Raw genomic sequence first — 57,514 nt, forward strand, 5'->3', positions numbered from 1 at the left:
GAATAGGGGAAGTCTCGCCGCGATAACGACCATTGGCGGTCAGTATCGATTAAAGAGATCACGACGCTATCGACTTCGAAAAAGGACTGGGTAATGCGGGTAATCCGTTCCAATTCTTCGACCGGTCGCGAATCCAGAATGTTCATCATGCGTAGAAGGGCACTCCGTTGTTCCTTAGCGCCGGTATCGAGAGGCGGAATCATGGTTATGCCTTAAATAATTTGCTGTTATGGGCGATGCCCGGATGGAGTGTGGTTCAAAAAGATGTGGCCATCCCGGCATGTATAAAGGTGGTGAGGCTGGCCGCCAGTTCACCTTGTTCAGGAGGTAACAAGCTACAGGAGGAAGCCCTCTTTCGGGAAAGAACGCGCTACTCTGATTTCATCACAATGCAATTTTTAGTGTTTTATTCCACAAACGCATGCCACCCATAGCGTAAGTGACTGTTGCTAAGTTGCATTATAGCCAGAAACTTCCCTGTGCCAGTGATTTCTCACCCGAACTCTCTATTAAGGAAGAAAATTATATGGAAAACGAGGCCGTTATGCCAATAAGACGCTAAGTGGTACTAGTGAGGTGATCAGCCAACGTCGCTCACGATGGCAGCTTGCCGACTATTCCCGTGTGTGGACGCAAACTCCATTGACGTACGTTTCAGCCACATTTCTGTCATCGCCTTGCATCATCAATGCAAACAGCTTTTCATCCAGCGTGGTCGCCTGCGCCTGCCGCAAATGCTGCAAGGGGGTGCTCGCCCAGTCGAGGACAACAAAGTCCGCTTCTTTACCCGGCAGGAAATTCCCTAGCTTGTCATCCAGCGACAGCGCGGCCGCGCTTCCCAACGTCGCTTGGTACAGTCCTTCTCGGGCGGACAATTTCTCGCCCAGCAGCTGTTGCACTTTATAACCCTCATTCAGTGTTTGCAGAAGCGACAAACTGGTGCCTGCCCCCACATCCGTGCCCATCCCTACACGGATCCCTGCGGCCTTCAGAGAATGTAACGGAAACAGTCCGCTGCCCAGGAACAGATTAGAGCTTGGGCAGAAGGCGACGGAAGAGCGGCTGTGCGACAGCATATCCACTTCGTCCTTTTCAAGATGAAGGGCATGCGCGAACAGCGAGCGAGGGCCGGTCAGACCATGATGGTGATACACATCCAGATAATGGCGATGCTCGGGAAAAAGCGATTTTACCCAGGCTATCTCCTGCTTGTTTTCGCTGAGATGCGTTTGCATATAAATGTCTGGAAACTCGCTTAGCAGTTCACCGGCCAGCCTTAATTGCTCCGGCGTGGACGTCGGCGCGAAACGGGGCGTAACTGCATATAACAAGCGGCCATGACGATGCCATTTTTGAATCAGGGCGCGGCTGTCTTCATAGCTCTGTTGCGCTCCATCGCATAACGCGTCAGGCGCGTGTCTGTCCATCATCACTTTCCCGGTGATCAACCTCATCGCTTTCGCTGCCGCCGCGCTGAAGAGTGCGTCGACAGATTGCGGGTGCACAGTGGCGAAGACCATTGCGCTGGTGGTGCCATGTCGCAGCAGCTCCTGGATAAAGACGTCGGCCATCTGACGGGAATAGTCTGCATCCGCGTATTTCTGCTCGGTCGGGAACGTATAGGTATCAAGCCATTCCAATAATTGTTCACCATAAGACGCGATCATTTCAATCTGAGGGAAATGGACGTGAGTATCGATAAACCCGGGCATGATTAACCGGCCCCGATAATCTGTGACGGTCAGAGGAGCCAATTCGTTGACAGCAACATCCTTATAATTCAGCGCATTCAGTACCTTACCGTTGCGAACAACCAGCAAACCATCCTCAATAAAGTGGGTGGCTTCTGCGGGGTTTTGCCGAGGGTCGGCGGTGAAGTAAAGCAGGCTTGCGTGGTACGCCTGAGTGTCAGCGGCATTAATCATTTACACCTCCATGAAAGGCTAAACAGGTTTTATCCATAAATGAGACCTCTGAACATTCATTGACGGAGTCGAATGGAAGGCATCGGCTGATTTTTGAGGGTGTTCACCTGTGGAAGGAGTTCGTCTGCTTGCTGGCATGGGACGTCACAGAGGCCGTAAGTGCAAGTGACTGAAAATCAGTAAAAGTCGTTTGATATTAAAAGTACGGTCCGGCGGACGTCAATAACAGCAGGCGAGTGAAAATGATAAAGCGAATAAGCGAGGCGGTTTTTCTTGAGCAACGCAAGGAGGTGACGGAAGGGGCTTTCCCCCTTAGCTAGCAAGGGGGGAGGTCGCGATTAGGGCGGCGGGTTATTAGTAAGCGCTTCAACGGGTTCTACTTTGCCTGGCACCATGATCGAGCGGGTTATAGCTTCCAATGTCACGAAGGTGTGCCCGCAGTTGACGTTAGTGCACTGATGGTAGCGCTCTTTGGCGCCATCCGACAGGTATCGGCTGGAACGCGCATGAGCGGCGTGGTGGCATAAAGGGCAATGCATCATGTTGGTATCTCCTCAAATCTATTCATCGCTTCAACATAACTTAATGGTGTAACCCTTTATTCGAATTTGCAAATAAATTTCGATAAAATAAATAAAACAGAACGCGCCTCGTTTGTTTTTTACTTTACTAATATATTTAACCTGATGTTTTTAATAGAATAAAATATTTGTAAAAGGGTTTTTGAATGTGTTCTTTTCTTTGTGTATTTTCACGATATGGGTTTTGTGGGTTGTGGTAGAGGACGTAAAAAAGAGCGGGGGGACGGTTTCGCACTTTCATTGGTGAAGCGCGTTGGCTATCATTCGCGCGCTCTGTCACGAAATCCATCTTGGCAGCAAATTATTATGGTTGGGCTGTTTTACTGTCGGAAATAATTGTTTACAGTGTAAGCCTTGGTTAACAGCCCGCAGAAGAGTTATCGGAGAGTAAGCGTGACAGGTTCCACCCCTTTAGACGTTAGGCAGCTCATTAACGAACGTCCCCTCAGCGCCTACCAAAAGCTGATTGTCATCCTTTCATTCTGCATCATTGCATTGGACGGCATGGATATCGCCATCATGGGCTTTATCGGACCTTCGCTGAAAGCAGCCTGGGGAATCGGCAACGCTGAGCTGGCCATTGTGATCAGCGCGGCTCTGGTGGGGTTGGCTATGGGCGCGATGATTTCGGGACCGCTTGCAGACTGGCGTGGGCGAAAAGTGGTTATCATCACCAGCGTACTCCTGTTTGGATTGTGGACACTGTTGGCGGCGTTCTCCGAAAATGTACAGCACCTGATTATTTTCCGTTTCCTGACCGGGCTAGGTCTGGGGGCGGCCATGCCTAATGTAGGCACGCTGGTCGCGGAATACGCTCCGGAAAAAAAACGTTCTCTTATCATCACCATCGTATTCTGTGGTTTTAGCGTGGGCGCCGCGGCGGGCGGTTTTGCCGCTTCCTGGCTGATCCCACAGTGGGGATGGCACACCGTACTCCTGATGGGCGGGATTTTGCCGCTGTTGCTGCTGCCGTTCTTGATGGTGAAATTGCCTGAGTCCGTCAGATTCCTGGTAGCCAAACGCGCGAATTCCGAGCGTATCCATCATATCGTCGAAAAAATTGCTCCCGGAGTCAGCCACAGCGGCACCCAGTTCGCCATGCCTGCTGAAGACAAAAAAGCCACGTTCGCTGTACGTTTAGTCTTATCTAAAGAGTACCGTTTCGGCAGCTTCATGCTGTGGGGAGGTTATTTCTTTGGGTTATTTATGGTTTACCTGTTAGGCAGTTGGTTGCCTACCGTAATCAAAGACGCCGGGATGACGGTCACTCAGGCGACGGTCATCACCGCGTTATACCAGTCTGGCGGTGCTTTTGGCTCTCTGTTTGCAGGTTGGCTTATGGATCGTATTAACCCGCACCTGGCGCTAGGCGTTATCTATGCGGCGGGAGGCGTGGCGACGGCGCTGATCGGGTTGTCTGAATCTTATTTCATTTTACTGGCCTTGCTGGCATCGGTCAGCGGTTTTTGCCTCAACGGCGCGAATACCGGCATGAATGCGCTTTCCGCCCGCTTCTACCCGACGGCCGCGCGTGCGACGGGGTCAGGATGGATGCATGGTGTTGGACGGATGGGGGCGATCATGAGCGCATTTGCCGGCGCGCAGGTGCTGGGCATGGAATGGAGCTTCGGAATGATGTTCGCCGTTCTGGCGCTACCCGCCTTCCTGACGGCCTTGATGATCTTGGCGAAAGGACAGATTGGTCGTCGTCATCGCTCGGTGGCTTATACCTATTGAACCTCTGCAATATTGCCCTGAGAAACAGGGCAATATTGTGTCCTCGTTCTAACGGCTGCGTTTCGCATGCCGTTCCCAATTCTCTTGACGCGACCGTGCTGACTTTCTTAATGCGACATAACAGGCCCCATGGCCGCTGTGTACAGGCTGCGCGACGCAGAATGCCTGTACTGACTCGAATTGGGCTAGCCAACGGCCAAGATAGCTGCGAATGATATTGGCATGAGAGGCATCCTCGCTGCCTTTACCGTGAATGATCAGCAGATTGTGCAGGTTATCGTGCTGAGCCTGCAACATAAATTGGAATAGGCTCTCACGGCAGACGGCCACCGGTTTTCTCATCAGATTGAGACTGGCATCCAACGCATATTTCCCCTGACGCAGTTTATCCAGCACGCCTCGCTGGATTCCATCGTGGGTATACATCAAGGGTTCATCCAGGGAAAGTGTGTCGATGTAGCCGCTGATGAGGAAATTAGTCGGTTTGCTTTCTTCTACACACCTTTTTCCTCTCAGCGCAGGGGCTGTTTGAAGGTGTACCTTGGTGTTGCAGGAGGGCAGTGGAATGACATCACCAACCGCGTGTCTGAACAGAGATTTTTCATCAGGCGTCATGTAAGTACCCTCAATCACCTATGAAGCAGGATGACTATAACGGGAGCTGAGAAAAATATCATCGAGTTGGTAGAATCTGACCATGAGAGCGCGCCAATCCTCTTGGACATCCTAAGATACAACGACAAAGGCGTGCTTAATTATTCGAAAGAAATCAGCGCAAAGTCGATTTATTTCTCCTTTTTCAACGCCTTGATTTGACATTATATTATTCATTGTTTGAACGATATCCCCGAATTGATCTGCTTGCATCGACTAATGGCACTAAAGGAAAAATAGAAAATAAAATAGGTGTTTCTCAGTGAGATCACAGATGTGTAAATGACTAACCTCCAGATGAATTTAGAAATAGAAAGGGTCGGAGTTGACAAACAGTCAACACTACTATTTTTGCTGTGAAATATCGTGCATTCCCGGTAATTTCATTCCTTCTGATAAAGCCTTGGCAGCGGGGCAAAAAATACAATATAAAAAACGCGCTCCAAAGGTCTGTAATAAATATCCTTTCATTTGTTCCATCCCCATACGCGCGACCCGGGTTGACCCAGCGATATGAAACACCCTATATGACTGCCGATTGGCGCTTTTGGGGGAGTGAAGAGCGTGAGGCCGTATATCGAATCTATCTGTCGGATGTGGGCAAGCGATAACAAAGGGGCGTGCTTGCACCGCAAAACAATATTTAACACCGTGACGTAGGGCTTTCTAAAAAGCTGGTTTTTTGGGTGCGGTACAATGAGGGTATTTTGTCGAACTTCATCGATTATTTATCCATATGGACGCCTGACAGACAAAATAATGATTCTTGATGAAACGGATTTAAAATTAAGCACGGCTGACAAAGATAATGAAGCTAGAGTAGGCAGTTACAGCAGACGAACTGCCTCTGAAAATTGAAAAATTAATTTCGCGGCATATCAGGCGGTAAATAGACAGTAAGTCGAAATGACACTATTTTTAATGAATCACTTCTAGTGAGTCGCCGGTTTTTAATGGAGCACTGGATCAGTAAAGTGGTTGGCAGCTTCAGCGTTCACGCTGTTAAATATCGAAAAGGGCGGCAGGATAATGTCTCTGGACGAGACTGTCAGTTCTACCAGTAGCGATCAGCCATCAAGGATGTCAGAAGCTTTGTCTAAAGGGAGTGCCTGTCTAACCAGGTTTTGAGCCGCTGAATGTCGCCGTTATCCTGTAGCGCCTGCTGAAAGTCTTCCGCATCTACCGCACCATGAGCCAGATCGGCAATCAACGACATCGCGACTTGCATCTCGTCAGGCCGGATTTGCGAGAGTAAAGTCATATCCGCAATCAGCCTGATTCTGGCTAAGGTCAATTCTTGCATTTCGAGATGTTCCACAATGGTCTGCCTGTCTTCTTGACTGTATTTATATACAGTATTTTATAGAATGCCATATTCGTCAACCCATAACTGGCATTGGTTTTTTTAAGATGGACTTCTTGATGCCACACCAGGTGCTATGATCATAACCTATTGATTAAAAATGACTCATTGGGGAGATTGCGGTCTTTATATAAGAAAAGCTGGTTTTGCGGCCTAATGTGACGATTTTTTGATTAGTAAGTAAGTTAACTAAGCCTTTACACTGGAAATTTGGGGAAAAGGCCGCAATATTTTCATCTTAGATCGAGATAAAATTGTAATATCATCAGTTGCCGAACAGTTTTTCTTCGATAATTGGAGCTGTGACGGTTTTTAGGGCGGTTAAGACACATATCGTATCTATTTCCATGCTCAAGAGGTGTTTTTGAACAGAGAAAGCAATACCGCAGCAGCGGTTTCCGTGCTGGGGAGAATCCTGTCAAGCTATGGGGTGAAAACACAAAAGGAATTGAGCGAAGTGACAGGTATTCCAGCCAATACCATCAGCAACTGGGTTCAGCGAGGCAGTGTCCCCGGCAATATCATCCTCAAATGCGCGCTGGATAACGGCGTCGATGCGGGGTGGTTGGTGACCGGCGAATTCGTTGACACGCCAGACATGCTGCATCAAGACGTTAATCTCAAGGGCAAAGCGCTCTATGAGCAAATTTTGGCTTCTGGCGGACGCGCCGTATTGCGGCGGATGCTTGATGCCTACGGCTTTAGCACGCAAAAAGAGCTGGGCGAGCTGCTGGAAATTGCGCCCGGCACCATCAGCACTTGGATCCGCCGTGATTTTTTCCCGGTGATGTCGTGGTGGCATGCGCGCTGGATACCGGCGTATCGCTCGAGTGGCTGGCTATCGGCAAAGGCTCGCCCCATCACCCAGGGCATTCTGACGCAAACGATGCGGGGGAGATCGTTCTGGTTCCGCGTAAGACGCTCAAGGCAGGTAAGCTGCAGGTCGCCGGTGACTGGAAAGCGGATAACGCATTATTGCCTGCGGGTGTTCACTCGCCTCTGTTAGTGGAAGGCAGCACTGCGTCATGGCTGGTGGATACTGGCGTGACCTGCCTGGGCAATGGCCGCTGGCTGCTGGACATTGACGGCAGAAACGATATCTATGATGTCTCGCTGCTACCGGGTAAAAAGATCGCCGTGACCGGCTCTGCCGCACAGTTCCAGTGCGGGGCTGATGAAGTTTCTCCAGTAGGATTGGTGGTTTTCACCCTCACACGCAATGCCTGAAGGGGCGAAGCGCCTATCGCTTCGCTCATCATCAACGACAGTGGAATGGTTGTGCCGTGAGGCTTGAGCATATATTGGCGGGATTAACGAAGATCGCCTGCTGGATAAGCGTGATTGCTCTCAGAACTCGCACACCGAGTTGATTGACTTATATCGCCGCTTAGGCTGCAGTGAGGTCGGCTGCGAGTTATCTCATATCTCGGTACTCTTGAGCGGGATGCCAGAACCCGTCAATAAAGTCTTCTATGGGATAACACCCCCCATTTCGAATTCGTTGCTCGCTCATGGTTTTCAAACATTGTATTTCTGTCTCATAAACGCTCGTAACCAGGTCTTCACAACCCCCGCCCACGTAGCAGACAAAAATCACCAATACGAACATGCGATGCCTTCCTCTTCGGATGAATGAGGGCTTAAGAATGAACAGGCTAACGCAGGAAGTGTAGTCGAAATGTGACAGAAGGGGGGATGCCACAGCAGCATCCCGAAAGTCGTTTCGTTAGTCGCCGCAGGGTGCAGCGCTGGCGCCATCGCGGACCAGATCGCGTGGAAGCGTGTTTTTAAAACGGCTGCCGATGCGTTTTGCGATTCCCAACGTGGTGTTGCGCCAGGTTAACAGTGCTTCGCTAACATCGGGCATCGCTTCGGGGTAGACATCCTTTCCCTGAAACCACGCCTGGGTCTCTGCGGCATTCAGTTCAAACGCGGAGAATGCGGTTGTATCACCCAATGCGACAATTGCCTCATGCTGCCAGCGATACCCTTTGGCATAGCGCTCAGCTAGCTTGATTCCAACTCTGGAGAAGCGGACTTTACCCAGTAACGGCGTCAACGCGACGGGGAACAACCAGATTTCATCATCGCGCTGCCACAATTGAAGCTGCTTTTCGCACCATTTGATGCCCTGCTGACGAGCCGCGTCAATCAGTAGCTGCGCGACTTTGCCCTGTAGAGGACTAAACGGGAATTTGCCCATTTTAAAACCGGGATGCGGCAATGGCGGCACGCTGGCGGTTTTTCTCAGACGTGCGACGAAGAATCCCTCGCTATCGAAAATTTGAGGGAAAACGTGCAGAAAACCGTCCTCAGTCGCGGCCTGATGTGCTGTTGGGAACAGATCGTTCAAAGGTTCAATCTCACAAGCGTCCGGGAATTGTGCTAGCAGCCAGCGGCAAACTTCCTGGTTTTCCTGGTGGTTAAGCGTGCAGGTGGAGTAGATTAGCGTCCCTCCCGGCTTTAATGCGTGGAACGCACTCATAATCAGCTCGCGCTGGGTCGCAGCGATGCTCACGATACTTTCAAGCGACCAGTGACTCATCGCCGCGGGATCTTTCCTGACAACGCCTTCTCCGGAACAAGGGGCATCCAGTAGCACGGCGTCAAAGCTCTCCGGCAATGCGCTGCCGAAGACGCGCCCGTCAAAATGCGTAAGCGCAGTATTGCTGACGCCGCATCGATGCAAATTAGCATGCAATACTTTTACTCGACTGGCCGCATACTCGTTAGCGACGATACCGCCCTGATTATTCATCAGTGCTGCGATTTGCGTTGTTTTAGAACCCGGAGCCGCTGCCACATCCAGCACGCGTTGTGGCTGAGCTTCACTTGAGAAGAGCGCGCTGACGGGCAACATTGAGCTGGCCTCTTGGATGTAAAACAAGCCGGCGAGATGCTCAAGCGTGTTGCCGAGCCGCACCGCTTCTTCATCCGTATTCGACAGCCAAAATCCGGTCTCACACCAGGGGATGGGTTCCAGCGCCCAGCCATGGGTTGTCGCAAGCGTACAGAAGTCCGCTACGCTAATCTTGAGTGTGTTGACCCGAATACTGCGACGCAGAGGTCGTTGACAGGCCGCAATAAAATCGTCCATTGAAAGATGGCTTGGCATGATGCGCTGAGTGGCATCGATGAATTCGGCTGAGAGCGTTGCTGGGGTAGGTTTGGCCACTGGCAATTTCCGTTAGGGCATAAGCAAAGCGCGGATTTTAGCATAAAGTGATGACGCGCTGGCCAGTGGAGGTCTCTGTCGCCCGGGAGGGGCAAATCGGGCGCCAGTGGGAAAGTGAGACTGTCCTGAATTTTACCGGATCCGCATTTGCTGATTTTATGCGAATGAATAAATCTAGTAGCATCCCGGTCTGAATCCTTATTTAATGGCGCGTTGGTGTGAAACACTGAGCAGTTTGGAAAGAAAATCTTACCGTATGATGAAAAAACAAGAATTTTACGAAGAGTTGGTGAGGGATTTGTCGTCACTGATCGCGGGTGAAAACCGATTTATTACTATACTGGCAAACAGCAGCGCCTTGCTGTTCGAACGGCTGGAACACGTTAACTGGGCCGGTTTTTACCTGCTCGAACAGGATACGTTGTTCCTTGGTCCGTTCCAGGGACGCGTCGCCTGTGTCCGTATTCCTGCGGGCAAAGGCGTATGTGGCCGGGCGGTATCGGAAAAACAGGTGCAGCGGGTGGGGGATGTTCACGCATTTCCCGGCCATATCGCTTGTGATGCGGCAAGCAACGCAGAAATCGTATTGCCGCTGGTGGTCAATGGACAATTTATTGGCGTGCTGGATATCGATAGCCCGGAATATCAGCGGTTCGATGCCGATGATGAAGCCGGGTTGAGTGCCGTCGTTTCAACGCTGAATGCCCAACTGGAAAATAGCGATGTACTTAGTTTCATCAATTCTCTCAGTTGAGACACGGATAACGTAGCAATTGCCGATGACGTCATTATAATGACGCCTGTTCATGCCTGCGCCGGTTGGCGAACCCGTTGTAATCAGGAAATTTCATGGAAAATCAACCTAAGTTGAATAGTAGTAAAGAAGTCATCGCTTATCTGGCAGAGCATTTCCCGCTCTGTTTCTCCATTGAAGGCGAAGCACGACCGTTAAAAATCGGTATTTTTCAGGATCTGGCCGCTCGTGTGCCCGAGTCCGATAACATCAGTAAAACGCAGTTGCGTTCAGCACTGAGACTCTATACCTCAAGCTGGCGTTATCTGTATGGCATCAAGCTGGGAGCACAGCGTGTCGATCTTGACGGTAATCCTTGCGGAGAGCTGGAAGAGCAGCACGTAGAACATGCGCGCAAACAGTTGGAAGAAGCGAAAGCCCGAGTCCAGGCACGTCGTGCTGAACAGCAGGCTAAGAAACGGGCTGAAGGGGGCGATGCAGCCGAACCTGCGCGTAGACGTCCGTCCGCGAATAAAAACGCGCCTCGTCGCGACAACACCGCTTCCGCCGCTCGTAAGCCACGCCAGCCTTCTTCTCGTACAGCACAAACTTCCTCATCGGATCGACCGCGCCAATCTCGTGCGGCTCGTGACGATCAGCAGGCGCCGCGACAGGCTGTGACGGATATTTCCAGCCTGCACATCGGCCAGGAAATCAAAGTCAGAGCGGGCAAAAGCGCCATGGATGCCACTGTGCTGGAAGTTGCCAAAGATGGAGTCAGAGTGCAGTTGGCTTCAGGCATGGCGATGATCGTACGCGCAGAACACTTGCAGTTCTGATACGGAGGCCAACCTCGGCATGAACAAATTCGTAAAATCGACCGTATTGAGCTGCCTTCTGTTGGCGGGCAGCAGCTTTGCCAATGAGAACATCACGCGGGTCGATCTGATTCCACAGTTGCAGCCGGAAGCGCAAGATGCCACCGTCAGCGAGCGCGTCTCGTCACGGTTTTTGCGTTCCCATTACCGGCAATTCATGCTGGATGAACAGTTCTCAGACAAAATTTTCGCTCGCTACCTCAACATGCTCGACTACAGCCATAATGTGCTGCTAGCGTCTGATGTAGCGCAGTTCGACAAGCAAAAAGGGCAGTTAGGTCAAGACCTGAACAATGGTCGACTAGACCTGCCGTATGCCTTATACAATCTGGCGCAGAAACGTCGCTTCGAGCGTTATCAATACGCGTTGTCGCTGCTGAATAAACCGATGAACCTCACGGGCAACGACTACATCGACCTTGATCGAGAGAAAGCGCCTTGGCCGCAGTCGCAGGACGAGCTAAACCGACTGTGGGACGCAAAGGTTAAGTTCGACTGGCTCAGCCTGAAGCTGACGGAAAAAACCGACAGCGAAATCAAAGATATTTTGACTAAGCGCTATCAGGCATCGATTCGCCGACTGGTTCAGACCAACAGCGAAGACGTTTTCCAGCTCGTGATGAACTCCCTCGCGCGTGAGATCGACCCCCACACCAGCTATCTCTCCCCACGCAATACCGAACAGTTCAACACGGAAATGAGTCTGTCTCTCGAAGGCATCGGCGCCGTATTGCAGATGGATGAAGATTACGCTGTGATCAATTCCATGGTGCCGGGCGGCCCTGCGATGAAGAGCAAACGCGTTGTGGTCGGCGACCGCATTGTCGCTGTCGGTCAGACTGGAAAACCGATGGTGGATGTTATTGGATGGCGGTTGGACGATGTCGTCGCGTTGATCAAAGGACCGAAAGGCAGCAAGGTACGCCTTGAGATCCTCCCGGCCGGTAAAGGCACGAAGGCTAAAACGGTGACGCTAACGCGTGAGCGTATTCGTCTCGAAGATCGCGCGGTCAAAATGACCATCAAAAAAGCCGGCAAGGATAAAGTCGGCGTACTGGATATCCCGGGTTTCTACGTGGGCCTGACTGATGACGTAAAAGTTCAGCTCCAGAAACTGGAAGCCGAGAACGTCAGCAGCGTTATCATTGACCTGCGGGGGAACGGCGGCGGGGCGCTGACTGAAGCCGTCAGCCTGTCCGGACTGTTTATGCCTAGCGGTCCCGTGGTACAGATTCGCGATAATAACGGCAAGATCCGTGAAGACAGCGATACCGACGCCACCCTCTATTACAGAGGTCCGTTGGTGGTCCTGGTCGACCGCTTCAGCGCCTCAGCGTCCGAAATCTTCGCCGCGGCGATGCAGGATTATGGGCGCGCGTTGATTGTGGGCGAACCGACCTTCGGTAAAGGCACCGTGCAGCAATATCGATCGCTGAATCGCATCTACGATCAGATGCTGCGACCGGAATGGCCAGCACTCGGTTCTGTGCAGTACACGATCCAGAAGTTCTACCGTATCAATGGCGGCAGCACCCAGCGTAAGGGCGTAACGCCTGACATCATCATGCCGACGGGGCTGGAAACGATTGAGACCGGAGAAAAGTTTGAAGACAATGCCTTGCCATGGGACAGTATCAAGCCGGCCGATTACACCAAAATGGGTGATTTCACCGCGTTATTGCCGGTCCTGAAGGCGGATTACGACCAGCGTATCGCCAAAGATCTGGAGTTTCAGTACATTCAACAGGATGTCGCTCGCTTCAAGGCGCTCAAAGAGAAACGCGACCGCGTTTCTCTGAATCTGGCCCAGCGCCAGAAAGAGAATAATGACGATGAGGCCATTCGTCTGCAGCGAATCAATGAGCGGCTGACCCGTCAGGGCAAACCGACGCTGAAGTCTCTGGATGCGCTGCCGAAGGATTATCAGGAGCCGGATCCATATCTGGATCAAACTGTGCAGATTGCTGAAGATTTAGCGCTGCAAAAACAGGCTAAATGATAAATCTTGCAGTATGAATTACAGGCCCTGGCAAATAATGCCGGGGCCTGTTCCTTTCTATCCCCGTTTTTGCGCCATTCCAACGCCCCTGATTCTCAACGAATCGTCACATTTTCTGTTTTATAACGCCTACCTATGCCTGCTTTGATATGTGTCAAACGCCAATCTGACGACTGAAATATATTAAGAATTATTCTTACTTGTCTTTTTATCTCACAAAGAGACAGCCGTTTAAGCACACTCCCGCACGATAGGGACAGATAGGAGGTCTGCGGATGACCTTACGTATTCAAACACTGCTCGATATTCCTCTTAACACGCATAGTGTGGTCGCGCGCATACGGCTCGCGGGCGAACAGCAACAACGCTTGATGGATCTGGGGATCCGTATCGGACGAGACGTCCGGGTCATTCAGCGCGAGGCTAACCAGCCGCTGATGCTGGCCTCCGGCGATAGCCGAATTGCCATCAACTGGGACATGGGTAAGCAGGTATGGGTATCGCCACAGCAGTTCAAAAGGAATGGATAACATGTCATTAGAAACACTGACCGCAGGAACCCATTGGAAAGTCGTGGGATATCAGAAAGGCGCCGCAGATTACCGTAAGCGCCTACTCGCGCTTGGCGTCACACCGGGCGTCGAATTTACCGTGTCGCGGGTGGCGCCGCTGGGAGACCCCATCGAACTGCGTGTGCGAGGCTCTGCCATCAGCGTACGTAAAAATGAAGCCAAAATCATGATATTGGAACAGTGTTAATGCTGCTCAGCGAGTAAGGATGTTATGGATACGCAATCCGTTATTTGTGTCGTGGGAAATCCCAACTGCGGTAAAACCACGCTTTTCAACGCGTTGACCGGCAGTAAACAGACGGTCGGCAACTGGCCGGGCGTGACGGTAGAAAAAAAAGTCGGAGAATGCCGCCTCAAGGACCGTCGGATCACCTTGGTGGATCTGCCGGGCGTTTACTCACTCAACCCCTCTTCGGAAAGTTCGGAGGATGAGCGCGTCGCGCGTGATTACATTCTCGCTGGCGAAGCCCAACTGGTATTAAACATCGTCGATGCCTCCAATCTGGAGCGCAATCTGTACCTCACTTCACAGCTGCTGGATATGAAAGTGCCGATGGTGGTGGCGGTCAACATGATGGACATCGCCGTTTCCCGTAAGTTGGATATTGATATGGATGCGCTGCGACGAGAGTTAGGCTGTCCGGTCATCGCGATTACCGCGACGCAGAAGCGGGGGATAAGCTTGCTCAAGGAAATGTGTCAGGACGCGTTGATGCATCCCGCAGTTCCTCCGGTAGAGGTTCCCTACGACCTGCCTCTGCATGAGGCCGCGCTCTCAATCGCCGACCTGCTGAAACGCCAATCGCCGAACATGAATGCCTACTGGTCGGCGATCCAGCTATTGGAGCGCGATATCACGATGCGCAGCCAAATCCCGGAAGATGTGCTGGCCGTTGCCGACGAAAAGGTTGCGGCGTTGGAAGAACACTACGGCGATGAACTGGATATTTTTCTGGCGGACGCCCGTTATCGGTTCGTGGCGTCAATTGCCAACCACGCGGTCGTCCGTCGTGGCGAAATGTCGGCCACCTTGACTGACAAAATTGACAGAATTGTGCTGCACCGTTTTTTGGGGATCCCGATTTTCCTGCTGGTGATGTACCTGATGTTTATTTTCACCATCAACATCGGCAGCGCCTTCATCGACTTCTTCGACAAACTGTCAGAAACCCTTTTCGTGAAGGGATTCGGCGAACTCTTGCTGGCGCTCCACTGCCCTGAATGGCTAAAGACGCTGCTCGCCGATGGGGTCGGAACCGGTATTCAGACGGTCTCCACCTTTATCCCCGTGATTGCTTGCCTGTACCTTTTCCTATCCTATCTGGAAGACTCCGGTTATATGGCGCGAGCGGCCTTCGTCATGGATCGCTTCATGCGGAGTATCGGGCTACCGGGAAAAGCCTTCGTGCCGCTGATCGTCGGCTTCGGCTGTAACGTGCCCGCCGTGATGGCGACGCGTACGATGGAAAAGCATAGCGACAGGATCGTCACGGTGATGATGGCGCCGTTTATGTCCTGCGGGGCGCGGTTGCCAGTGTACGTGTTGTTTGCGACGGCATTATTCACTCAGGGCGGCCAAAATCTGGTCTTCGCTCTATACCTGATTGGTATCGCCGCTGCTATCGGTACAGGTTTTCTGCTGAAAAAGACCGCGCTGCAGGGCGATGCTTCGTCTTTCGTGATGGAAATTCCGCCTTACCACTTACCTGGCCTGAACAGCGTACTGGTCAGAACGTGGGAGCGACTGAAAGGCTTTGTGCTGCGGGCTGGCAAGCTGATTATCGTGGTCGTGACGGTACTGAGCTTCTTCAACTCGCTGGGGACAGACGGCACTTTCGGTAATCAAAACACCCAGAGCTCCGTACTCTCAGCGATTGGCCAGAAGATAGTGCCAGTCTTCAAACCCATGGGGATCTCGCAGGAGAACTGGCCAGCGGCTGTGGGCGTGTTTACGGGCATTTTCGCCAAGGAAGCAGTTGTCGGCACACTGGATTCGCTCTACGGCACGATGGCGAGTCAGCAAAGCGGCACCGATCGCGAAGCTGAGCCGCCATTTAGCCTGTGGGGCGGCGCTCAGGAGGCGCTGGCGACGCTGCCGGAAAACTTCGGCAAGCTCGGCGACGCCTTGCTGAACCCCCTTGGGATTGAAATTGGCGATCTCAGTGATACGGAGACCGTCGCGAAGGACAATGAATTTTCCGTGACATCGCTGACGGTCATAAGCCAACTGTTCGATGGCCGCCTCGGCGCATTTAGCTATCTGCTGATGATGCTGCTTTACGTGCCGTGTGTTGCGGCGGTCTCCGCAATCTGGCGTGAGGTGGGGACAGGCTGGACACTGTTCTGCGTCGCCTGGACAATTGAACTGGGTTATGGCGCCGCCGTGTTGGTGTATCAGGTTGGCCGCTTCGCCTCACATCCGCTGTATTCGACCGTTGCCATCGCCGGCGTCGTCGTCGTGGGGGGCGTCACCGTGCTATTGCTACGTCATCGCGGGGTATCGCAGCAGCGGCTGGCCCACGATGTGCAATAACGTGGCATCTGCAAAAAGGAGACCAGGAGGTAATGCATGACCTTGATAGAATTACGCGATTTTGTTCGCGCGAAGCGTAAAGTCTCGGTACATGACATCAGCGTCGCATTTCATGTCGAACCCGGCGTGATTGACGGCATGATGGGCATTTTGGTACGAAAAGGGCAGGTTCGCTTCCACGCGGCGCCCGTGAGCAGTCAATGCGGCGGTTGCTGCTCCTGTGACAAAAGTCTCAGCCAGTATTACGAGTGGCTGGAGACGCCCGCAGAGACTGCAACACGCTGATCGTTCCGCTCTCATTTCCCGCTGAACTTGCGTCAGGTTTAGCGGGTATTTTTTTGTTCTCCTAGTGTTGTGAAAATGCATCTTGAGTGTTGCATCTTCGGCGATTTCGCTACATGCATTTTCACATGCTTCTCCTTTTCCAGTTCTGAAGCGGCTTCGGCGGCAATTTATAGACTATCGTTATGTAGCGAAACTAACAAAAACTGATGTGACGCAATATTTACCTTGAGAGCCCTCTTCATAATGCAACCTGCGGTCCATCCAAGGGAGTTAAAGATGGAAAAATTACTCGATCGTTTTTTGAACTACGTATCTTTTGATACCCAATCCAAAACAGGCGTACGGCAAGTGCCGAGCACTGAAGGGCAATGGAAGCTGGCTCAGGTTTTACAGCAAGAGCTGATGGCCTTGGGATTGGAGCAGGTAACGGTCGGAAAGCATGGCTGTGTGACTGCGACGTTGCCGGGCAATGTCGCCTGGTTTGTGCCGACCATCGGTTTTATCGCCCATATGGACACGTCCCCGGATTACACCAGTAAACATGTCAATCCGCAGATTGTCGAAAACTACCGCGGCGGCGATATCGCGCTGGGCGCGGGGGAAGAGGTGTTGTCGCCGGTCATGTTCCCCGTGCTGCATCAACTGCTGGGGCATACGCTAATCACCACCGACGGTAAAACGTTACTGGGCGCTGACGACAAAGCCGGCATCGCCGAGATCATCACCGCCATCGTTCGACTTAAAAAGCGGCAAATCCCGCATGGCGATATCCGCATCGCCTTTACGCCGGATGAGGAAGTGGGGAAAGGCGCTCAGTATTTTGATGTGGAGGGCTTCGGGGCGGAGTGGGCATATACCGTGGATGGCGGCGGTATCGGCGAACTGGAGTTCGAAAATTTCAATGCGGCTTCTGCTACGGTCAAAATCGTCGGCAATAACGTTCATCCAGGCAGTGCAAAGGGTGTGATGGTCAATGCGCTGACGCTCGCGACGCGGTTCCACCAGTTGATGCCGTCCGATGAGTCACCCGAGCATACCGAAGGTTATCAGGGCTTTTATCATCTTCATGGCATCAAAGGCACGGTCGAACGGGCGGAAATGAAATACATCATTCGCGACTTCGAACGTAGCGGATTTGAACAGCGCAAAAAGAGCATGATGGATATCGCCGAACAGGTCGGCAAAGGTCTTCATCCTGAGTGCTATATCGAATTAACCATAACCGACAGCTATTACAACATGCGCGAGCAGGTGGAACAGCATCCGCATGTTATCGCTCTGGCGCAGCAGGCCATGCGCAAGTGTGGGATTGAACCGGTAATGAAGCCGATCCGCGGCGGCACGGACGGCGCACAGCTCTCTTTCCGCGGACTACCGTGCCCCAATCTGTTCACCGGCGGCTACAACTATCACGGCAAACATGAGTTCGTCACGGTAGAAGGAATGGAGCGCGCCGTGTCTGTCATCATGAATATCGCCGAGCTGACCGCGCAGAATACGCGCGTATCATCGCGAACAAAGCACGATTGTACGGTCAAGATCTAAACGCGTTACCTTCCAACGCCATGATGATGAGTAAAAAGGCGCGCGGAAGATGCCACACATCCCATTTTTGGATGCGTGGCAATTGGGCGAATCGGGGGGTTAGTCTGCGAAGTACCAATAGCCGTTATTAATTAGCGCGGTCAGCTCTGCGAGGAAGGACGGATCGTCCAACGCGCCCTTTAGCATTTCACCGTCGATAACATAATGTTCCGCCAGCGCGGACAGTGCTTCCTGATGCGAACTGTTTAGCGGTTCGCCATTAACGAAGCAGCGTCCCTCCAGCCAGATCACCCGTAGGCCACCCAGTCGACGCAGCGTTTCACCCTGTTGCATCAACTCGTAGATTTCTCCCGGCTGATAGGGCGGTTCAGGCGGAGAAAGATCCAACTCGTGGCGCGACTGGGAAATAAACTCGCCGAACCACTGTCGGAACGATTCCGGTTGCTGCACCAGATCCAGCATCATCTGCTGAAGGCGATCCAGTTCTGCCGGTTGCACGGTAGCCGGATGCTCGCGCGGCGTGATATCCGGGTCGCTATAGCGATGGCTACCCAATTCGCGTGCCAAAACGTAATCCGCAAAGCCGCTGACCAACTCGCGCGCGCTAGGCGCGCGGAATCCGACAGAGTAGTTCATCGAGTTTTCCAGCGCATAGCCTTCATGCGGGAAGGCGGGTGGAATATACAGAATATCGCCCGGCAGCAGCTCTTCGTCGATGATGGCTTCGAACGGATCGACCTGAAGTAGGTCGGGATGCGGACAATGTTGTTTCATTGGCACTTTTTCGCCTACACGCCAACGGCGTCGACCGGTCCCCTGAATGATGAAAACATCGTACTGATCGAGATGCGGGCCAACGCCGCCGCCGGGGACGGAGAAAGAGATCATCAGGTCGTCGATACGCCAGTCGGGAAGGTGGCGGAAAGGGCGCATCAGCGCGGATGACGGCTCATGCCAATGGTCTACCGCCTGTACCAGCAGCGACCAGTTGGTCTCACCTAAATGGTCGTAGCTGTCGAAGGGGCCGTGGCTGACGGCCCAGCGTCCGTCCTGATGACTGACCAGGCGGCTGTCCACCTCGTTTTCCAACGCCAGACCAGCCAGCTCGTCAGGACTGAGGGGATCGACAAACGACGTGAAGCCGCCCTTGATCACCACAGGACGTTTTTGCCAGTAGCGAGCCAGAAAATCCGGCCAATCGAGATTAAGTTGGTAGTCCATCGTGCATTTCCATTATCAGAGGGCTGAAGGCGATTATAGCGGAACCGCCGGGACTGTGCGGACCTTTCAACGGTCGTTTTGTTGGAGGTGCTGGCGGCCGAAAATCGCTTCGACTTTGGCGCCGCCCAGGGGGCTCTCTCCGATGATAATCTCCCCCTGATATTGCTCGATAATCTCTACCGCGACGGCGAGACCGATGCCCTGACCGGGACGCATCGTATCCGCCCGCTGGCCGCGCTGAAAAATGACTTCCCGTTTGCTCGTCAGGATGCCGGGACCGTCATCTTCAACGATTAGATGCAGCATATGGCCTGAATATTGGGCGCTGATCTCGACGAATTCCAGACTGTATTTACAGGCGTTATCGAGGATATTGCCCATCACTTCCATAAAGTCGTTCTTCTCGCCGATGAACGTGGTTTCTGGCGCGATATCGAGCGACAGAGATACCCCTTTACGCTGATACACCTTATTGAGGGCCGAGCAAAGACCGTCCAGCATCGCAGGCACCGACTGAACTTCTCGGGTAATGCTGAGGTGATCCGTATGAACGGTGGCGCGATGCAGGTAGTAGCCGATCTGCTGAGATATCCGGCTAATCTGCGTCAGCATCTCTGGTTCCGCCTGCTCGATAGTGAGGTCTTTGCCCGTACGCAGGGCGCGCAGTGTGGTTTGCAGCACGGCCAAGGGCGTTTTAAGACTGTGGGTCAGGTCGGTCAACGCGGTACGATACTTCTGGTAGCGCTGACGTTCGTTCTTTAGCAGCGTGTTCAGGTTGCGGACCAGGCTGTTCAGCTCCTGAGGCGGCCGCTCATCCAGATTCTCGCGACTGCCGTTTTCTAGCGCCTGTATCTGATTGGCCAAACTTTTGATTGGCCGCAAACTCCAGTGAGCCGCCAGCCAAAGGAGAGGGAGGACGAGTACAAGATGAGCGATGAAGACGTAGCGGAACCATTCCCAGACGACATCGGCCTGCTGCAGCTCCTGAGGAACGCGGTCGACAACGACGATGGTCAATGGCGGCAGGTGCTCGGTAGCGCGGTAGACGTTGACGGCCACGGAGTGGGTAAAAGGCGTTTTGTCTTCCGAATGGTAACCCCGTAGGCGATCCTGAATTGCTGGACTGCCTTGCAGCACGGCATTACTGGTGCCGGGGTCGGTATCCAGCTCGTGATAATCGGTTTTAGCCAGCCACTCCGGTTTGAACTGCGACTCCAGCTCGGGCACCGCGCGCTCGCGCCACAACAGTTTGCCGTGCTGATTGTAGATGAACACCAATGTGGGGTAATTAATATCAATTTCGTCCGGCTGGGCGATGGTTAATTGATTATCCCGCCACTGGGCCAAGCTATAGAATAGATTGCTTTCGCCCCGAAGAAGACGGAAAGACGTTTTATCGAAGCTGACGCTGTAGCCGATGATGGCAACGCCGCCGTAGGAAAGCGTTAGCGCCAATACCACGGCGGCAGTGGCGATTAAAAAACGAAAGCGCAACGACAGCGGCGACCTCTTTCTCATAAATTAGTCCTGGCGAGCATTAATATCGAAGCGATAGCCCTGTCCGCGCACGGTGGTAATGACTTCATGCGAGTTGGCGGCCTGTAGTTTTTTGCGCAGGCGACCCATCAAGACATCGATGGTGTGGCTTTCACGTAACTCGGCATCGGGATAGAGCTGCAGCATTAGCGACTCTTTACTGACGACTTTCCCGTGGTTACGGATGAGCGTTTCGATAATCGTATATTCGAAGGCGGTGAGCTTTATCGGCGAATTGTGTACCAGCAGTTCACGTCGCGACAGATCGACCTCAAACGGCGGCATGCGAATGACCTGACACGCCAGACCGCTGTTACGACGCATCAAGGCCTGTGTTCGCGCCATCACCTCCTCCAGATGAAAAGGTTTGGTCACGTAGTCGTCGGCACCGGCTTCCAGCACGACGACCTTCTCCTGCCAGCTTTCACGCGCGGTTAAAACCAAAATGGGCATTTTGACCTGTTGAGCGCGCCAGCGGCGAATCAGGCTAACGCCGTCTTCTTCAGGAAGACCGAGATCGACAATAGCGATATCCGGCGCATGTTCATGCAAAAAATAGTCGGCTTCTTTAGCGTCTGCGGCGGCATCGACCTGATGGCCCATTTCTTTCATCTGAACAGTCAGGTGATGGCGTAAAAGAACATTATCCTCAACAACCAGAATTCGCATGGTGTCTTCCTATGAAATAATGTTGCTAACCAAGCTTATCCGAAGGTTGGCGCGCTGCGGATGGTCGGTTTAGCTGCTTTGATTGAAAAACATATTATTCACTACGGTAATAAACTTAGACTCAACAAACTGTGGGAATGAAGGGGGAGAAAGCAGGCAGAATGCAGTCTGCCTGCTCGATTACCTGTTATTTCAGCTCATCCACCATCTTGACGGCGCGGCCGATATAGTTGGCTGGGGTCAGTCCCTTCAGACGGACTTTCTCTTCTTCGGGAAGTTCCAGACCATCGATAAAGGCTTTCATGCCTTCCGCATCAACGCGTTTACCGCGCGTCAGCTCTTTCAGTTTCTCGTACGGTTTTTCGATACCATAGCGACGCATGACGGTCTGGATAGGCTCGGCAAGGACCTCCCAGTTGTGATCCAGCTCATCCAGCAGACGGTCACGGTTGACTTCCAGTTTACTGATGCCTTTCAGTGTAGATTGATAAGCGATCAACGCATAGCCCAATCCTACGCCCAGGTTTCTCAGCACGGTGGAGTCAGTCAGGTCTCGCTGCCAGCGGGAGACGGGCAGTTTGGCGGACAGGTGCCCCAGCACGGCATTCGCCAACCCAAGATTTCCCTCGGAGTTTTCGAAGTCGATGGGGTTCACCTTGTGCGGCATGGTCGAAGAGCCGATTTCGCCGGCGATGGTCTTCTGTTTGAAGTGATTGAGCGCCACATAACCCCACACGTCGCGGTCGAAGTCGATCAGGATGGTATTAAATCGAGAGAGGCAGTCGAACAGCTCGGCGATGTAATCATGCGGCTCAATTTGCGTGGTGTAAGGGTTCCAGGTGATGCCGAGCGACGTGACGAACGCTTCGCTAAAGGTGTGCCAGTCGACGTCCGGGTAAGCGACCATGTGCGCGTTGTAGTTGCCGACCGCGCCGTTGATTTTTCCCATTACCTCCACCTGCTGTAACTGGCGGAATTGCCGCTCCAGGCGGTAAGCCACATTTGCAAACTCTTTCCCAATCGTCGACGGGGTGGCGGGCTGACCGTGCGTCCGTGAAAGCAGCGGAATGTCGCGGTACTCCTGCGCCAGCGTGCCAATCGCGTCAATGGTCTTGCGCCAGAACGGCAGAACCACGTCGCGTCGCGCCGTTTCCAGCATCAGGGCGTGAGAGAGGTTGTTGATATCTTCGGAGGTACAAGCAAAATGGATGAATTCATTAACCGCCTGAAGAGCCGGTACGGCGGCGACTTTTTCTTTCAAGAAGTACTCGACGGCTTTGACGTCATGGTTAGTTGTGCGTTCGATGGTTTTAATGCGGGCGGCATCTTCAACGCTGAATTCAGCAACGATTTTATCAAGGTAAGCGTTTGCGTCGGCGTCAAATGAGGGAACTTCTTTGATTGCCGCACAAGAGGCCAGCTTTTGCAGCCACCGTACTTCCACCTGCACGCGGAATTTCAGCAGGCCGTATTCGCTGAAAATGGTGCGCAGGGCGCTGACTTTATCGCCGTAGCGTCCATCAATAGGGGAAACGGCGGTCAGTGAGGTTAATTCCATCGCGAGCAACTCCTGGGATCGTTTTTAATAAAAGACAAAAGCGTGACTACAAGTATCTCATGATGGCGGACGAACCGGAATGGTCGTCCGCCGGTCTGTCTATTGGTCGCGGCAGCGTGACAAAATTTGCTGTGCCTGTTTGACCAGCGTAGCGCGGGAAAACATCAGCTGCAGGCGTCCACCACCGATTTGCTGCCAAAGAACAGTGGCGCGAATACCCGCGAGCAAAATAGCGCGTACTTTAGCTTGAACCTGTGCGTTTTTGAGGACTTCCTGTGAGCCGGTAACCTGAATGCGCGGCCCCAGGGGACTAATGACGTCCACATAGATGCCTGCCAGCACGTTAATCATCGGATCGGACAGTAACGCATAGTGCTCCAGCTGGCGCCCCAACTGGTCGACACGGTTGCCAAGCTCGTTGAGGGCCGTGCTGTTCTTGTTCAGGCGACGTTCCAGCGCCATGAGACTAAAGGTATAGCGGGACTGATCGGCGCCGATTTTTTCGCGCGACGACGAACCGAGGATGCTAAGCAGAGTTTCAACGCCCAATTTCAGATTGTTCTCGTCGTGACCAAATATCTCCAGCGTGCTGGCGGCGTCCATCACAAGAACGCTGCTAAGCGACGTCTGCAGCGCCGCCTGCGGGCAGGTTCCCGTTGTCGCGAGCTGCTGAACCAAACAGGCGGACTGACAAATTCCTGCCAGCGCCAGCGTAATGTCATAGTAGTTTTTGGCCACGATGGCTCCTGTATCCTCAATGCTCCATGACGTCGGCCGTCAGGAGTATGCAATCCGTGCGGAGAGCGTTGAACGGCGGCGCGGGTATTTGCGCCGAATTGCAGTGGCGCAAGAGCGGGGTCTCTTGCGCGGACACCTTTAGTTGCCGTTCAGGCGCTCCTCGATAATTCCCCCGCCAAGACACATTTCGTCCTGATAAAATACCGCTGACTGGCCCGGCGTGACGGCGGCAACCGGCTCGTCGAAGCGAACTTCGATACGATCGGCGTCTAGCGGCGTGACGGTGCAGGGAATATCCGCTTGACGATAGCGAGTTTTCACCACACAGCGGAAGGGGGCGGTGACAGTGTCACGATCGACCCAGTGCAACTGTTGAGCAATTAAACCGTCTGACATCAGGCGAGGGTGCTCATGGCCCTGAGCGACGTACAGCACGTTGTTCGCGACGTCTTTGTCTACGACGTACCAAGGATCGTCGCCGCCTTCTTTCACGCCACCGATGCCAAGGCCTTTACGCTGCCCAAGCGTGTGATACATCAGACCTTGATGCTGGCCCATGTCGCTGCCATCGTCGACGGCGATGATCGGGCCGGGTTGCGCTGGCAGGTAACGGGCCAGAAAGTCACGGAATTTACGTTCGCCGATGAAGCAGATCCCTGTGGAGTCTTTCTTCTTGGCCGTAGCCAGATCTAACTGTTCAGCGATTTTACGAACTTCCGGTTTTTCCAACTCGCCGACTGGGAACAGGCTTTGCGCCAACTGTTCGTGACTGAGGGTGTACAGGAAGTAGCTCTGATCCTTGTTGCCATCCAGACCGCGTAGGAGACGGCTTTTACCATCGATATCCTGACGGCGCACATAGTGTCCGGTCGCGATGTAATCCGCGCCCAGATCTTCGGCGGCGAATTCCAGGAACGCTTTAAATTTGATTTCCTTATTGCACAGGATATCGGGATTCGGCGTACGACCAGCCTTGTACTCTTCCAGAAAGTGCTCAAATACGTTGTCCCAATATTCCGCCGCGAAGTTGACGGTATGCAGTACCATGCCGAGTTTGTCGCAGACGGCCTGCGCGTCGGCCAAATCGGCAGCCGCAGAACAGTACTCCGTGTCGTCGTCCTCCTCCCAGTTTTTCATGAACAGGCCTTCGACCTGATAACCCTGTTGTTGGAGGAGGTATGCGGAAACGGAAGAATCAACGCCGCCGGACATGCCGACAATGACTTTTTTCTGGCTGTTATCTGACATGACAGTCTCGCGAATAGAAAAGATTTAATGCAACAAATAAGGACAAATTGACAGGCCGCATAGGGTAGCACATTGGTTGCAGCGTCGCACCAAGGGGCAACGTTAGAGCTTATAGGGCCAGTTAAATGCGCCCAGCACGCTCAAGGGATAGCGGGTGCCGCTTTGATAGCAGCGAATGCTTTCCGCGACCAGCGGCGAACGTAATCTGTCTGAGTGGAGAATGTCTTCGGCTGTCAGCCAGTGACAGCAATCGATATCGCTGTCCTGAGGCGCGGTGGCGACCTGCTGCGGCAGATCAATCGTAAAGCTGAAGCGCAGGAACGGCGTGCCGTCCGGAGCCACCCACTGATGAAGCTGAAGGAAATGCTCGGGCTGCGCTTTAACGCCGGTCTCTTCATACAATTCGCGGCTGGCGGCTTGGATTAGCGTTTCTTCGGCTTCGAGATGACCGGCAGGCTGGTTCCAGAGACTTTTACCGTTGACGGTTTCTTCGACCACCAAAAACCGGCCTTCCGCCTGGACGATGTTGGCGACGGTGACATGAGGTTTAAACATGCGTGATTTCCTTCCATTCCCCGGGCGATAACCCGGCCAGAGTCTGATTTGCCATACTGTAGCGGATTAAGCGCAGCGTTGGGAAACCAATGTGAGCCGTCATGCGACGAATTTGCCGGTTGCGGCCTTCCTGCAACGTAATTTTCAACCAGCTCACCGGGATGCTTTTTCGTTCACGAATTGGCGGATTGCGCGGCCATAACCAGTCGGGTTCATCCACTAATTCGACCCCCGCGGGCAGCGTAATGCCGTCGTTGAGCATCAAGCCCGCACGGAATCGCGCTAGTGCGTCAGGGTCGGGGATGCCCTCTACTTGCGCGTAGTAAATTTTGGCCGTTTTCTTTCCTGGCTGAGTCAGTCGCGCTTGCAATGCGCCATCATTGGTGAGCACCATGAGCCCTTCACTGTCGCGATCCAGGCGTCCGGCGGCATAGATGTCGCCGATGGGGATAAAGTCTTTTAGTGTGGCGCGGCCCGAGTCATCCGTGAATTGGGAAAGCACATCGTAAGGTTTGTTAAACAGGATGATTCGACGCGGTTTTGGCGCTGTGGTTTTTTTTGCGGTTGAACGTGAACTGAATCGTTTAAGTTTGTGATTTCTAACAGGGATTTTATTCATTTTATTCATAGCTGAGAGTGACAAAGCCATTATACTCGAAAGGGTTGCGGTTGGCGCGGGTTTGATATTCCAGTAGTATTGACACGCATATTACATCTCATTAACAAAATGCGCTCTAAGGAGAGGTTAATGGAAAGCAAAGTAGTTGTACCGGCTAAAGGTCATAAAATTACGGCAGATGTAGAAGGCAAACTAATCGTGCCGGATAACCCGATCATCCCTTTCATTGAAGGTGACGGGATCGGTGTTGATGTCACGCCAGCTATGATCAATGTGGTTGATGCCGCTGTCAAAAAGGCCTATTCAGGCAAGCGCGCCATTTCCTGGATGGAGATTTACACCGGCGAAAAATCGACTCAGGTCTACGGCAAAGATGTGTGGCTCCCGGAAGAAACGCTGGATCTCATTCGCGATTATCGCGTCGCCATCAAAGGCCCCCTGACCACGCCTGTCGGCGGTGGTATTCGCTCGCTCAACGTCGCGCTGCGTCAGCAGCTTGATCTGTATATCTGCCTTCGTCCGGTTCGCTATTTTGATGGCACGCCAAGCCCGGTCAAACACCCCGAACTGACGGACATGGTGATCTTTCGGGAAAATGCCGAAGATATTTATGCCGGCATCGAGTGGAAAGCCGGTTCGGCTGAAGCAGACAAAGTCATCAAGTTCCTGCGCGATGAGATGGGCGTTTCGAAAATTCGTTTCCCTCAGCAGTGCGGCATCGGGATCAAACCCTGTTCCGAAGAGGGCACTAAACGCCTGGTGCGTGCAGCCATTGACTACGCCATCACCAACGATCGCGATTCCGTCACGCTGGTGCACAAAGGCAACATCATGAAATTCACTGAAGGCGCATTTAAGGACTGGGGCTATCAGTTAGCGCGCGAAGAGTTTGGCGGTGAGCTGATTGACGGCGGTCCGTGGGTGAAAATCAAGAACCCGAATAACGGCAAAGATATAGTCGTCAAAGATGTGATTGCAGATGCGTTCCTGCAGCAAATTCTATTACGCCCAGCGGAATATGACGTTATCGCCTGTATGAACTTGAACGGCGACTATATTTCTGACGCATTAGCTGCGCAGGTAGGTGGTATCGGTATCGCTCCCGGCGCGAATATCGGCGATGAATGCGCCTTGTTTGAAGCGACGCATGGCACCGCGCCGAAATATGCGGGCCAAGATAAAGTGAATCCGGGATCCGTAATTCTGTCGGCTGAGATGATGTTGCGTCATTTAGGTTGGTTTGAGGCCGCTGACTTGATCATCAAAGGCGTAGAAGGCGCGATTAAAAATAAAACCGTGACCTATGATTTCGAACGTTTGATGGATGGGGCGAAACTGCTGAAATGTTCTGAGTTCGGCGACGCCATCATCGAACACATGTAATAACGGCAGTCGCAATGAATTTAAAGGGGGCCTGTGAGCCTCCTTTTTTGTGATTTTATCAGCCCCCGCGCTCACGCTTTGGTAACCGTTCTTCTCGCCATCTCGCCGTAACCACATGGGGTGATGCCGTAAATGCGCCAATCAATGAGCGTTTTAATTGTCATTTGATTGTGTCGGGACAAGGCTTTCGACGGCGTTGTGTTTTCTCTGCTTTAAATGATCTTTGGCGCGGGGATAATTAGCGCTTGGTCATAGTCAATAGATTTCATCCTGTGAATATTGGTCCTGCATGAATATTTCTGTTTGATTTCCAAAGTCCGCTCGCAAAGCCGTGTTGTGCCCCTCATATGACTATGACTATTGGCCTATTATCGACGCAACGTGAAGCATCTGCGGGTAATACCAGAACAAGCTTCAATCAATATTGGTTATATATCGCCGAGATTTAGGGAATAGACACAAATTCTTCGGGCGCCACTCACTGAGTGGCGGTGATTTGCTATTCTTTATTGTGATAACAAGAACTCTATATATGAAGCAAAACGTTTTTTGCCGGAAAGGAAATAGAACCGGGCTGGTAAAAACCGTGTTTTAGGGACACTGTTTTGATTTAAGCGACACATAAGTTTGCTTTATCAAACTGCGTTCAGGAGCGCTAGTTCATCCTATTATCGCGCACCGTGATGACCGGCAATGACGACAGAAACAACAATGGAACAGTAAGGGGAACCCCCATGAGTCGAGCCCCAGTGAACAAAAAAGAGGTGAACAGCCGACTTGACGCGGTGCGTGAGTACGGCATCGACGGCCCGTTGTCTGAAGACTCCGATTTGGAGAATCTGATCAAACTGGCCGCGAACGTATTCAACGTCCCCATCGTTGCTATCTCCATACTGGATAAAGAGCGTCAACTTTTCGTGGCAAGCGTGGGTTGTTCCGTTTGCCAAGTGGATTGGGAAAACTCCTTTTGCAACTATGCCATCCATAAGAAAGGCATCTTAGTGGTGCCGGATGCGCGTCGGGATCCGCGGTTCAAAAATAACCCGTTAGTTACCGGCGACCCACACATCCGTTTTTATGCCGGCATACCGCTACGAACGCCTCTTGGTCAAATTGTCGGCACGCTGAATGTTGTCGACCCCAAGCCGCGTATCGGCTTGAGTGCGCGCGATGCTCACAACATGCAGGACCTGTCTACGTTGGTCATGGATAAGCTGGAATTGCGGCGTCTTAATGTGGCCAGAAAAACGGACCAGGCAGGCTTCGAGCGGGTGGCCCGGCTTTCCCCTGACGCCATTTTGTGTGTGAATCACCAAGGCATTATCACTTTCTGGAATGAGGCCGCCGAAAATCTGTTGGAATATTCCAGAGAGCAGATAGTGGGGCAGCATATCAGCAGCGTCGTGCCGGATATGTTTGTTGTGCAGTTGCACCATTTGTCTACTGATGAAACGGCGCGGTCGAAGGGCAGCCGAATCGAGCTGGATGCTGCGACTCAAAGCGGCGCGTTGCTGCCCGTCGAGCTGTCTGTGGGGGTGTGGCAACAAGCTGAGGGAGACAGTTACAGCCTGATTTTGCGCGATACCTCTGAACGCAAGCGTTACCAAGAAAGACTGTTCTTACAGGCGCACCGGGATCCTCTTACGGGACTCATCAACCGCACGCTGTTGGCGACCTCGCTGAATCAGCTTCTGAAGCAGCATCCCTCTGGTTGCCTCATGATCGTCGACCTGGATGGCTTTAAAGATATCAATGACAGTCTGGGGCATGCGAGCGGAGATGAAATTCTGGTCAGTGTGACGCAAAAACTGTTGGCCAACGTCAGACAAGGCGATTTGGTGGCGCGAATGGGCGGCGATGAATTCGCGATATTACTTCCTCAGTTGGAAGACCTCCTGGTGGCGGAAAAAATGGCCCGGCGCATCAATCATGATATTTCTCAAACGGTTGTCGTCGGGGACAAGCAAGTGAATACCAGCGCCAGCATCGGGCTAGTGATGTTTCGTTCTCAGGGTGTTACGACTCAGGAGCTATTGACCAGTGCAGATTTGGCCCTCTATCAGGCAAAAGCCGATGGACGCAACTGCTACCGTTTCTTTACGCGCGAACTGCGCGAAATTTTTCAGGCCAAACATGCGTTTCAACTGGAATTCATTCGTGCTTATGAAAAAAATGAATTTGAGGTGTTCTATCAGCCTCAGGTGAATTTGATGAACAATGAGATCGTCGGCGCCGAAGCGCTGCTGCGCTGGCAGCATCCTTATAAAGGACTGCTGGCGCCAGCCGCTTTCTTGACTGCGTTGGAAAAGGGCCCCTGGGCTGAGCGCATCGGGGATTGGGTGGTGCAAGAGGCCTGTCAGCAGGCCGCGGAATGGCGGAATGCGGGGGCGAAAAATTTTCGCATCAGCATCAACTTGTTCACGGCCCAGTTCCGCTCGGGTATGTTGTCGCAGAAAATCAGGACCGTGCTGGAAAAAACCGGGTTGCCTCCGAGCGCATTGGAGCTAGAGATCACCGAAAACATCATCATCCGATACGATGAGAATATGCTCAGCCCTCTTAATGAGTTACGCAGCGAGGGTATTAGCATCGCCTTTGACGATTACGGCACCGGATACGCGTCGTTGAGTATGCTGAAGAACTATCCGGTGACCCGCCTGAAGATCGATCAGACATTCGTGCGGGCCATGTGCGAGTCTCCGCCGGATGCGGCCATCGTGAGGGCGATTCTGTATCTGGGAAAAAGTTTCAGCCTGGATGTTATTGCTGAAGGTGTGGAAACGCAGGAGCAGTGCGAACGACTGAGAAATAAGGGATGCGAGCAGGCGCAGGGATATCTGTTTGGCCGTCCGATGCCAGCCGCCGACTTTGCGCGCCAACTGGGCGTGGCGTAGTTCTGATTGGCTTATCAATAAGTCATCGCAGTATGGGTCAAAGGCACGCGGGGGGAGATAAAGAGAGCGTGATGTTCCCGGTAACGCCTGACATCATTCGTCAGACGGCTTGCGGATGATATTTATACCGTGTGCGGGGACCTTGAGCCGGCGGCTACCCCTGTTACACGCGTCACTGTTTTGCGTCACGTGCCTATTTTCGGCGGATGGATGCGCTTTTACGCGATGCCGAGAGGCGAGAACGTAAAGTTATGTTGATTCGGTTACTTGGATGTTAAGACTGCTTGAAAAAGCCATTCCAGCCCATACCATATAGGCATTGCATCCCAATTGTAGTTTTGCCTGAGAGAGGAAATCAGACTTATATGATGCGTATTGCACTTTTCCTAATCACCAACCTGGCGGTGATGTTGGTTTTTGGGCTAGTACTTAGCCTGACAGGCATTCGGCCCAGCAGTACTTACGGCTTGATGGTCATGGCCGGTCTGTTTGGCTTTGGCGGGGCGATCGTTTCATTGCTGATGTCAAAATGGATGGCGTTGCGCTCCGTCGGTGGAGAAGTTATTGAGCAGCCACGTAACGAAACCGAGCGTTGGTTAGTTGAAACGGTGCGGGCGCAATCTCAGCAGGTAGGGATCGCCATGCCGCAGGTAGCAATCTACCAGGCGCCGGATATCAATGCCTTCGCTACCGGCGCTCGTCGGAATTCGTCTTTGGTGGCTGTGAGCTCTGGGTTGCTACAGAATATGAGCCGCGATGAGGCGGAAGCGGTTATCGCTCACGAAATTAGCCATGTGGCTAATGGCGATATGGTGACCATGACCCTGATTCAGGGCGTCGTTAACACCTTCGTGATATTTATATCGCGTCTGCTTGCCCAAGTTGCGTCAGGCTTTCTGTCTGGTAATCGCGATGATAGCGAGAACAGCAACGGCAACCCGCTGATCTATTTCGCCGTGGCGACCGTGCTGGAATTGGTTTTTGGTATTTTGGCCAGCATCATCACAATGTGGTTCTCTCGCTACCGGGAATTCCATGCGGATGCCGGGTCCGCCAAGCTGGTAGGTCGGGAGAAGATGATTGCGGCGTTGCAGCGGCTGAAAACCAGCTATGAGCCTCAGGAAGAAAGCAGCATGATGGCGTTTTGCATTAACGGCAAGTCGAAGTCATTCAGCGAATTGTTCCTGTCGCATCCTCCGCTGGACAAACGTATTGAGGCGCTGCGCAGCGGAGCTTACTTAAAATAATGCCTGCTTGACTGGAATCTTGAGCAAAGGCCCTGCGGGGCCTTTGCTGTTTGTGCGGCACCGCGCAGATACGTTTTTCTCTCCTGAGCGCAGATTGCCTAACTCCAGGGATAAATATGTGTCGCTAATCATTTGAGAGATAAATTATCGTGCCGTTATCGAATTGCGTGGGAGCTCAGTGGTAAAATGCGCCTTTAGTCAAAGTTTCCTAGGTTTCAAGCATAAGTGGGGCGGTATCAAATATGTTAGAAATGGTTTTGGTTGTGCTGATTGTTATGCTGGCGCTGGTGGTGTGGTTCTTTGCGAATCGCGCGAGCGTGCGGGCAAATGAGCAGATTAAACTCCTACAGGAAATCGTCAAACAGCAAAAAAAGCAGCTCGCTTTGATGCAAACCCTCATTCCTGTATCACCTAGCGCCGAGCCTGAGCCAGAAGCCAAACTGAAAAACGACGATACTGACGTTTACTTCAGAAATGTTATCCCCGAGCGTTGATTATTGGTGTGTCATCGGCTTTCCGACGTTCAAAGTAGGAGGGGCAGCCTTTGATTTGTCTTTTTATCGCTTGAAAAAAATCAAGAATCTCGGTGATACCATCGTGCTGCCTACTTATTCTTCTTACCCTCTCATCCTACCGATTACACCCCTGTTTTATCAGCCCATTTCCTGCCGCGGGTGGCATGTGCGGGGCCATGATGGTAATCTACGCCGTCAGATTAGTCGGGTTTGCTGCGAACATCGTTAACCAATGTTGCCGCCTTTGTTATCCCGCTATGAATCACTGTCGTGGCAGCGTTTTAACAATTGTGGGTTAAACACGCGGCTGACAACTGAAATAAACACAATTATCTTTTGTATGTGATCTTGCGTGTGGGTCACCACTGCAAATAAGGGAATTATCATGCCTGTTATTACGCTTCCCGACGGCAGCCAGCGTCATTATGACCACGCCGTCTCTCCTCTTGATGTCGCCCTCGATATCGGTCCGGGTCTGGCCAAAGCCTGTATCGCCGGCCGAGTTAACGGCGAGCTGACCGATGCGACGGATCTGATTGAATCTGATGCGCAACTGGCGATCATCACGGCAAAGGATGAAGCGGGTCTTGAAATTATTCGACACTCCTGCGCGCATTTGCTGGGACACGCGATCAAACAGCTTTGGCCAGACACCAAAATGGCTATCGGTCCGGTGATTGACAACGGTTTCTATTACGATGTCGATCTGGATCACACGCTGACGCAGGAAGACGTGGAGCTGCTCGAAAAGCGGATGCACGAGCTGTCCAATAAAGACTACGACGTTATCAAAAAGAGTGCGAGCTGGCAGGAAGCGCGAGATACTTTCGTCTCTCGCGACGAAATCTATAAAGTCGCCATTCTGGATGAAAACATCAGCCATGACGACCGTCCGGGCCTATATCATCATGAAGAATACGTTGATATGTGTCGTGGGCCGCACGTTCCCAATATGCGTTTCTGCCACCACTTCAAACTGCAGAAAACCTCGGGCGCGTATTGGCGTGGCGATAGCAACAATAAAATGCTGCAGCGCATTTATGGCACTGCCTGGGCAGATAAAAAACAGCTGAATGCGTATCTGCAGCGGTTGGAAGAAGCCGCCAAGCGCGACCATCGTAAGATCGGTAAGCAGCTCGACCTGTATCACATGCAGGAAGAAGCGCCGGGTATGGTGTTCTGGCACAACGACGGGTGGACCGTTTTCCGCGAGTTGGAAGCGTTTGTTCGTCTTAAGCTGAAAGAGTACCAGTATCAGGAAGTGAAAGGTCCGTTCATGATGGACCGCGTGCTGTGGGAAAAAACCGGGCACTGGGACAACTATAAAGACGCGATGTTTACCACCTCGTCTGAAAACCGTGAATACTGCATTAAGCCGATGAACTGCCCGGGTCATGTACAGATCTTCAATCAGGGATTGAAATCTTACCGCGACCTGCCGCTGCGTATGGCTGAGTTCGGTAGCTGCCATCGTAACGAGCCTTCGGGATCCCTGCATGGCCTGATGCGCGTTCGCGGATTTACACAGGATGATGCCCATATCTTCTGCACGGAAGATCAGGTTCGTTCTGAAGTGAATAATTGCATTAAAATGGTTTATGACACGTATAGCACTTTCGGTTTTGAAAAAATCGAGGTGAAACTGTCAACTCGTCCGGAAAAACGTATCGGCTCAGATGAAACGTGGACCCGTGCGGAAGAGGATCTGGCGGCGGCGCTGGCTGAAAACGATATTCCATTTGAATATCAGCCGGGAGAAGGGGCCTTTTATGGTCCGAAAATCGAGTTTACCTTACATGACTGCCTGGATCGTGCGTGGCAGTGTGGTACTGTACAGCTCGACTTTTCATTGCCGAACCGTCTAAGTGCGTCTTACGTTGGCGAAAACAACGAACGCCAGGTCCCGGTAATGATTCACCGGGCTATACTAGGCTCTATGGAGCGCTTTATCGGTATTCTTACCGAAGAGTTTGCGGGATTCTTCCCAACCTGGTTAGCTCCGGTACAGGTGGTGATTATGAATATCACCGACAGTCAGTCTGATTATGTCAGCGAATTGACCCAAAAACTGCAAGAAGCGGGCATTCGCGTTAAAGCAGACTTGAGAAATGAGAAGATTGGCTTTAAAATCCGCGAGCACACATTGCGGCGTGTTCCCTATATGTTGGTCTGTGGCGATAAAGAAGTGGAGGCAGGTAAAGTTGCTGTCCGCACGCGCCGCGGCAAAGATTTGGGGAGTCTGGATGTCAGCGAAGTTATCAGTAAGCTGCAACATGAGATTCGCAGCCGTAGTCTTCATCAATTGGAGGAATAAGGTATTAAAGGCGGAAAACGAGTTCAACCGGCGCGTCCTAATCGCATCAACAAAGAAATTCGCGCACAAGAGGTACGCCTGACTGGCGTCGATGGCGAACAGATCGGTATTGTCAGCCTGAATGAAGCGCTAGAGAAAGCCGAAGAAGCAGGCGTTGATTTAGTAGAAATCAGCCCGAACGCCGAACCGCCGGTTTGCCGAATCATGGATTACGGCAAGTTCCTCTATGAGAAGAGTAAGGCCACTAAAGAGCAGAAGAAGAAACAAAAAGTTATTCAGGTCAAGGAAATTAAGTTCCGGCCTGGTACCGATGATGGCGACTATCAGGTCAAACTACGCAACCTGATTCGCTTTCTGGAAGATGGTGACAAAGCCAAAATCACTCTGCGTTTCCGTGGACGTGAAATGGCGCACCAGCAGATTGGTATCGAAGTGCTTAACCGCGTTCGTGACGATCTGAGTGAACTGGCCGTCGTCGAATCCTTCCCATCAAGGATCGAAGGCCGTCAGATGATCATGGTGCTTGCACCGAAGAAGAAACAGTAAGGCATTCAAGTAATCGAGTCCGCGTTATGCTCGCGTAGCGCGGTTTCGTTCGCCTTATCTGATTCGTTTTATTAACAATGCGAAGTGGAAATAACAATGCCAAAGATCAAAACAGTACGTGGCGCCGCTAAACGCTTTAAGAAAACCGCCGGCGGTGGTTTTAAGCGTAAGCATGCTAACCTGCGTCATATTCTGACCAAAAAAGCGACTAAACGTAAACGTCATCTGCGTCCTAAAGCTCAGGTTGCCAAAGGCGATTTGGGTCTGGTCATAGCTTGTCTGCCTTACGCATAAGTTATTTTTTCATTCAGAATAAGATTTTAGGAGAGAGCATATGGCTCGCGTAAAACGTGGTGTGGTTGCTCGTGCACGTCACAAGAAAGTATTAAAACAAGCGAAAGGTTATTACGGTGCCCGTTCGCGCGTTTATCGTGTTGCCTTCCAGGCAGTAATCAAAGCTGGCCAGTACGCATACCGTGACCGTCGTCAACGGAAACGTCAGTTCCGCCAGCTGTGGATTGCACGTATCAACGCAGCAGCCCGTCAGAACGGTTTGTCCTACAGCAAATTCATCAATGGCCTGAAAAAAGCCTCTGTTGAAATTGACCGTAAGATTCTGTCTGATATCGCAGTTTTCGATAAAGTGGCCTTTAGCGCACTGGTAGAAAAAGCGAAAGCAGCTCTGGCGTAAGCCGGTTAGAAGAGGGAGCTTGCTCCCTCTTTTGATTTTTAGCGCACAAGCCTTGGAAATGATCCTTCATGAACTTTGGATCGTTGAACGCAGCGCTCAGCCCCCTCTGAAATAAATTACGACAAGGTAACGCAAGTATGAAAACTGCTATTTTCCGTTTCTTTTTTTACTTTAGCGCCTGAACTCGGGAGGCTTTGCGCGTAAGAAAAGAAACGAAAAGTAGCGCCTAAGCCTCCCTAGCGGAGGCTTTTTTATTGGTCAGGGAAAGGCCCGGGACCATACAAGTCGTGTTATCAGATGCACTGAGAATCATACTTTTCCAATTATCACCGTGGCCATACAGGCAGAAGAAGAGGAATGTAATGCAACATCTCGCAGAACTGGTTGCCAAAGCCAGAACAGCCATAGAAGAGGCGCAGGATATCGCCGCATTGGAAAATGTGCGCGTGGAGTACCTGGGCAAAAAAGGTCACTTAACCCTTCAGATGACCTCGCTGCGCGAGTTGCCTGCTGAAGAGCGTCCTGCAGCGGGTGCCGTAATCAACCAGGCCAAGCAGGAAGTACAGGAGGCGTTGAATGCCCGTAAACAGGCAATGGAAAGCGCTGAACTGAACGCTCGCCTTGCTGCCGAGACCATTGATGTATCAATGCCAGGTCGCACCATCGAAAACGGCGGCCTGCATCCAATTACTCGCACCATCGATCGCATCGAAACCTTTTTTGGCGAATTGGGTTTCTCCGTAGTATCGGGTCCCGAGATCGAAGATGATTATCATAACTTCGATGCGCTAAACATCCCCGGACACCATCCTGCTCGCGCCGACCATGATACGTTCTGGTTTGATGCCAAACGCCTGTTGCGTACTCAAACCTCCGGCGTGCAGATACGAACGATGGAAAAGCAGCAACCGCCTATTCGCATCATCGCGCCGGGCCGTGTCTACCGTAACGATTACGATCAGACACATACCCCGATGTTCCATCAGATGGAAGGGCTGATTCTGGATAAAAACATCAGCTTTACTCACCTGAAGGGCACGCTGCATGATTTTCTGCGTAACTTCTTTGAGGAAGATTTACAGGTTCGTTTCCGTCCATCCTATTTCCCGTTCACGGAACCGTCCGCCGAAGTGGACGTCATGGGTAAAAACGGTAAATGGCTCGAAGTGCTGGGCTGTGGAATGGTGCATCCTAATGTTCTGCGCAATGTTGGCATTGATCCGGACATCTATTCCGGTTTTGCGTTTGGCATGGGGATGGAACGACTGACCATGCTGCGCTACGGCGTAACCGATTTGCGCGCATTTTTCGAAAACGATTTACGCTTCCTCAAACAGTTTAAATAAGGCGGGAACAGCATTATGAAATTCAGTGAACTCTGGTTACGGGAATGGGTTAACCCAGCTATCAGCAGCGAAGCCTTATCTGAACAAATTACGATGGCCGGTCTGGAAGTCGACGGCGTAGAACCTGCCGCGGGTGCGTTTAACGGTGTGTTTGTGGGTGAAGTGGTCGAGTGCGCACAGCATCCTAATGCTGACAAACTGCGCGTCACCAAAGTGAATGTCGGCGGCGAACGCCTGCTGGATATCGTCTGTGGCGCGCCTAACTGCCGAAAAGGTCTAAAAGTTGCGGTTGCGACCATTGGTGCGGTATTGCCGGGCGATTTCAAGATAAAAGCCGCCAAGCTTCGTGGTGAACCGTCTGAAGGAATGCTGTGCTCCTTTTCCGAATTGGGGATTGCCGACGACCATAACGGGATTCTGGAACTGCCTGCTGATGCGCCGATAGGGGCCGACCTGCGCGAGTATCTGAAGCTGGATGACAACATCATCGAGATCAGCGTAACGCCTAACCGTGCCGATTGTCTAAGCCTGCAGGGCGTCGCGCGTGACGTCGCCGTGTTGAATGGTGTTGCCTTCAACGCGCCGGAAATCACGTCCGTCGAGCCGACAATCACCGACACTTTCCCCATTAGTGTTGATGCCCCGGAAGCTTGTCCTCGTTACCTCGGCCGTGTGGTGAAAGGGATCAACGTGAAAGCGTCCACACCGCTATGGATGCGTGAAAAACTGCGTCGCTGCGGTATTCGCTCCATCGATCCGGTTGTCGATGTCACCAACTACGTTCTGTTGGAACTGGGCCAGCCGATGCATGCGTTTGATCTGGCCCGTCTTGATGGGAAGATCACGGTGCGTACCGCTCAGGAAGGCGAAACGTTGCGTCTGTTGGACGGTAACGATGCGAAGTTGAACGCAGAAACACTGGTGATTGCCGATAGCAGCAAAGCGCTGGCAATGGCCGGTATTTTCGGTGGTGAACACTCGGGCGTGAGTGAAGAAACGCAGGACGTATTGCTGGAATGCGCCTTCTTCAATCCGTTAGCGATCACCGGTCGCGCGCGCCGCTACGGTTTGCATACGGATGCTTCTCACCGTTATGAGCGCGGCGTTGACCCAGAGCTGCAATCTCAAGCCATGGAACGCGCCACGCGTTTGCTGCTGGATATTTGCGGCGGTGAAGCCGGTCCGGTGGTGGATGTGACACACGATAAAAACCTGCCTGCCCGCGCCACGATTGCGCTGCGTCGTGAAAAATTAGATCGCCTGATCGGCCATCATATCGCTGACGACAAGGTGAGCGATATTCTCGAACGTCTGGGCTGTCAGGTAACGCGTATCGCCGATGGCTGGCAAGCGACCGCGCCGAGCTGGCGTTTCGATATGGAAATTGAAGAGGATTTGGTCGAGGAAGTCGCTCGTATCTACGGCTACGACAATATTCCTAACGAGGCCGCGCTGGCACCGTTGAAAATGACGCGTCACCGTGAAGCTAACCTGTCTCTGAAACGCGTGAAGACTATGCTGGTGGACCACGGCTATCAGGAAGCAATTACCTACAGCTTTGTTGATCCTAAAATTCAGGCATTGGTTCATCCTGGCGAAGAAGCGCTGATTCTGCCTAGCCCGATCTCTGTTGATATGTCCGCTATGCGCCTGTCATTGTGGACAGGTTTGCTGGGCGCAGTGGTTTATAACCAGAATCGTCAACAAAGTCGTATCCGTATTTTTGAGAGCGGCTTGCGTTTTGTGCCTGATAGCGACGCGGAACAGGGTATCCGCCAGGAAATGATGTTAGCAGGCGTGATCACAGGTTCCCGATATGAAGAGCATTGGGACCTGGCACGACAGCCAGTTGACTTCTATGATTTAAAAGGTGATTTTGAAGCCGTGCTGGCTTTGACGGGTAAACTTTCCGCCGTCGAGTTCAAGGCTGAAGCAAATCCTGCGCTGCACCCAGGCCAAAGCGCCGCGATCTATCTGGATGGGCAACACATTGGTTTCATTGGTGTTATTCATCCAGAGCTGGAACGAAAATTGGATTTGAACGGTCGGACCGTCGTATTTGAAGTGCTGTGGGACAAAATTTCGGACCGTGTCGTGCCCGAAGCGGCTGATGTTTCTCGCTTCCCGGCTAACCGTCGCGATATCGCCGTTGTGGTCGCTGAAAACGTGCCCGCAGGAGATATTCTGGCTGAGTGCAAGAAAGTTGGCGCAAATCAGTTAGTTGGCGTAAACTTGTTTGATGTGTACCGAGGCAAGGGCGTAGAGGACGGATATAAGAGTCTGGCTATTAGTCTGGTATTGCAGGATACCGCTCGTACACTGGCAGAAGAGGAAATTGCCGCCACAGTTGCGAAATGCGTGGCGGCACTGAAACAGCGATTCCAAGCATCCTTGAGGGATTAAACCTATGGCGCTTACAAAAGCTGAAATGTCAGAATACCTGTTTGAAAAGCTTGGGCTGAGTAAACGGGATGCCAAAGAGCTAGTCGAGTTGTTTTTTGAAGAAGTTCGTCGAGCCTTGGAAAATGGCGAGCAAGTCAAATTGTCGGGGTTTGGCAATTTCGATCTGCGAGACAAAAACCAACGGCCGGGACGTAACCCAAAAACAGGCGAGGATATTCCGATTACGGCGCGCCGTGTGGTCACATTCCGTCCGGGGCAGAAGTTAAAAAGTCGGGTTGAGAATGCTTCACCTAAAGACTAAGTAAGTTGTAAGTTAACGAAAAGGCCGCTTTAGCGGCCTTTTTCTTTTGCGGAACTGTCTGAAAAGTCGTCCTGAAAATGCGGTGTATCGGCCTTGTCGGGCGTGGTTTTCGGTACCGGACGGCGACCGTCCCAAAGGTGCTGGAGGGCAAGCACGGGATGATGCAACAGCATTCTCGGTCCCGACCAACGCATGATAAGTTTCATCATTTCTCGTTTAGTCGATTGATAACAGTGGATTGGACACTGTTTGCAGGCCGGTTTTTCTTCCCCGTAATAACATTTGTTAAGACGATTTATCGCGTAGCGAAACAGCACCGTGTAGTGGTCGTCGCCACCGGAAACGGGATGGGATTTCGCATACAGTCTGATCATCTGTTCGATAGTGCGAATCTCGCGCTGAATTCGTTTACCCGGAGGAGGGCGGCGCATCATAGTCATCTCACGTTAGTGCTTTGACTCACAGTGTAGTCGGAATTGTATGACTTGAAGCCTACGGTGCGCACAGATAAGAAAACGGCAGCCAAGCTGCCGTAAAGGTAAAGAGAGGACACGGGTTAGACTGCAGGTAAAACGCCTATTATTTCCAGAAATCGTCGAATACGGTGATCGGCGGACGACGTTTATGCTCTGTTTTGCGGTACCAGTTCTCAATGACCGCTGCGTCGCGCTGATCGATATTTTTACCTTCCAGATAATCGTCGATGCTTTCGTAGGTGACGCCCAATGCAACCTCGTCCGGCAACGCGGGACGATCTTCTTCCAGATCCGCGGTAGGCGCTTTGGTATAGAGATGGGAAGGGCATCCAAGCCATTCAAGCAACGCCTTACCCTGACGCTTGTTCAAGCGGAAGATAGGATTGATATCCGTGCCGCCATCGCCGTATTTGGTGAAGAAGCCGGTGACCGCTTCCGCGGCATGGTCTGTCCCCACGACCAGTCCGGCATTCATTCCAGCGATGCTGTATTGCGCTTTCATACGCTCCCGCGCTTTTTCGTTACCCTTCACAAAATCAGAGAGCTCAATACCAAGTTCACGGAGTGTGGCTTCGCTGGCATCAACGGCGGGTTTGATATTAACGGTCAAGACGCGATCCGGCTGGATAAACTGAATGGCATCCTGACAGTCCTGCTCATCGGCCTGTACACCATAGGGGAGGCGAACGGCGATAAACTGATAGGCCGAGTTGCCGGTCTCTGCGCGGAGCTCGGTGATGGCCGTTTGGCAGACTTTGCCCGTCAGTGTGGAATCCTGTCCACCGCTGATGCCGAGCACCAGGCTTTTGACGAAAGGATGGGCCTTAAGATAATTCTTCAAAAAATCAACGCTGACCCGGACTTCCTGGGCGGGGTCGATCGTGCTTTTGACGCCGAGTGCCTGAATGATGCTCTGCTGTAATGACATTTCGCCTCTCCTGAACCTATTGATACGGCAGCATAATTAGAAGGATGACCTCAGTTTAACGTGACTTCTCATGGAGTAAAAGAAGAAGTGAGCAGGTTAGGGTTGCCCGGTGAGGGCTAATTTCTTGCCCATTATCAGTTCATTAAAGCATTGACGTCGGGTTGAAAAACCGCCTTTTGCCATCTAGCCTTAATTTAACTAATACCAAAAGAGGTAATGCAATGAACAAGAATCGACTAATAATCTGTATTGCTGCAGGGCTGGTGCTCCTTTCTGGTTGTACGGCCTATGACCGTGCAGAGAATTATTTCACCAAGCCGGTGGTAAAAGACGTCAAAAAAGGGATGACCAAACAACAGGTCAATCAAATCGCAGGACCAGCGTCTACCCAGGCCACAATGATTAATGCACGTGGTACCTGTAACACCTACATCCTGGGGACAAAAGACAAGAAAATACAGTACTACTTCGTCAGCTTCGATGAAACGGGGCATGTCCTGAATAAAGGCTTCCAGAGCTGTCAGGAATACGATACTCATCCTCAGCGCTAACGTGGATCGAGCCATAAAAAAAGCCGAACATTTTGTTCGGCTTTTTGGTTTTAAATGCGAGAGTTCGGACTTACTGCTGTTTTAATTTCACGTCTTCCCGAGAATTAAACACCTGCTTGTCGGTTTGCTTCAGTAACTGACTGGTCACCGTCCCCGCCGTCATCGAACCGCTGACGTTCAACGCGGTGCGGCCCATATCAATGAGAGGTTCGATTGAAATAAGCAGAGCCACCAGCGTCACCGGAAGCCCCATCGCGGGCAGGACAATCAGCGCCGCGAAAGTTGCGCCGCCGCCCACGCCAGCAACGCCGGCGGAACTGATGGTCACGATGCCTACCAGTGTGGCAATCCAAACCGGGTCTAACGGATTGATGCCAACCGTTGGCGCGACCATCACCGCCAGCATGGCCGGATACAACCCCGCACAACCGTTTTGGCCGATGGTTGTGCCGAAAGAGGCAGCGAAGCTGGCGATAGACTCCGGTATGCCCAGACGTCGGGTTTGCGCTTCAATACTCAGTGGTATAGTGGCCGCGCTGGAGCGACTGGTGAAGGCGAAGGACAATACCGGGCCAACTTTACGGAAAAAGCGAGCCGGGTTAATGCCGGTCAGCGAGAGCAGCAGGGCGTGAACGACGAACATGATGGCCAGCCCCAGATAAGAGGCGACTACGAAGCTGCCGAGCTTGATGATGTCCTGCAGATTTGAGCTGGCCACCATCTTGGTCATCAACGCAAGCACGCCGTAAGGTGTCAAACGCATGACCAGTCGCACCAGCTTCATCACCCACGACTGAAGAGTATCGATGGCGATCAAGACCCGTTGGCCTTTTTCAGCATCGTCCTTCAGCAATTGAAGCGCGGCGACACCCAGAAACGCGGCGAAGATGACCACGCTGATAATAGCCGTTGGGCTGGCGCCGGCCAGATCCGCGAACGGGTTCTTGGGGAGAAGAGACAAGATTAGCTTTGGCACGGAGAGATCGGCGACCTTGCCGGCGTAGTTGCTCTCAATTGCCGACAGTCGAGCCGTTTCCTGTGCGCCTTGGACCAGCCCTGAGGCGTTGAGCCCAAACAGATTGGTGACGAAAACCCCGACCAGCGCGGCAATCAGCGTAGTGAAAAGCAGCGTTCCGATAGTCAGTAGGCTGATTTTCCCTAGCGACGAGGCATTGTGCAACTTCGCGACCGAGCTGAGAATAGACACAAAGACCAGCGGCATGACGACCATTTGCAGCAGTTGGACATAGCCATTGCCGACGATATTAAACCAGGCAATCGACTGTGCAATGACCGGTGTGTTATTGCCGTAGATCAGGTGCAATCCCAAGCCCAACAACACGCCGAGTACCAGACCCAGCAGCACTTTCTTCGCCAGACTCCAGCGCGCGTTGCCGCAGAAGCGCAGCGCAATCAGTAGCAGGGCGAACACAATGACATTCAGTATGAGCGGAAAATTCATCTCCACTTCTCCCTCGTTGGTTATCTTTTATCTTGCTCCCCGGGCGGGGAGACAGGCGCGCTAGAATAGCAGGTCTTATCGGCGGGTGTTACCGGCAACAGGACAGGCTGCACCTAAAAACGCAGTGAAGTGCTGCGTTGCGGGGTGAGTAACTGATGGAGTTGTAAGCTAAGGCCCTGAAGCCATTTCGTAGGTTGAGGATAGTTCCAGCTTTCCAGCGACCTCTGGGGCTGCCATAACGAGAACACAATCAGCCCCAAACATAGCATCCGTTCCAGCTGATTGCCTTTTTGGCTTTGTAATATAGGAAAGCGGAATCGCCAGCGGCACGGCCATAGTAGCGGTACGCCTGCTGACGTCAGCATATCCGCTACGATATGGCTGAGATAGCCGACAATCATCGCGTGATAGACGTCGCTGGGGATCGGCCAACTCACCGGGAGTTGAGTATGAATAAAGTACAGCCCGGCAATGATTGCTAACAGGCTGTGAGTGAAGCCGCGATGTCCGCACAGGCGCGCCACCGGGACAGAGATCCACTTTAAACGTTGTCCCAGTACTGATTTGGGGTGGTCGATGTCCGGCAGTAGTGATGTCAACATGGCCGCAGGGATAATGTGCCACCAGTCTCCGGCCGCAAGCGCGGGCGAAAGCTCTGCTTTTTTGGCGAAAATGGCGCTGGCAACAGCGAATAGAAGGTGGCCTTCGGCGGTCATGCGGTATCTCAGGAGGCTGTCATTTTATACAGTATAAAATAATGTAACGGGAGGGGGAAGACGTGACGGCGTAACTCTTTGTGATATTAGGCCCCGTCAACAGGCGCAGTCAGACGGTTATCGTGCGGTTGGCAAGCCGTGAAGTGAAATTGATCGAGTAGCAGGTAGACAAATATCCCCGCGGTGAAGCCCACGGGGAAGAGGCGATTACAGCGACATATCGACGACGATACGGCCTTCAATCTTACCGGCATGCATGCGAGCGAAAATGTCGTTGATATTTTCCAACGGTTCAACGGCAATATTAGCTTTCACTTTGCCTTTGCTGGCGAAGTCCAGTGACTCCTGCAGGTCTTTACGCGTCCCGACGATGGAACCGCGAACGGTGATACCGTCCAGCACCATGTCGAAGATCGACAGATCGAATTTACCCGGCGGCAGGCCGTTCAACGCGATGGTGCCGCCGCGGCGGCCATACCGATGGCCTGCTCGAATGCTTTCGGAGAAACCGCGGTGACCAGAACGCCATGCGCGCCGCCAATTTCTTTTTTCAGGTAAGCCACCGGGTCGGTGTTTTTTGCGTTGACGGTGACGGCTGCGCCCAGACGTTTGGCGAACTCCAGCTTGCTGTCGTCGATATCAACGGCCGCAACGTTCAGGCCCATCGCCTTCGCGTATTGAACGGCCAAGTGACCTAGACCACCGATACCGGAGATAACGACCCAGTCGCCCGGTTTGGTGTCGGTCATTTTCAGACCTTTATAAACGGTTACGCCTGCGCACAGGATAGGGGCGATTTCGTTAAACTCCACGTCATCCGGCAGGATACCGACATAATTGGCATCGGCGAGGCAGTATTCTGCGAAGCTTCCGTTGACCGAGTAGCCGGAGTTCTGCTGTTTTTCACACAGCGTTTCCCAACCGTCCAAACAGTATTCGCAGTGTCCACAGGCGGAATACAGCCAGGGAACGCCCACGCGATCGCCTTCTTTCAGGTGAGTGACGCCCGCACCGATTTTAACCACGTGCCCCACACCTTCGTGGCCCGGAATAAAGGGCGGATTAGGTTTGACCGGCCAGTCACCTTCTACGGCGTGGAGATCGGTGTGGCATACGCCGGTGGCGGCAATTTTGACCAATATCTGACCTGGCCCCACTTCCGGTACAGGGACCTGCTCGATAACCAGAGGCTGTCCAAAGGCTTTTGCAACTGCTGCTTTCATCATCATGAAACCATCTCCGTTGTATTGGTGATATATCGATAGTAAGCGTAGCATATCGGCGAGATAAAAAATGTGAAAAGAGAAGCAAATTCATTCTCATTAACAGATTGATATGATTGTTAAAATCGTTTTGACGATGAAGAGAACATCCCTGTTTTCTGTAAGGAAAAACCGGCAAGGGGAAGATAAAGAGGAGCTGGATTAATGAGTGCTCCGGCTTGACGGAGCACCGCAAGTGGTTCAGGAAATGTGGGCGGCGGTGAGCTGTTCCAGCGACTCCAGTTTAACGTCAGCTAATGCCCAACGCGGGTCGTTGCGCATCTCTGCCGCCGGAACGACGATAGAACGCATGCGGGCGGCCTTGGTCGCGATCATGCCATTGACCGAATCTTCCAAAGTGACGCAGGCGAGCGGGGAGACGTCCAGCGCGTGCGCCGCGCGCAGATAAACTTCGGGATGAGGCTTGCTATAGGGGAGTTGGTCGGCGGACATCAGCGTATCGAAATAATCCCGCAGATTAAACATCTCCAGCACTTGCTCCAACATAAATAGCGGGGAGGCGGACGCCAGACCGATCTTCAGATTTTGGCTGCGGCACAGTTGCAATGCCTGCTCCACGCCCGGTAACAAAGGACGGCTTTCTTCCACGCACTCAATGGTACGTTTGATGATGCGAGTGGTGACATCTTCTTTGCTGGGGCCTTTCCAGGGGGAGTGCTGGTACCAGAGTGCAACCACCATATCAATACGCAGGCCCAACAGGTCCGGCATGCCGTCGGTTGAAGACATATCGACGCCCAATCCGCTAATGACTTCATGTATCGAACGCTCCCAAAACGGTTCTGAATCAATCAGCAAACCGTCCATGTCGAAAATGGCCGCGTTAATAGGGTAAATAGCAGGCATAGGGCTGGACTCCTGTGAGGGTGACAATCAAAAAGAGTTGCAATTATAAACCAGTTATTCGCTAAATCATTGCTTCAAAAGGCCATCCTGAAAGAAAACGTTGACTCGTTGGAAACCTGAAGTACCCTGCTAACGGTTTTTATGTGTCTACACTATGTGTTATCTCATTGAGATATTTAGTCTGCGTCACTCATCAAGGGGAACTCATGACGTATCAACAGGCAGGCCTTATCGCCGTGGTCAAACGTATCGCGGGATGGATCATTTTTATTCCGGCCGTGCTTTCTACGATCATTTCGCTGGCGAATGTCATTTATGACTTCACCGAGAGAAAGCAGGGGATTAATGGGGTAATGCAGGACTTTTTGCATCTGGTCGTGGAAGTGCTTCGCTTCAATACGCCGTTTCTCAATCTCTTCTGGCATAACTCGCCGGTGCCGGACTTTAGCCGCCTATTCTCTTCACCGACCCTGATGTTTTGGCTGATTTATATCCTTATCTTTGTCGGGTTGGCCATGCAGGTGTCCGGTGCGCGCCTTTCGCGTCAAGTGAAGCATATCCGCGAGGGGCTGGAAGATCAGATGATCTTGGAAACCGCAAAAGGCAACGACGGCAAAACCCGTCACGAACTGGAAACCCGGGTCAAACTTCCGCGCCACACCATTCTGTTTCAGTTCTTCCCGCTGTACATTTTGCCGGTCATCGTCGGCGTCATTGGCTATGTCGTACTAAAAGTCATCGGCCTGATCGCCTGATTGCGCGGGTTGGGGAACAGCCCGACTCACGCCATACTCGCTAGCCCACCTCATGCAGCTGCGCATCGATCGCCTGCTGCGCCGCGGCAATGGACTCGCCGCCGAACAAATTTGCCCGATTGAGCAGGGTGTAAATTTGGTAAATCGGCTGCCGTTCTACAAAACCGTTATCAAGCGGCCAGACATTCTGGTAACCGTCATAGATTTGCGGTGGGAGTTTCGGATAGAGCGGCAGCATCGCCAGATCGCACTCCCGATCTCCCCAATAGCAGGCCGGGTCGAACAGATACACGCCACCCGCGCTGTTCCCCCAGTTGTCAGACCACAAATCGCCATGCAGCAGCGAAGGCGGCGGCTGGTGGCTGGAAAGTTTCTGTTCTGCGATGGCTACCAACGCATCGATATCCCCGAAAGACATCCCTTTTTCTGCCGCCAGTTGCAGTTGCCAGCCGATTCGTTGTTCGGCAAAAAACGGGACCAGCGGCGGCGCCAGGCATTCGGCTGTGGGGTGGTGGAGAGGTCGTTATCGAAGTCGAAGCCAAACAGGAGTTGTTCGCTCCACTGGTGCAGGCGCGCCAACTGTTCGCCGAGGCGCCACGCTCCGTGCGCATCCAAGGGTTTGAATTCAATATATTGTAGGAGAAGGAAGCTGACGTCTCGGTGGCTGCCGACACCATATACCTTGGGAACATGCACCGTTTCGCTCCGGGCCAGCAGCTCAAGCTGTTCAGCTTCCGCCCGGAATTTCGGCAGCATCTCCCGTGAGTCACTTTTGATAAAAACGTCGTGCTTGCCATAACGGAGATACCATGCGGAATGGATCTCTCCGCCCGGCAATTCCCTGCGATCCCGTAATTCTCCCGGCCCCAAATGTTCTGCCAATAATTGACCGATCGAGTGCCACATCGAGAAACCTCCTGTTGGAATGACGCGATATATCGTTACGTTAGCGGTCCATGTCCTCTAAAATTCGTCACCATCGCCTTCCATCGCACATGCTAGCGGCGGGTAGGGTATTGAAGCGTGTTTGGTTAAAAAAACGGCGTTGGCTTCACCATACCGCCAACCGTAATCCCTTGTCACGGCCGGCGGTATGAATTTTTGCGGTTAAACGTTGATGCGAGGGTGTCGAGACTTCAATTGGTGATAGCTCAGTGCAACAGCAAACAGACATGCCTGAATAATGACGATGCAGGGGCCGGTTGCGCCGTCGATGTAAAAACTGACCCACGTGCCGGACACGCACGATAAAACCGACACTCCCGTAGCGATGAGCAGCATACGGTCAAACGTCTTGCAGAACAGATAGGCGATGATACCGGGCGCGATCAGCATGGCGATGACCAGAATGACGCCGACTGCCTGTAAAGAAGCGACGATAGTCAGGGACAGCAGGCATAACAGCCCATAGTGCAACCCTTTTACCGGCAGTCCGATTACGCGAGCGTGGTTGGGGTCGAAACAGTACAACATGAAGTCTCGGCGACGCAGCAGCACTATCGTTAATGTAATGGCGGCGATAACGACGATTTGCCACAGGTCAGCCTGAGAAATTCCCAGCACGTTGCCAAACAGAATGTGGGTGAGGTGCTGATCGCTATCGACGCGGGCAAACATCACTAGTCCTAGCGCGAACATACCGGAGAAAATAATCCCCATCACGGTATCCTCCTTCACCCGGCAGTGGGTCTTCACGTAGCCCGTTGCGACCGCGCAGAAGAGGCCGGAGGCGAATGCGCCTATCGCCAATGGAATGCCAAGCGAGAATGCCAGCACAATCCCCGGCAGCACGGCGTGGGAAATGGCGTCTCCCATTAAAGACCAGCCTTTGAGCACCAGATAGCAGGACAGTACAGCGCAAACGACGCCGGTAATTACCGCTGCCAGCAGGGCGCGTTGCATAAACGGATAGCTCAGCGGGTCGGTCATCCAGTGAACCAGACTCATGCGGTCTCTCCCTGTCTGGCGCGTCGACGTTGGCGACGCGCGGCCAGCACGCCATGTTTCGGCGCAAAAACAAAGGTCAGCAGGAAGACCAGCGTTTGTAGCGTGACGATAATGCCGCCGGTGGCGCCGTCCAGGAAGAAGCTGATATAGGCGCCCATCGCGCTCGTCAGCGTTCCTACAGCGATAGAGATCAAGATCAGATACCCAAATCGGTCGGTCAGCAGATAGGCCGTCGCGCCCGGCGTAATGACCATGGCGATCACCAGTATTGCGCCCACGGTCTGAAGCGCGGCGACGGTGCAGGCGCTTAGCAGGGTGAAGAACAGTATTTTCAGTCTCAACGGCGAGAGACCGAGCGAGCTGGCATGGTTTTCGTCGAAGAACACGGCAAGTAAATCTTTCCAACGCAGACACAATATGATGAAGGTCACGCCGCTAATGACCTTCACTTGCAGGACGTCTTCATCGGCAATGCCGAGAATATTGCCGAAGATGATCGACTGTACATTGATGGAGGTCGGGTTCAACGAGATGATCAGCAGTCCCACGGCGAAAAAGGTCGAAAAGATAAAGCCGATGATAGCGTCTTCCTTTAGACGCGTTATCTGTCTGACGAAGGTTATGGCCAGCGCGGCCAGCATTCCGCTGAAAAACGCGCCAGCCGCATAAGGCAGCCCCAGCGCGTAGGCGCCAGCGACGCCGGGAACGACCGAATGGGACAGGGCGTCTCCCATTAGAGACCAGCCTTTGAGCATCAGATAAGCGGAGAGAAAAGCACACACGGCGCCGACCATAGCACTGACCCAGATGGCTTTCAGCATGTAGTCGTAGCTAAAGGGAAGGAGTAATTCGCTCATGGCGCTTTTTTCTCCCCTGAAAATTGGCTGAATGTCGGAGGGTCGCTTTTGGTCGAACCGTAGAACACGGCGGGACGTTCATCATCCGTCAGCACCGTTACGCAGCGATTATCGTCGTCGGCGTGCAGATGGGATCCCCCTAAGTTGATGTGACGGAGCACGCCGCCGAAGGTTTTCTCCAGGTTGGACTGCGTAAACGTGCTGTGCGTCGGGCCCGCGGCGAGAACAGTGCGGTTGACCAAAATGACCTGGTCGCAGAACTCCGGCACGCTGCCGAGATTGTGGGTGGCGACAAGGATGAGATGACCTTCCGTTCGTAGCGCGCGCAGCAGGTCGACAATGGCATTTTCCGTTTGAACGTCCACCCCGGTAAACGGTTCGTCCAGTAATAGGACTCGCCCCTGTTGAGCCAGCGCTCTCGCGAGAAAAACACGTTTTTTCTGACCGCCGGACAGTTCGCCGATCTGGCGATCGCGTAAGCCAGAGAGTCCGACACGCTCCAGCGCCTCCGCGACGAGGGCCTTATCTTTCGCTGCCGGTATTCGCAGGAAGTTCATCTTGCCATAGCGGCCCATCATGACGACGTCGGAAACCCGCACAGGGAAATTCCAGTCCACTTCTTCAGTTTGCGGCACATAGGCGATCTGGTTTTGTTTCAGTGCGGCAGCAATGGGTTGCTGGTTCAGCCGAACCTCGCCGCTGGTGGGTTTGACCAGTCCCATAATGCTTTTGAATAACGTAGATTTACCGCTGCCGTTGACGCCGACCAGCGCGCAGATCGTGCCGTCAGTCAATGAAAAGGAGGCATCACGGATGGCCTGATGGCCGTTGTTGTACGTGACGGAAACCGACTTAACATCCAATGACAGCGTATTGCGTGCTGTCTCTACAATTTGGGTCATAGCTCGAATCCTTTAGCGATGGTATCCACCGTGACCCGTAGCAGGTCCAAATAACTGGGTACAGGACCGTCCTGAGTCGACAGAGAATCTACATACAAAATGCCGCCGTATCGGGCTCCGGTTTCCTTACTCACCTGACGCGCGGGCTTATCTGAAACCGTGCTTTCGCTGAAAATGACCGGAATGTGTTTCTGGCGAATTTGATCGATAACTCGTCGAACCTGCTGCGGTGAGCCCTGTTCATCGGCATTGATGGGCCACAGATAGATTTCACCTAAATGATAATCCTTAGCGAGATAGCTGAATGCGCCTTCGCTGGTCACCAACCAGCGCTGAGCCTCTGGAATGCGAGCCAGGCGCTCGCGCAGCGGCGCGTCGATGGCGTTGATTTTTTCGGCATAACGGCGGGCGTTCTCGTTATAGGTCGCGGCATGAGCGGGATCGTACTTCACCAAGCCCTGTCTAATATTCTCGACATAAATTAGTGCGTTAGCGGGGGACATCCAAGCGTGAGGATTTGGATTGCCGTTATAGGCGCCCTCACGGATTGGAAGAGGCGTGATGCCTTCGGTTACCACGACGGCGGGGACGTTCTTGATGTTTTCGAAAAAACGTGTGAACCAGCGCTCCAGATTCATCCCGTTCCACAAAATCAGTTGGGCCGACTGGGTTTTGACGATGTCGCGCGGTGTCGGTTGATAATCATGAATGTCCGCGCCGGCTTTGGCGATGGAGACTACCGTCGCGGCATCGCCAGCGACATTTTGCGCCATATCCTGGATAATGGTCGAGGTTGTCACAACCCGGAATTTATCAGCAGCGTGCGCGGACGCTAAGGTTAATGCACTGAAAACTATCCAGACGAAACTATAGAAAGAGACGGAAAGAGCGTGTCGACACGAATTCATTAGAGGTCCTCTAAGGCTGTTAGTATTAATTGAATGATAATCGTTATCATTTATTGGATGGTATGATGCCCTCGATTAGGTGTCAATCTCTTCAATTTATACAAATTTCGAACAACACTCTGTCAGTGATAGGGAGCAGGGCGTTCGACGCAGATAACGTCAGTACGTATCAGTGGTTAAAGAAAGATTAGTGAATATCGTCAAATGTTACAATCGTTGTGTGGTCGTAGTGGCCAGCGCTGGCCTGTAAAGCATACGTATCACGCGGTGTTCCTGGATGAACAACGCTTTACTGGCGTCAGACAAGTCTATTAACGCTTTCATTTTGTTATCGTGCTGGAACGCGACGGCTGGTTTCGAGAGAGTTGATTCTTAAGCCGGTAGAATTGAATGGCTGAGAAGAACGAAAAGCCAGGATGTTTGTCACATCAAAGACAGGGGCGTTTTGTTTTAGCCTTCTGATAGCTCATGTTGTGAAGTTCAATTACATTTCGTGGTAATGACCAATAATAAAAAATTAATTAATCAGGGGGGTGGCGACCCGACGGTAGGGTGCCATAATTGTGGTATCCAAGTAAGGTTATGTCGTGTATTCATTTTTATCATCACACTGCGCACTAATAATGCCAGCTATTAGAAATGGATATGCGAATAAAGCATGAAATATACGAATTTGTGCGTCGTGCCGGCCATTGGTAAAAAATGGCTTGCCAAGGATCACAGAGTATGTGATAACGCATTTGGATGAAACGAGGTTCAGTTCTGTATATGAATGGCATTTTCCGTAAAGAAGTCTTGAGTACTAACGTTCACGTTGAATACCACTTCTCTGTCGATCCTTACTTTGGTGCCTCTAGCAGCAACGACTCAAGTTTATCTGTACAACGCCTTCGGGCGGTCTGGAACGTTTAAAGGAAATATTGAAATGGCAAAGATTAAAGGTCAGGTTAAGTGGTTCAACGAGTCTAAAGGTTTTGGCTTCATTACTCCGGCTGACGGTAGCAAAGATGTATTCGTACATTTCTCTGCAATTCAGGGTAATGGCTTCAAAACTCTGGCAGAAGGCCAGAATGTTGAGTTTGAAATTCAGGATGGCCAGAAAGGTCCTTCAGCAGTAAACGTAACTGCACTGTAATTTACAAACTCTGCGTAATAAAACCCGCCTCGATGCGGGTTTTTGTTTTTGTCGTCAGCCGAAGTATGCAACAAAAAGGTAACAAGATGTCGTCAGCGCTGTACCAATGCCCCCTCTGCCATCAGCCGCTTCAACTCGAACCTTCCCGCTGGACCTGTGGACAACACCATTTCGACCGCGCGAAAGAAGGCTATGTCAATCTGCTCCCAGTGCAGTTCAAGCGCTCAAAGCAGCCCGGAGACAACGCGGAAATGATGCAGGCCCGTCGTGCATTTCTGGATGCGGGCCATTATTTGCCACTACGCGATCATCTGTGCGCGGCGCTCAAGCGCCAATTGACCCGGCAGGCTGAGGCGGTACTGGATATTGGCTGTGGCGAAGGGTACTACACGGATGCATTGTCATTATGTCTGGCGGATTCTGGCGTACAGGTTTGTGGTTTAGATGTTTCTAAAGTGGCGATCCAACGCGCCGCACGCCGGTATCATCGTGTGGATTTTTGCGTTGCATCGAGCCAGCGTCTGCCGTTCAACGCGCACTCATTGGATGCGGTGTTGAAGATTTACGCTCCTTGTAACGACAAAGAGTTGGAGCGCGTCGTTAAGCGGGACGGTCTGGTGATGACGGTCTCTCCCGGTCCACGACATTTGTATCAGCTGAAAGAGCGCATTTATCGAGAGGTAAAACTGCATCCCATAAAGGAAGAAACGCTGGTGGGATTTAAGCTGGAAGACATGAATAAGCTTCGCTACAAACTGTCCCTGACAGGCGAGGAAGCGGCGGCGCTATTGCAAATGACGCCTTTTGCATGGAAGGCGACACCGGAGGTGATGGCGTCATTGACTGCAGAAGCGCTGTTTGAATGTGAAACTGATTTTCTGATTCGAATGCACCGCAAACTGTAGCGGTGTTGAACGGCAGGCGACAGAAAGGATCGCTTCGCCTGCCTGATCAATCAGGCCAGATTGGATAGATGCCGGTAGAGGATATTACACCCGATACCGATCAATACTACGCCGCCCATGACCTCCGCTTTTTTACCCAGCAGCGGTCCAACGTAACGGCCAATCATCATACCAAAGGTCACCATAATCATAGTGGCGCATCCAATCACCATCGCGGTATGAACAATATTGACCTGTAGGAAAGCGAGTCCCACGCCTATCGCCATGGCGTCGAGACTAGTGGCGATAGCGGTGCAGACTAGCGTAAGTAGGCCGTGTTTGCGGATTTTTCCGCCCTGAGATGACGTGTCTTCACACTTGAATCCTTCGACGATCATACGTGTGCCGAGGATTAACAGCAGGCTGAAAGCGACCCAGTGATCCCATTCGATGATGAAGCGACTGGCGTAAAAGCCGAGGCCCCAACCGATCAACGGCGTAATGGCTTCGATGAGACCAAAAATTAGTCCGGTGCGAATGGCTTCGCTGAAGCGAGGCTTATGTAAAGCGGCGCCTTTACCGATTGAAGCGGCGAAAGCATCCATGGACATGCCAAAGGCAAGAATTAATGTTGCAGATAGGTTCATTGTAAATAGCCTCGGCGGGGCGTTTCTCCATATCACACGATCTATCCCCCCAACCAGATAATAGATCGCGTGCATATGGTCTCGCCTGCCTGTCTGGCCGTTCGCACCACGTTTTTTTTGGAAAAACGAGCATGTTGACACGAACATTCCTGATACAAAAGTTCAGAAATTGGCTACTCCCCAAATGACCGCGCAACCTTAACATATTAATTCTGAGCTAAACAACAATAAATATATTGAGGGAAACAAATGCAACTGATAACTATTTTCACTTTTGACATATGTGAAACATTCTAGAAATGACAGCATAATTCGCATGGAGAAAAAACAGAGAAAATAGCGCATAGCGCTGATTATCTCTTAGCCGACATGCATATGGGGAAGGGTTTTTAATTTATTGATTTTCAATCATAAAATTATATATTTTTTCCAAGTCATCTAATTTGCTGACGCTGATTTTTAATGATTTCTTCTCTAAGAAAATAACTAGAATTCCGTCCTCTGATAGATTGATATTTTTTATTCTTGCATAAGAAATATAAATATTTTCATAAAAGAAACCTTGCGGTTTAAATATCAATTTGGGATATCGAATAAAGGAAAGATAAATAACCATTAATAATAGGGAGAACAGTAATACCGTTGTCATGGTGGTGCCATAACTTGCAATATTTTTATAAATTAAAATCCCGATCAACCCGATATAAATCAAAGCATCTAAATGACGGCAACGGCGTAATAATATTCGCAGGCGTGTCGGACCCTGACGACGATCCATGAGAAACTCATCATAGACGGCGTAGATGAGGGTGAGGGCAATACAAAGGAGGATAATGATATCGGTGAAACTCATGACGACTCCATGAACGGGCCGGGGATAACTATCCCCGGCAGGAGAGCATTACAGCCCCAGCAGGCCAATCCAGTAACCGAATATGCCGATGGCGAAAAAGCCCATGATCAGCCACAGCGCATTCACTTTGCGGCGGAGTAGCCACATACAGCCGAAGGTCAACAGCAACGGAACCAGACCCGGCATGAGTTGATCGAGTATGGATTGCACGGTCGTCACCGTGGTGTTTCCATCCTGACCGGTCACGCGTGACACCACCATGGGGATGTTAACGTGGGTCCATTTGTTAACCAGCGCCCCCATGACGAACAGACCGAGAATTGACGCTCCCTCCGTCATTTTTTGCAGGAAACCGCCGCCCATATCGCTGACGATGTCCGCGCCTTTTTTATAGCCGTAAGCGACGCCGTAGTAGCGCACCAGCAGACGTACCAGGTTAAACAGAACAAAGAACAGGAGCGGGCCAAGCAGGCTTCCCGTCATGGCAATTCCGGCGCCGAGCGCGGCGAATACCGGGCGGGCGGTTCCCCAAAAGATAGGGTCGCCGACGCCGGCCAGGGGGCCCATCAATCCCACTTTGAGGCCGTTGATGGCGCCATCGTCTATGGGTGCACCGTTTGCACGCTGTTCTTCCATCGCCATTGTCACGCCCAGAATCGGGGCGGCGACAAAAGGATGGGTATTGAAAAATTCCAGGTGGCGCTTAATTGCCTGTTTGCGTTCTTCCGAATTTTCCGGATACAAGCGGCGGATGACGGGCACCATTGAGAAACAGAAGCCGAGCGCCTGCATACGTTCGAAATTCCACGATCCCTGAAACAGGTTAGAGCGAATAAACACGCCTCGTACATCGCTGGCAGTGAGCTTTTTTACTTGGGTTGAATCGGTCATGATTTCACTCCTGTTAATCCAGTTCGTTGTCGAGATCGTTGTGGCCCTGAGCGGGAGCCGCCGCGCCTTGAGCCTTGTTGTATTTCGGGCTGACCTGGATATACAGCACGGCCATGACGACGCCAATCACACCCAGCGCTACCAGGTTGAAGTTGGTGAAGGCCGCGGTGACGAAGCCCAGATAGAAGAACGGCATCAGATAGCCGGCGCGCATCATATTGATGACCATTGCATAACCGACAACGACAATCATACCGCCCGCAATATTCAGGCCGTTTGTGACGACATCCGGTATAGACGAGAGCAGGGTGTGCACTATTTCGGTGCCGACGGAAATAGCGACGAGTACGGCCGGGATGGCGATACGCATGGCTTGCAACAGCAGAGCGGAGATATGCAGCCAGCTAATCGCCGACAGATTGCCGCGTTCAGCTGCACTGTCGGCCGCATGCTGGAAAGCGACCGTGATGGTGCGAACGATGATTGTCAGCACCTGACCCGCCGCCGCCAGTGGAATTGCCAGCGCGATCCCCGCGCCGACGCTCTGTCCGCCCGCGATGACCAGGATGGTGGAAATAATGGACGCCAGCGCGGCATCGGGCGCCACGGCGGCCCCGATATTCATCCAGCCCAGGGCGATCATTTCCAATGTCCCGCCGATAATAATACCGGTCTTAATATCGCCGAGAACAAAACCAATCAAGGTGCAGGCCACCAAAGGTCGGTGGAATTGGAACTCATCGAGAATCGAACCCATTCCCGATATACAAGCTACGATAAATATCAGCACAATTTGAAGCGTGGTGATCTCCATTGTACTTCTCCTGTATGAATAGCATTCTGAGTCTTTAAAAGGTTACGCATCACTATTTTTGGTATATTAGCGAGCCGCCTTGTTTATTAAATCCAACATATTGATTTTGCTATCGCTTGAAACTTTACGGACCTCCAACTCAATCCCGCGAGCGGCCAGTTTACGAAATGCCTCAATATCTTTTTCATCTATGGACACGGCGTTATTGACCTGTATTTTTCCTTGTCGGTAGGCCATGCCGCCGATATTGACCGACGGCAAATCCACGCCGGCTTCGACCAGCGTTTCGACATCGGTCGGATTGGTAAACAGCAGCATGACGCGGTCGGCAGCATATTTGGGGTTGTTGTAGACACGAATGGCTTTAGCAACGTCCACCACATGCGCGCTGACGCCGGGAGGCGCCACCTGCGTCAGCAGCGTCTTGCGCACATTGTCGGCGGCAACCTCATTACTGACGACGATGATGCGGTTGACGTTGGTTTCTTTGGTCCAGCGGGTTGCTACCTGACCATGGATCAAACGGTCGTCGATACGGGCAAGACCGATTTTCATGTGCCCGCCGGAGCCTGGGACGGCCGCGGTCGCGGCGGCTGGTTTCGGCGCAGGTTTAGTGGGGACGGGGTCAGCCGTTTTGAGCGCTTTGACGCCAGCGCGGCCCGCTTCAAGGGCGATATCCACCAAGTCATCAAAGCTTGGGTCGTCGTCACGCGCCATAAAGGTTTCAACCAACATGGGGATGTTGGCCCCGGTGACCACTTCGTGGTTTTCTTTATCCGTCACCAGACGGCTGGCTGCATTGAAAGGACTTCCCCCCCAGGTATCGACCAGAAAGAGAACCCCCTGAGCCGTCTCCAGCTCGCCGAGTTTAGTTTGATATTTCTCTAACAGCGTT

General features: G+C 52.3%; 53 protein-coding genes, 5 pseudogenes and 1 other annotated feature (1 of these 59 cut by a window edge). Of the genes and pseudogenes, 27 read left to right on the plus strand and 31 right to left on the minus strand.

Going from position 1 to position 57,514, the window contains the following annotated elements:
- From AU511_RS17210 to AU511_RS05940, 3 genes and pseudogenes are all read right to left on the minus strand, one after another.
- Positions 1–203, minus strand: a pseudogene (locus tag AU511_RS17210) (sensor domain-containing diguanylate cyclase); the annotation flags it as partial.
- 411 nt (positions 204–614) lie between these two features.
- Positions 615–1,925 carry a guanine deaminase gene (gene guaD / locus AU511_RS05935; RefSeq protein WP_094109097.1) on the minus strand — a complete coding sequence of 437 codons (1,311 nt, stop codon included), beginning with the start codon at positions 1,923–1,925 and terminating at the stop codon, positions 615–617.
- Positions 1,926–2,263: 338 nt separating this feature from the next.
- Entirely contained in the window at positions 2,264–2,467 is a 204-nt protein-coding gene (locus AU511_RS05940) for an ogr/Delta-like zinc finger family protein (RefSeq protein WP_094101098.1), read from the minus strand.
- A gap of 432 nt (positions 2,468–2,899) precedes the next feature.
- On the opposite strand from AU511_RS05940, the gene AU511_RS05945 reads away from it, so the two are divergent.
- Positions 2,900–4,243, plus strand: a complete 1,344-nt coding sequence (locus tag AU511_RS05945; RefSeq protein WP_094109098.1) for an MFS transporter — start codon at positions 2,900–2,902, stop codon at positions 4,241–4,243.
- Positions 4,244–4,291: 48 nt separating this feature from the next.
- Here AU511_RS05945 and smrA read toward each other — a convergent pair whose 3' ends face one another.
- Positions 4,292–4,858: a DNA endonuclease SmrA gene (smrA, locus tag AU511_RS05950; RefSeq protein ID WP_094109099.1), complete on the minus strand. Its 567-nt coding sequence runs from the start codon at positions 4,856–4,858 to the stop codon at positions 4,292–4,294.
- A 1,135-nt stretch (positions 4,859–5,993) separates the two neighbouring features.
- Positions 5,994–6,200, minus strand: a complete 207-nt coding sequence (locus AU511_RS05955) for a hypothetical protein (protein ID WP_240503776.1) — start codon at positions 6,198–6,200, stop codon at positions 5,994–5,996.
- Positions 6,201–6,618: 418 nt separating this feature from the next.
- Between AU511_RS05955 and AU511_RS05960 the strand changes: the two are divergent.
- Positions 6,619–7,487: pseudogene (locus AU511_RS05960) on the plus strand (helix-turn-helix domain-containing protein).
- A 187-nt stretch (positions 7,488–7,674) separates the two neighbouring features.
- Here the strand turns inward: AU511_RS05960 and AU511_RS05965 are convergent.
- The gene (locus tag AU511_RS05965) at positions 7,675–7,869 is read right to left on the minus strand and encodes a YdfD/YebW family protein (protein ID WP_094109100.1); all 195 of its coding nucleotides are present in this window, start codon (positions 7,867–7,869) and stop codon (positions 7,675–7,677) included.
- 117 nt (positions 7,870–7,986) lie between these two features.
- Positions 7,987–9,435 (minus strand): 16S rRNA (cytosine(1407)-C(5))-methyltransferase RsmF, encoded by a 1,449-nt coding sequence (gene rsmF / locus AU511_RS05970; protein ID WP_094109101.1) that lies wholly within the window; start codon positions 9,433–9,435, stop codon positions 7,987–7,989.
- A gap of 259 nt (positions 9,436–9,694) precedes the next feature.
- Here rsmF and AU511_RS05975 point away from each other — a divergent pair, with 259 nt between their 5' ends.
- The 8 genes from AU511_RS05975 (at position 9,695) to pepT (ending at position 17,980) form a co-directional block, all read left to right on the plus strand.
- A complete protein-coding gene (locus tag AU511_RS05975) occupies positions 9,695–10,189 on the plus strand; it encodes a GAF domain-containing protein (protein ID WP_094109157.1) in 495 nt (164 codons plus the stop codon).
- Between the two features lie 95 nt (positions 10,190–10,284).
- Positions 10,285–11,007 carry an RNA chaperone ProQ gene (gene proQ, locus AU511_RS05980; protein ID WP_094101092.1) on the plus strand — a complete coding sequence of 241 codons (723 nt, stop codon included), beginning with the start codon at positions 10,285–10,287 and terminating at the stop codon, positions 11,005–11,007.
- Between the two features lie 19 nt (positions 11,008–11,026).
- Positions 11,027–13,045 (plus strand): carboxy terminal-processing peptidase, encoded by a 2,019-nt coding sequence (gene prc / locus AU511_RS05985; protein WP_094109102.1) that lies wholly within the window; start codon positions 11,027–11,029, stop codon positions 13,043–13,045.
- Positions 13,046–13,320: 275 nt separating this feature from the next.
- Positions 13,321–13,575: a FeoA family protein gene (locus AU511_RS05990; protein WP_094109103.1), complete on the plus strand. Its 255-nt coding sequence runs from the start codon at positions 13,321–13,323 to the stop codon at positions 13,573–13,575.
- A 1-nt stretch (position 13,576) separates the two neighbouring features.
- Positions 13,577–13,804: a FeoA family protein gene (locus AU511_RS05995; RefSeq protein ID WP_094101360.1), complete on the plus strand. Its 228-nt coding sequence runs from the start codon at positions 13,577–13,579 to the stop codon at positions 13,802–13,804.
- A 24-nt stretch (positions 13,805–13,828) separates the two neighbouring features.
- The gene (gene feoB / locus AU511_RS06000) at positions 13,829–16,150 is read left to right on the plus strand and encodes a Fe(2+) transporter permease subunit FeoB (protein WP_094109104.1); all 2,322 of its coding nucleotides are present in this window, start codon (positions 13,829–13,831) and stop codon (positions 16,148–16,150) included.
- Between the two features lie 36 nt (positions 16,151–16,186).
- Positions 16,187–16,435, plus strand: a complete 249-nt coding sequence (locus AU511_RS06005) for a FeoC-like transcriptional regulator (RefSeq protein ID WP_094109105.1) — start codon at positions 16,187–16,189, stop codon at positions 16,433–16,435.
- 276 nt (positions 16,436–16,711) lie between these two features.
- Positions 16,712–17,980: a peptidase T gene (pepT, locus tag AU511_RS06010; protein ID WP_094109106.1), complete on the plus strand. Its 1,269-nt coding sequence runs from the start codon at positions 16,712–16,714 to the stop codon at positions 17,978–17,980.
- A gap of 99 nt (positions 17,981–18,079) precedes the next feature.
- Here the strand turns inward: pepT and AU511_RS06015 are convergent, their stop codons facing one another.
- The 8 genes from AU511_RS06015 to rluE form a co-directional block, all read right to left on the minus strand.
- Positions 18,080–19,201 carry a ribosomal protein uL16 3-hydroxylase gene (locus tag AU511_RS06015; RefSeq protein WP_094109107.1) on the minus strand — a complete coding sequence of 374 codons (1,122 nt, stop codon included), beginning with the start codon at positions 19,199–19,201 and terminating at the stop codon, positions 18,080–18,082.
- A gap of 66 nt (positions 19,202–19,267) precedes the next feature.
- Complete coding sequence (gene phoQ, locus AU511_RS06020; RefSeq protein ID WP_094109108.1) at positions 19,268–20,719, minus strand: two-component system sensor histidine kinase PhoQ; 1,452 nt, start codon at positions 20,717–20,719, stop codon at positions 19,268–19,270.
- 3 nt (positions 20,720–20,722) lie between these two features.
- A complete protein-coding gene (gene phoP / locus AU511_RS06025) occupies positions 20,723–21,406 on the minus strand; it encodes a two-component system response regulator PhoP (RefSeq protein ID WP_094109109.1) in 684 nt (227 codons plus the stop codon).
- Between the two features lie 187 nt (positions 21,407–21,593).
- Positions 21,594–22,964: an adenylosuccinate lyase gene (gene purB / locus AU511_RS06030; RefSeq protein WP_094109110.1), complete on the minus strand. Its 1,371-nt coding sequence runs from the start codon at positions 22,962–22,964 to the stop codon at positions 21,594–21,596.
- A 99-nt stretch (positions 22,965–23,063) separates the two neighbouring features.
- Positions 23,064–23,702, minus strand: coding sequence for a high frequency lysogenization protein HflD (gene hflD, locus AU511_RS06035; protein ID WP_094109111.1), 639 nt, complete (start codon positions 23,700–23,702; stop codon positions 23,064–23,066).
- Positions 23,703–23,840: 138 nt separating this feature from the next.
- The gene (mnmA, locus tag AU511_RS06040) at positions 23,841–24,965 is read right to left on the minus strand and encodes a tRNA 2-thiouridine(34) synthase MnmA (protein WP_254900242.1); all 1,125 of its coding nucleotides are present in this window, start codon (positions 24,963–24,965) and stop codon (positions 23,841–23,843) included.
- 87 nt (positions 24,966–25,052) lie between these two features.
- On the minus strand, positions 25,053–25,505 hold the full coding sequence (locus AU511_RS06045) for an NUDIX hydrolase (RefSeq protein ID WP_026739341.1): 453 nt from the start codon (positions 25,503–25,505) through the stop codon (positions 25,053–25,055).
- Positions 25,498–26,154, minus strand: a complete 657-nt coding sequence (gene rluE, locus AU511_RS06050; RefSeq protein WP_094101350.1) for a 23S rRNA pseudouridine(2457) synthase RluE — start codon at positions 26,152–26,154, stop codon at positions 25,498–25,500. The genes AU511_RS06045 and rluE overlap by 8 nt, the downstream gene beginning before the upstream one ends.
- Positions 26,155–26,253: 99 nt before the next feature.
- Between rluE and icd the strand changes: the two genes are divergently transcribed.
- The 12 genes from icd to ihfA all read left to right on the plus strand — a co-directional run bounded on the left by icd (position 26,254) and on the right by ihfA (position 39,764).
- Positions 26,254–27,507: an NADP-dependent isocitrate dehydrogenase gene (gene icd, locus AU511_RS06055; RefSeq protein WP_094109112.1), complete on the plus strand. Its 1,254-nt coding sequence runs from the start codon at positions 26,254–26,256 to the stop codon at positions 27,505–27,507.
- A 734-nt stretch (positions 27,508–28,241) separates the two neighbouring features.
- The gene (locus AU511_RS06060; RefSeq protein WP_094109113.1) at positions 28,242–30,401 is read left to right on the plus strand and encodes a sensor domain-containing phosphodiesterase; all 2,160 of its coding nucleotides are present in this window, start codon (positions 28,242–28,244) and stop codon (positions 30,399–30,401) included.
- A gap of 365 nt (positions 30,402–30,766) precedes the next feature.
- The gene (gene htpX, locus AU511_RS06065) at positions 30,767–31,648 is read left to right on the plus strand and encodes a protease HtpX (protein WP_094109114.1); all 882 of its coding nucleotides are present in this window, start codon (positions 30,767–30,769) and stop codon (positions 31,646–31,648) included.
- Positions 31,649–31,890: 242 nt separating this feature from the next.
- Positions 31,891–32,142, plus strand: a complete 252-nt coding sequence (locus AU511_RS06070; RefSeq protein WP_094101346.1) for a YebO family protein — start codon at positions 31,891–31,893, stop codon at positions 32,140–32,142.
- Between the two features lie 406 nt (positions 32,143–32,548).
- Entirely contained in the window at positions 32,549–34,477 is a 1,929-nt protein-coding gene (thrS, locus tag AU511_RS06075; RefSeq protein WP_094109115.1) for a threonine--tRNA ligase, read from the plus strand.
- A 3-nt stretch (positions 34,478–34,480) separates the two neighbouring features.
- Positions 34,481–35,023, plus strand: a complete 543-nt coding sequence (gene infC, locus AU511_RS06080; protein ID WP_071999762.1) for a translation initiation factor IF-3 — start codon at positions 34,481–34,483, stop codon at positions 35,021–35,023.
- Positions 35,024–35,119: 96 nt separating this feature from the next.
- Positions 35,120–35,317, plus strand: a complete 198-nt coding sequence (gene rpmI / locus AU511_RS06085; RefSeq protein WP_085687439.1) for a 50S ribosomal protein L35 — start codon at positions 35,120–35,122, stop codon at positions 35,315–35,317.
- 40 nt (positions 35,318–35,357) lie between these two features.
- Entirely contained in the window at positions 35,358–35,714 is a 357-nt protein-coding gene (rplT, locus tag AU511_RS06090; protein WP_026739349.1) for a 50S ribosomal protein L20, read from the plus strand.
- A gap of 132 nt (positions 35,715–35,846) precedes the next feature.
- Positions 35,847–35,970, plus strand: a sequence feature (Phe leader region).
- Positions 35,852–35,896 carry a pheST operon leader peptide PheM gene (gene pheM, locus AU511_RS17215; RefSeq protein ID WP_123225455.1) on the plus strand — a complete coding sequence of 15 codons (45 nt, stop codon included), beginning with the start codon at positions 35,852–35,854 and terminating at the stop codon, positions 35,894–35,896. Its footprint overlaps the feature before it by 45 nt.
- 106 nt (positions 35,971–36,076) lie before the next feature.
- On the plus strand, positions 36,077–37,060 hold the full coding sequence (pheS, locus tag AU511_RS06095; RefSeq protein ID WP_094101344.1) for a phenylalanine--tRNA ligase subunit alpha: 984 nt from the start codon (positions 36,077–36,079) through the stop codon (positions 37,058–37,060).
- Between the two features lie 15 nt (positions 37,061–37,075).
- Positions 37,076–39,463 (plus strand): phenylalanine--tRNA ligase subunit beta, encoded by a 2,388-nt coding sequence (gene pheT, locus AU511_RS06100; RefSeq protein WP_094109116.1) that lies wholly within the window; start codon positions 37,076–37,078, stop codon positions 39,461–39,463.
- Between the two features lie 4 nt (positions 39,464–39,467).
- A complete protein-coding gene (gene ihfA, locus AU511_RS06105) occupies positions 39,468–39,764 on the plus strand; it encodes an integration host factor subunit alpha (protein ID WP_026739352.1) in 297 nt (98 codons plus the stop codon).
- Between the two features lie 29 nt (positions 39,765–39,793).
- Here the strand turns inward: ihfA and AU511_RS06110 are convergent, their stop codons facing one another.
- Together AU511_RS06110 and nadE are read right to left on the minus strand one after the other, a co-directional pair.
- Positions 39,794–40,195 (minus strand): nitrous oxide-stimulated promoter family protein, encoded by a 402-nt coding sequence (locus AU511_RS06110; protein WP_094109158.1) that lies wholly within the window; start codon positions 40,193–40,195, stop codon positions 39,794–39,796.
- Between the two features lie 148 nt (positions 40,196–40,343).
- Positions 40,344–41,168: an ammonia-dependent NAD(+) synthetase gene (gene nadE / locus AU511_RS06115; RefSeq protein WP_094109117.1), complete on the minus strand. Its 825-nt coding sequence runs from the start codon at positions 41,166–41,168 to the stop codon at positions 40,344–40,346.
- A gap of 221 nt (positions 41,169–41,389) precedes the next feature.
- Here nadE and osmE point away from each other — a divergent pair, with 221 nt between their 5' ends.
- The gene (gene osmE, locus AU511_RS06120; protein WP_094101341.1) at positions 41,390–41,719 is read left to right on the plus strand and encodes an osmotically-inducible lipoprotein OsmE; all 330 of its coding nucleotides are present in this window, start codon (positions 41,390–41,392) and stop codon (positions 41,717–41,719) included.
- A gap of 70 nt (positions 41,720–41,789) precedes the next feature.
- Here osmE and AU511_RS06125 read toward each other — a convergent pair whose 3' ends face one another.
- From AU511_RS06125 to hxpB, 4 genes and pseudogenes are all read right to left on the minus strand, one after another.
- On the minus strand, positions 41,790–43,181 hold the full coding sequence (locus tag AU511_RS06125) for an L-cystine transporter (protein ID WP_094109118.1): 1,392 nt from the start codon (positions 43,179–43,181) through the stop codon (positions 41,790–41,792).
- Positions 43,182–43,294: 113 nt separating this feature from the next.
- On the minus strand, positions 43,295–43,897 hold the full coding sequence (locus AU511_RS06130) for a metal-dependent hydrolase (RefSeq protein WP_094109119.1): 603 nt from the start codon (positions 43,895–43,897) through the stop codon (positions 43,295–43,297).
- 207 nt (positions 43,898–44,104) lie between these two features.
- Positions 44,105–45,120, minus strand: a pseudogene (adhP, locus tag AU511_RS06135) (alcohol dehydrogenase AdhP).
- A 240-nt stretch (positions 45,121–45,360) separates the two neighbouring features.
- Positions 45,361–46,026, minus strand: a complete 666-nt coding sequence (gene hxpB / locus AU511_RS06140) for a hexitol phosphatase HxpB (protein ID WP_094109120.1) — start codon at positions 46,024–46,026, stop codon at positions 45,361–45,363.
- 206 nt (positions 46,027–46,232) lie between these two features.
- Between hxpB and AU511_RS06145 the strand changes: the two genes are divergently transcribed.
- Positions 46,233–46,781: a YniB family protein gene (locus AU511_RS06145; protein WP_094109121.1), complete on the plus strand. Its 549-nt coding sequence runs from the start codon at positions 46,233–46,235 to the stop codon at positions 46,779–46,781.
- A gap of 40 nt (positions 46,782–46,821) precedes the next feature.
- Here AU511_RS06145 and AU511_RS06150 read toward each other — a convergent pair.
- The 5 genes and pseudogenes from AU511_RS06150 to AU511_RS06170 form a co-directional block, all read right to left on the minus strand.
- Positions 46,822–47,687: pseudogene (locus tag AU511_RS06150) on the minus strand (fructosamine kinase family protein).
- A 201-nt stretch (positions 47,688–47,888) separates the two neighbouring features.
- The gene (locus AU511_RS06155; protein WP_094109122.1) at positions 47,889–48,728 is read right to left on the minus strand and encodes a metal ABC transporter permease; all 840 of its coding nucleotides are present in this window, start codon (positions 48,726–48,728) and stop codon (positions 47,889–47,891) included.
- Positions 48,725–49,585 carry a metal ABC transporter permease gene (locus AU511_RS06160; RefSeq protein WP_094109123.1) on the minus strand — a complete coding sequence of 287 codons (861 nt, stop codon included), beginning with the start codon at positions 49,583–49,585 and terminating at the stop codon, positions 48,725–48,727. Before AU511_RS06160 ends, AU511_RS06155 begins: the two co-directional genes overlap by 4 nt.
- Positions 49,582–50,487, minus strand: coding sequence for a manganese/iron ABC transporter ATP-binding protein (locus AU511_RS06165; RefSeq protein ID WP_094109124.1), 906 nt, complete (start codon positions 50,485–50,487; stop codon positions 49,582–49,584). The genes AU511_RS06160 and AU511_RS06165 overlap by 4 nt, the downstream gene beginning before the upstream one ends.
- Positions 50,484–51,395, minus strand: a complete 912-nt coding sequence (locus AU511_RS06170) for a metal ABC transporter substrate-binding protein (protein ID WP_094109125.1) — start codon at positions 51,393–51,395, stop codon at positions 50,484–50,486. Before AU511_RS06170 ends, AU511_RS06165 begins: the two co-directional genes overlap by 4 nt.
- 768 nt (positions 51,396–52,163) lie before the next feature.
- On the opposite strand from AU511_RS06170, the pseudogene AU511_RS06175 reads away from it, so the two are divergent.
- The 3 genes and pseudogenes from AU511_RS06175 to rlmA all read left to right on the plus strand — a co-directional run.
- Positions 52,164–52,277 (plus strand): annotated as a pseudogene (locus AU511_RS06175) (DUF2627 domain-containing protein); the annotation flags it as partial.
- A 43-nt stretch (positions 52,278–52,320) separates the two neighbouring features.
- Positions 52,321–52,530 (plus strand): transcription antiterminator/RNA stability regulator CspE, encoded by a 210-nt coding sequence (cspE, locus tag AU511_RS06180; protein ID WP_005968829.1) that lies wholly within the window; start codon positions 52,321–52,323, stop codon positions 52,528–52,530.
- An 86-nt stretch (positions 52,531–52,616) separates the two neighbouring features.
- A complete protein-coding gene (gene rlmA / locus AU511_RS06185) occupies positions 52,617–53,435 on the plus strand; it encodes a 23S rRNA (guanine(745)-N(1))-methyltransferase (RefSeq protein WP_094109126.1) in 819 nt (272 codons plus the stop codon).
- A 50-nt stretch (positions 53,436–53,485) separates the two neighbouring features.
- Here the strand turns inward: rlmA and mntP are convergent, their stop codons facing one another.
- From mntP to manX, 5 genes are all read right to left on the minus strand, one after another.
- Entirely contained in the window at positions 53,486–54,061 is a 576-nt protein-coding gene (gene mntP / locus AU511_RS06190) for a manganese efflux pump MntP (protein WP_094109127.1), read from the minus strand.
- A gap of 394 nt (positions 54,062–54,455) precedes the next feature.
- Positions 54,456–54,914 (minus strand): DUF986 family protein, encoded by a 459-nt coding sequence (locus tag AU511_RS06195; protein ID WP_094109128.1) that lies wholly within the window; start codon positions 54,912–54,914, stop codon positions 54,456–54,458.
- Positions 54,915–54,962: 48 nt separating this feature from the next.
- Entirely contained in the window at positions 54,963–55,805 is an 843-nt protein-coding gene (locus tag AU511_RS06200; protein WP_094101328.1) for a PTS mannose transporter subunit IID, read from the minus strand.
- Positions 55,806–55,818: 13 nt separating this feature from the next.
- Entirely contained in the window at positions 55,819–56,619 is an 801-nt protein-coding gene (locus AU511_RS06205) for a PTS mannose/fructose/sorbose transporter subunit IIC (RefSeq protein ID WP_094109129.1), read from the minus strand.
- Positions 56,620–56,685: 66 nt separating this feature from the next.
- On the minus strand, positions 56,686–57,514 hold the 3' portion of the coding sequence (manX, locus tag AU511_RS06210; RefSeq protein WP_094109130.1) for a PTS mannose transporter subunit IIAB. 128 nt of this gene lie beyond the right edge of the window; 829 of the gene's 957 nt are visible here — the last part of the coding sequence; the start codon falls outside the window, past its right edge — the gene reads right to left on this strand; the stop codon is at positions 56,686–56,688.

Source organism: Lonsdalea iberica (assembly GCF_002111585.1).
Classification (GTDB): Bacteria; Pseudomonadota; Gammaproteobacteria; order Enterobacterales; family Enterobacteriaceae; genus Lonsdalea; species Lonsdalea iberica.

What these genes read in the sequence shown, in the direction of transcription:
- guaD (WP_094109097.1), bottom strand. Translation starts at nt 1,925, where the DNA reads ATGATTAATGCCGCTGACACTCAGGCGTACCACGCAAGCCTGCTTTAC.
- AU511_RS05940 (WP_094101098.1), bottom strand. Translation starts at nt 2,467, where the DNA reads ATGATGCATTGCCCTTTATGCCACCACGCCGCTCATGCGCGTTCCAGC.
- smrA (WP_094109099.1), bottom strand. Translation starts at nt 4,858, where the DNA reads ATGACGCCTGATGAAAAATCTCTGTTCAGACACGCGGTTGGTGATGTC.
- AU511_RS05955 (WP_240503776.1), bottom strand. Translation starts at nt 6,200, where the DNA reads ATGCAAGAATTGACCTTAGCCAGAATCAGGCTGATTGCGGATATGACT.
- AU511_RS05965 (WP_094109100.1), bottom strand. Translation starts at nt 7,869, where the DNA reads ATGTTCGTATTGGTGATTTTTGTCTGCTACGTGGGCGGGGGTTGTGAA.
- AU511_RS05975 (WP_094109157.1), top strand. Translation starts at nt 9,695, where the DNA reads ATGAAAAAACAAGAATTTTACGAAGAGTTGGTGAGGGATTTGTCGTCA.
- proQ (WP_094101092.1), top strand. Translation starts at nt 10,285, where the DNA reads ATGGAAAATCAACCTAAGTTGAATAGTAGTAAAGAAGTCATCGCTTAT.
- prc (WP_094109102.1), top strand. Translation starts at nt 11,027, where the DNA reads ATGAACAAATTCGTAAAATCGACCGTATTGAGCTGCCTTCTGTTGGCG.
- AU511_RS05990 (WP_094109103.1), top strand. Translation starts at nt 13,321, where the DNA reads ATGACCTTACGTATTCAAACACTGCTCGATATTCCTCTTAACACGCAT.
- AU511_RS05995 (WP_094101360.1), top strand. Translation starts at nt 13,577, where the DNA reads ATGTCATTAGAAACACTGACCGCAGGAACCCATTGGAAAGTCGTGGGA.
- feoB (WP_094109104.1), top strand. Translation starts at nt 13,829, where the DNA reads ATGGATACGCAATCCGTTATTTGTGTCGTGGGAAATCCCAACTGCGGT.
- AU511_RS06005 (WP_094109105.1), top strand. Translation starts at nt 16,187, where the DNA reads ATGACCTTGATAGAATTACGCGATTTTGTTCGCGCGAAGCGTAAAGTC.
- pepT (WP_094109106.1), top strand. Translation starts at nt 16,712, where the DNA reads ATGGAAAAATTACTCGATCGTTTTTTGAACTACGTATCTTTTGATACC.
- AU511_RS06015 (WP_094109107.1), bottom strand. Translation starts at nt 19,201, where the DNA reads ATGGACTACCAACTTAATCTCGATTGGCCGGATTTTCTGGCTCGCTAC.
- phoQ (WP_094109108.1), bottom strand. Translation starts at nt 20,719, where the DNA reads ATGAGAAAGAGGTCGCCGCTGTCGTTGCGCTTTCGTTTTTTAATCGCC.
- phoP (WP_094109109.1), bottom strand. Translation starts at nt 21,406, where the DNA reads ATGCGAATTCTGGTTGTTGAGGATAATGTTCTTTTACGCCATCACCTG.
- purB (WP_094109110.1), bottom strand. Translation starts at nt 22,964, where the DNA reads ATGGAATTAACCTCACTGACCGCCGTTTCCCCTATTGATGGACGCTAC.
- AU511_RS06045 (WP_026739341.1), bottom strand. Translation starts at nt 25,505, where the DNA reads ATGTTTAAACCTCATGTCACCGTCGCCAACATCGTCCAGGCGGAAGGC.
- rluE (WP_094101350.1), bottom strand. Translation starts at nt 26,154, where the DNA reads ATGGCTTTGTCACTCTCAGCTATGAATAAAATGAATAAAATCCCTGTT.
- icd (WP_094109112.1), top strand. Translation starts at nt 26,254, where the DNA reads ATGGAAAGCAAAGTAGTTGTACCGGCTAAAGGTCATAAAATTACGGCA.
- AU511_RS06060 (WP_094109113.1), top strand. Translation starts at nt 28,242, where the DNA reads ATGAGTCGAGCCCCAGTGAACAAAAAAGAGGTGAACAGCCGACTTGAC.
- htpX (WP_094109114.1), top strand. Translation starts at nt 30,767, where the DNA reads ATGATGCGTATTGCACTTTTCCTAATCACCAACCTGGCGGTGATGTTG.
- AU511_RS06070 (WP_094101346.1), top strand. Translation starts at nt 31,891, where the DNA reads ATGTTAGAAATGGTTTTGGTTGTGCTGATTGTTATGCTGGCGCTGGTG.
- thrS (WP_094109115.1), top strand. Translation starts at nt 32,549, where the DNA reads ATGCCTGTTATTACGCTTCCCGACGGCAGCCAGCGTCATTATGACCAC.
- rpmI (WP_085687439.1), top strand. Translation starts at nt 35,120, where the DNA reads ATGCCAAAGATCAAAACAGTACGTGGCGCCGCTAAACGCTTTAAGAAA.
- rplT (WP_026739349.1), top strand. Translation starts at nt 35,358, where the DNA reads ATGGCTCGCGTAAAACGTGGTGTGGTTGCTCGTGCACGTCACAAGAAA.
- pheS (WP_094101344.1), top strand. Translation starts at nt 36,077, where the DNA reads ATGCAACATCTCGCAGAACTGGTTGCCAAAGCCAGAACAGCCATAGAA.
- pheT (WP_094109116.1), top strand. Translation starts at nt 37,076, where the DNA reads ATGAAATTCAGTGAACTCTGGTTACGGGAATGGGTTAACCCAGCTATC.
- ihfA (WP_026739352.1), top strand. Translation starts at nt 39,468, where the DNA reads ATGGCGCTTACAAAAGCTGAAATGTCAGAATACCTGTTTGAAAAGCTT.
- AU511_RS06110 (WP_094109158.1), bottom strand. Translation starts at nt 40,195, where the DNA reads ATGCGCCGCCCTCCTCCGGGTAAACGAATTCAGCGCGAGATTCGCACT.
- nadE (WP_094109117.1), bottom strand. Translation starts at nt 41,168, where the DNA reads ATGTCATTACAGCAGAGCATCATTCAGGCACTCGGCGTCAAAAGCACG.
- osmE (WP_094101341.1), top strand. Translation starts at nt 41,390, where the DNA reads ATGAACAAGAATCGACTAATAATCTGTATTGCTGCAGGGCTGGTGCTC.
- AU511_RS06125 (WP_094109118.1), bottom strand. Translation starts at nt 43,181, where the DNA reads ATGAATTTTCCGCTCATACTGAATGTCATTGTGTTCGCCCTGCTACTG.
- AU511_RS06130 (WP_094109119.1), bottom strand. Translation starts at nt 43,897, where the DNA reads ATGACCGCCGAAGGCCACCTTCTATTCGCTGTTGCCAGCGCCATTTTC.
- hxpB (WP_094109120.1), bottom strand. Translation starts at nt 46,026, where the DNA reads ATGCCTGCTATTTACCCTATTAACGCGGCCATTTTCGACATGGACGGT.
- AU511_RS06145 (WP_094109121.1), top strand. Translation starts at nt 46,233, where the DNA reads ATGACGTATCAACAGGCAGGCCTTATCGCCGTGGTCAAACGTATCGCG.
- AU511_RS06155 (WP_094109122.1), bottom strand. Translation starts at nt 48,728, where the DNA reads ATGAGTCTGGTTCACTGGATGACCGACCCGCTGAGCTATCCGTTTATG.
- AU511_RS06160 (WP_094109123.1), bottom strand. Translation starts at nt 49,585, where the DNA reads ATGAGCGAATTACTCCTTCCCTTTAGCTACGACTACATGCTGAAAGCC.
- AU511_RS06165 (WP_094109124.1), bottom strand. Translation starts at nt 50,487, where the DNA reads ATGACCCAAATTGTAGAGACAGCACGCAATACGCTGTCATTGGATGTT.
- AU511_RS06170 (WP_094109125.1), bottom strand. Translation starts at nt 51,395, where the DNA reads ATGAATTCGTGTCGACACGCTCTTTCCGTCTCTTTCTATAGTTTCGTC.
- cspE (WP_005968829.1), top strand. Translation starts at nt 52,321, where the DNA reads ATGGCAAAGATTAAAGGTCAGGTTAAGTGGTTCAACGAGTCTAAAGGT.
- rlmA (WP_094109126.1), top strand. Translation starts at nt 52,617, where the DNA reads ATGTCGTCAGCGCTGTACCAATGCCCCCTCTGCCATCAGCCGCTTCAA.
- mntP (WP_094109127.1), bottom strand. Translation starts at nt 54,061, where the DNA reads ATGAACCTATCTGCAACATTAATTCTTGCCTTTGGCATGTCCATGGAT.
- AU511_RS06195 (WP_094109128.1), bottom strand. Translation starts at nt 54,914, where the DNA reads ATGAGTTTCACCGATATCATTATCCTCCTTTGTATTGCCCTCACCCTC.
- AU511_RS06200 (WP_094101328.1), bottom strand. Translation starts at nt 55,805, where the DNA reads ATGACCGATTCAACCCAAGTAAAAAAGCTCACTGCCAGCGATGTACGA.
- AU511_RS06205 (WP_094109129.1), bottom strand. Translation starts at nt 56,619, where the DNA reads ATGGAGATCACCACGCTTCAAATTGTGCTGATATTTATCGTAGCTTGT.